Genomic DNA, 55,572 nt, shown 5'->3' with positions numbered 1-55,572 from the left:
CGGATCACCACGAAGTCGATGTCGCCGGGCTGCTTGTTCGCCAGCGGGCAGGGCACGCCGGGGAACAGGCGCACCGGGCGGATGTTCACGTACTGGTCGAAGTCGCGGCGGAACTTGAGCAAGGATCCCCACAGCGAGATATGGTCAGGGACTTTGTCCGGCCAGCCGACGGCGCCGAAGTACAGGGCGTCGAAGCCCTTGAGCTGGTCGAACCAGTCGTCTGGCATCATCTTGCCGTGGGCCAGGTAGTAGTCGCAGCTGGCCCATTCGAAGAACGCGAACTCAAGGTTCAGGCCGTGCTTGCGGGCGGCGGCCTCGACCACGCGCAGGCCTTCGGGGAGGACTTCGTTGCCGATGCCGTCACCGGGGATGGCGGCGATCTTGAAGGTCTTGGTCATGGGGCGCCTCTCGTGTTCAGGGAAGATGCGGCCATGCTATAAGGCTGTGCTTCGGAGATAATCCGGCAATCCATCAATTCTTGGTGCACGAATCGTGAATAATCTGCCGAACCTGGACGACCTCGACATCTTCCTGCAGGTGGCTCGCCGCGCCAGCTTCGCCGCGGTGGCCGACGAGCGTGGCATGTCGGCGGCGTTCGTCAGCAAGCGCATCCGCCTGCTGGAGGACAGCCTCGGCGTGCGCCTGCTGCACCGCACCACCCGGCGGGTGACGGTGAGCGAGGAGGGCGAGCGGGTGTATCAATGGGCGCAGCAGATCTTCGAGACCCTTCAGCGCATGGACGACGATCTCAACGCCGGCCAGCGCGAGCCGGTCGGTCAGTTGCGCATCGCCAGCAGCCTGGGCCTGGGGCGACGCTTCGTGGCGCCGGCGCTGTCGGAACTGGCGGCGCGCTACCCGCGCCTGGACATCCGTCTGGATGTGCACGACCGCCTGGTGGACCTGATCGCCGAAGGCGTCGACCTGGACATCCGCGTGGGCAACGTGATCGCCCCGCACCTGATCGCCAAGCCCCTGGCGCGTAATCGCCGGGTGCTCTGCGCGGCGCCTTCGTACCTGGCCGAGCATGGCGCGCCACGGGTGCTGGCGGACCTGGCCAGCCATGACTGCCTGGTGATCAAGGAGCGCGACCACCCGTTCGGGCTATGGCACCTGGAAGGGCCGCAGGGCGAGGAGAGCGTGCGGGTGACCGGCGCGTTGTCGAGCAACCATGGCGAGGTGGCGCACCAGTGGTGCCTGGATGGGCGCGGCATCCTGCTGCGCTCGTGGTGGGACGTGCACGACAGCATCGCCGAGGGTCGGCTGGTGCAGGTGCTGCCGGACTACCAGCAGGCGGCGGATATCTGGGCGGTGTACACCGCGCCGTTGGCCGGTTCAGCCAAGGTGCGGGTGGCGGTGGAGTTCTTCCGCCAATACTTCGCCGAGCGCTATCGCTTGCCGGATTGAGCCTTCGCGGCGCGATCGCGCCCCCCGCGACAAGTTGTCTGCTTGACTTGCAGTGGCACTCTACGATCGTTAACTTGACTTCGTAGTCAGTTTTTGTGATCGTGCGCGCCCTCCCAGTTTTCAAGCACCAGAAAAAGCATGGGCAGCCCAAGAGCTACCCAGAGGATCAACCATGTCCAACCGTGATATTTCCCGGCGCTCGTTCCTGCAAGGCGGGCTGGTAGCCGGTGTCGGCGTGACCTTGGCGCCGCTCGGCAGCCAGGCCTTCGCCGCCCTGATGGAAAGCAAGGTCACCACTTCGCCGCAGAAGTGGATGAACCACGACGGCAAGGCGCGTTTTCGTAACGATGCGTTGTCCAAGGTCTGTGGCAACAAGGTGTTCGCCCGCGACATTCGCGCCAAGGACATGCCCGGCTGGCCGCAGCAGCAGGGCCACGCCATGCTGCTCAAGGCCACCAAGGCCGACCGCCTCTACGCAGGCTACGACCTGTCGCTGCTGGGCGCCGAGCTGCAACCGGACCGCATCGTCACCGCCGACGACCTGAAGAAGGACGGCATTGCCTGGCCCGAGGCCCATTCGCCCGATCCGCTGCTGCCGCCGGGCCAGGTACCAATGTTCATCGGCCACCCGGTGGCGATCCTGATCTGGAACGACTTCGAGCGTTTCCGCAAGGCCAAGCTCAAGCTGCAGTTCAACGACCAGGCGATCCGCTACGGCGCCCAGGCCCCGCTGTACCAGCGCGACCCCTACGGCAGCTTCCGTTTCGTGCGCGTGGGCGGCAAGACGCCGTTCGACGAGGACGAATACTCGAGCCTGAAGAACACCATGCTGTTCCCCACCATCCTGGCGCGCAAGCCGGTATGGACCGCCGAGCCCAAGCAGCACGGCAACCTCACCGAGCAGGGGATGTTCTACGCCCAGCGCATCGACGAGCAGCTCAAGCAGCCGCCGGAAGACTGGCTGCTGTTCGACGAGCGCTACAAGACTCCGTCGATCGAGCCCGCGGCCCTCGAGCCGGACAACGGCAACGGCTGGTTCGACCCGGCCACCGGCACCCTGCATTTCGTCGTGGCCACCCAGTGCCCGTTCGAAGTGGCGCAGGAATGCGTGCACATGATCAAGCCGTCGCGTTTCGGCCTGAAGCACCTGAACATGCACCCGGGCTACACCGTTGGCTACGGTTCCAAGGACAACAACATCTTCGTGTTCTACGCCGCCGTCGCCGCGCTGTACGGCGCGGGCGTGCCGATCCGCCTGGCCAACGACCGCTACGAGCAGTTCCAGAGCGGCATCAAGCGCCACCCGTTCGACATCCGCTATCAGCTGGCCGTCGACAAGAAGGACATGAGCTTCAAGATCTTCCGCGCCGACATGAGCGTCGACGGCGGCGGGCGCATCAACTACAGCCCGTCGGTGGCCGCCGTGGGCGCCACCGCGGCGCAGTCGATCTACTACATGCCGCAGAACGACCTGTCGGTGACCGCGTACCATTCCCGTGGTGTCGAGGCCGGCTCCATGCGCGGCTACGGCACCCTGCAGAGCATGGCTGCCACCGAGATGATGGTCGACGAGATCGCCGACCGCCTGGGTGTGGACGCCATCGAGCTGCGCCGCAAGAACGCGCTCAAGTCGGGCATGAAGAACACCCAGGGTGCGGTGCCTGCCGGTGCCCTGCGTCTGCACGAGATCCTCGACAAGGCCGCCGCGCACGACTGGTGGAAGAACCGCCAGGCGCGCAAGCAGGCCGAGGACGCCAAGGACCACGATAACTGGTATGGCGTGGGCTTTGCCATCACCCAGAAAGACTTCGGCACCGGCTCCGAGGCGCCGATGGCGGCGGTCGAGTTCAGCGCCGATGGCCGCATCAGCCTGCGCCATATCGGCACCGAGCTGGGCACTGGCATGTCCACTTCCCAGGCCCTGGTGGTCAGCGACTTCCTCGGCCGTGTCGCCGACGAGGTCATGACCGCCCAGACCGAATGGCCGGAGCTGGCGCTGACCACCAGCGGCAACCCCTACCTGATCAGCCAGGCCGAGCAGGACGCCGCACTGCGCAACCCGCGCTGGGTCGGCAAGCTGGCCTCGCCGTCGTCGGCGACCAACTCGGCGTTCTACTTCAGCCACGCCACCCGCGAAGCGGCCCGCGTGCTGTTCAACCACGGCCTGTGGCCGGCGGCCATGGCCCTGTGGAGCCAGGGCCCGTATGGCGGCCAGGCCAACCCGTTGGTGGTGCGCCGCGAGAACGCGGTGTGGGTCAACGGCGAGCTGACCGGTAATGGCCTGGCGCCGATCCCGTTCGCCACGCTGGCGAAGAAAGCCCACGAAATGGGCCTGGTCACCGGCGTCAGCGTGCACGGTTTCAACCGCTGGAGCTGGGCCGAGGCCGACTTCGTCATCGACGGCGTGCGCGAGCGCCTGCCGCTCGATGCCGTGGCGGTAAAGTACGGCGACGGCGCGGTGAACGCGAAGAAGGCGCAGATGAACAGCGCCGGCTTCCACCTGCTCGACCGGCAGAACGCCGAATACCCGGCCACCCAGCTGAACAACGCCATGGTCACCTACTACAGCCCGGTGGCGACCATCGTCGAGGTCAAGGTCAACAAGGGCAGCGGCGAGGTGACGGTGCTCAACCACCACAGCTGGGTCGAGTGCGGCCGGGTACTGGTGCCGGAGCTGGTCAAGGGCCAGCTCGAGGGTGGTATCGCCATGGGCATCGGCCATGCGCTGCTGGAGGAAATGCCGCTGTACGAGGGTGGCCCGGGCGAGGGCGACTGGAACTTCAACCGTTATCGCCTGCCGATGGCCAGGCATGTGGCGGTGTGGAAGCAGACCTCGGAGATCCTGCCGCCGTTGTCGCCGACCGACCCGTCCAAGGGCATCGCCGAAGTGGTGATGATCCCGGTGGTCGGCGCCATCGGCAATGCCGTGGCCCATGCCATCGGCAAGCGCGTGCGCGACCTGCCCATCACCCCCGCCCGAGTCAAGGAGGCCCTCAATGGCTGACCGCAAGCTGCAACTGACCCTCAACGGTCAACCTGTCGTCACCGAAGTGGTCCCCGATGACCTGGCGATGATCGACTACCTGCACGAATACCAGAACCTTACGGGCTCGCGTCTGGGCTGTGGCCAGGGTATCTGCCATGCCTGCGTGGTAATCGTCGACAACCCCGACGGCACCAGCGAAGAGGTGCGCACCTGCATCACCGGCGCGCATTACTTCGAGGGCAAGAAAGTCCGCACCATCGAGGGCCACGCCAAGCTCGACGAAGCCGGCAATCCGGGCGAGTTGAACCCGATCCAGCAGAAGTTCGTCGATCGCTTCGCCTTCCAATGCAGTTACTGCGCGCCGGGGTTTGTCAACGCCGCCACGGTGCTGGTGGAAAAAGCCCAGCGCAAGCCGCTGAAGCAGAGTGAGCTGGAGGGCGCCATCGAGGCCAGCCTCGGCCACCATGTGTGCCGCTGCACCGGCTACGTGCGCTACTACGAGGCAACCCGCGAAGTGCTGGGCGACCTCGGCCTGGTCAAGGAGGGCTGAGCATGACGCGCATTCTGAGCAGCCTGGCGCTGGCCATCGGCGCACTGGTCGCCTGCAACGCCCAGGCGGCGGACGAGGCCTTGATCAAGCGTGGCGAATACCTGGCCCGCGCCGCCGACTGCATGGCCTGCCACACCGCCGAAGGCGGCGCGCCCTATGCTGGCGGCCTGCCGATCCATTCGCCGTTCGGCACCATCTACGGCACCAACATCACCCCGGACAAGCAGTACGGTATCGGCAACTACAGCAGCGACGAGTTCTTCGCCGCCCTCACCGAGGGCAAGCGCAAGGACGGCGCCAACCTGTACCCGGCCATGCCGTACACCTCGTACCACCTGGTCAAACGGGAGGATTCCGACGCGATCCATGCCTACCTGATGAGCGTGGCGCCGATCAACCGTCCGGCCCCGCAAACCAGCCTGAGCTTCCCGTTCAACGTGCGCACCGGCCTGGTCGGCTGGAACCTGTTGTACGGCAAGAGCGTGCAGCTGGAGGAGGGCAAGGGCAACAGCGAGGCGTGGAAACGCGGCCAGTACATGGTCGAGGTGCTCGGCCACTGCGGCGAGTGCCACACCCCGCGCAACCCGATTGGCGCGCTGCAGCAGGACAAGCGCCTGACCGGCGGCCTGCTGTTGGGCTATCTGGCGCCTAGCCTGCTGGCCCAGGACCTGGCCGACCGTGGCTGGAACCATGCGGATCTGGCGACTTTCCTCAAGCACGGTGTCAGCGCCCAGGGCAGCATGTTCAACGAAATGTACCCGGTGGTGCACCACAGCACCCAGCATCTGCAGGACAGCGACCTGTCGGCCATGGCCACCTACCTGCTCGGCGACCAGCCGCCGGCGGCCAAGGTGGTGCAGACAGTCGCCCACGAGACCATGGGCGAGAGCGCCAAGCGTGGCCGCCAGCAGTACCTCAACGTCTGCGCCGGCTGCCATGGTGGCGAGGGCGAGGGCAAACCGCACATCGCCGTGGCCATGCGCGGCAACACCGTGCTGCGCCAGGCCGACTCGCGCAACCTGGTCAAGGCCATCGTCGATGGCATCCGCGAGCAGCAGTTCACCGGTTTCGAGCGGATGCAGCCGATGCCGGGCTTCGCCGACAAGCTCGACGACGGGCAACTGACCGACATGGTCAACTACCTGCGCGAAGCCTGGGGCGGCCTGCCGGGCGACCTGACCACCCAGCAGCTGGCCCAGCTGAAGGCGGACTGACCCGTGCAGCATCTCGACCTGCAGGTGGTGCGCCAGGCGGCGCAGTGGTCGCGTGACGGCTTGCGCGTGTGGCTGTGCACGGTGCTCTGCACCTATGGCTCGGCGCCTCGCGCGCCGGGCTCGCTGCTGGCGGTCAACGACCAGGGGCACTGGGTCGGCTCGCTGTCCGGCGGTTGCGTCGAGGAGGACTTCCTCGAACGCGTCGCCGCTGGCGAGTTCGCCGCGGCCGTCACCATGGTGCGCTATGGCGACGGCAGCGACACTCGCGGCAACATCCGCCTGCCCTGCGGTGGCATCCTCGATGTGCTGGTGGAGAACCTGCCGGGCGACTGCGCGACCCAGGCGCACCTGGGCGAGCTGGAGGCGGCCTTGCTGGGCCGCCGCCGGCTTGTGCGCGAGGTCGACCTGCGTACGGGTGAACGCCAGGTGCAGGACGACCACAGCCAGGGGCCACGGGTGGAGCAGGGCGGCGCATGCGTGCGCCTGCGCGTCGGCGCCGCCCAACGGCTGTTGCTGGCCGGCTACTCCAGTGTCGCGCACTTCTGCGCCGAGTTCGGCAAGGGCCTGGGTTTCGAGGTGGTGCTGTGCGACCCTCGCGACGAGGTGATGGACAATGTGGTGCTCGACGGGATAGAAATCCGTCGGGAACTGCCCTCGCTGTTCATCGCCAACGGTGGCTGCCACCGCGACACGGCGGTGGTGGCGCTCACCCACGACCCGAAGATCGACGACCTGGCCATGCTCGAAGCGGTACACACCGAAGCGTTCTACATTGGCGTGATGGGCTCGCGTGCCACCTCGCAAAAGCGCCGTGAACGCCTGCGCCGTATCGGCGGGCTCGGCGATGCCGAGATGGCGCGCATCCATGCCCCCATCGGTCTCAACCTGGGCAGCAAGACGCCGGCGGAGATCGCCCTGGCGGTGCTCGCCGATATCTTGCGCACCCGTAGCGGCATCGCCCGCGAGGCCTTGTGAGCATCGTCGCGCTGGTGTTGGCGGCCGGCCAGGGGTCGCGTTTCGGCGCGGACAAGCGCCGGGCCGTGCTGGGTGATGGTCGTAGTCTTTTGCAGCACAGTGTCGAGCACGCCCTGGAGGCGTTCGACGACGTGCGCGTGGTGCTGCGCGCTGGCGAGCGGGGCGAGGACCTGGGGTTGCCGGCGGACTGCCGGATCATCCATAGCCTCGATGCCGGGCTGGGCATGGGCCATAGCCTGGCGGCGGGCGCCGCCTCGCTGGATGACAGCGAGGCACAGGCGGTCGCCATCCTGTTGGGGGACATGCCATGGATCCTGACCGCGACCTTACGGCGGTTGGTCGAAACCGCTGGCCCTGCGGTCATCGTGGTGCCGCGTCATCAGGGGCAGAATGGGCATCCGGTGCTGTTCGGGCGCAACTACTGGCCTGAACTCGCACTGATGACCGGTGATGAGGGCGCGCGTTCGGTGCTGCAACGGCATCGGCAACAGTTGCGGTTGGTCGAGGTAGACGACGCAGGGGTATTGCGCGACGTCGATACGCCCGCCGCGCTCGGCTAGACTGCCCGGAGTTCATTCGCAGCCCTTTCGCGACACAAGGCCGTTCCAGGGACCGCGCGGTCTGATGTACCGATGCCACAGGCAGCTGTTGAGGGAAAACCCTCATTGCCGCTGATCCGGTGGCCTCCTAGCATGGATCCGGTCAACCCCCCAGGCACAGGAGCACAATCATGACCAACAGCAGCGACGACAAACGCCCGACCCCCGATCCGGCCGAGGACAACGCCTTTTTCCCCTCGCCGTATTCCCTCAGCCAGTTCACCTCGCCCAAGTCCGACCTCAGCGGCGCCGACTACCCCGACGCCTACAAGGGCGGACGCTGGAAAATCCTCTTGATCGGTGCCGACGAGCGCTACCTGCTCACCGACAACGGCACGCTGTTCTCCACCGGCAACCATCCCGTGGAAACCCTGCTACCCATGTATCACTTGGACAAGGCCGGCTTCGCCTTCGATGTCGCGACCTTGTCGGGCAACCCGGTCAAGTTCGAATACTGGGCCATGCCTCGCGAGGACCAGCAGGTGCTCGGCCTGTTCGAGCGCTACAAGCCCGCCTTCAAGCAGCCGCGCAAGCTCGCCGAGGTGATCGACAGTGCCCTGGGTGACGACTCGGACTACATCGGGGTGTTCATTCCCGGCGGTCACGGCGCGTTGATCGGCCTGCCGGAAAGCGAAGAAGTCGCCCAGGTGCTGAAATGGGCGGCGGACCACGACAAGTTCGTCATCACCCTGTGCCACGGTCCGGCGGCGCTGCTGGCCGGCGGCAAACTGTTCGATGGCTACAAGATCTGCGCCTTCCCCGATGAGCTGGACGCCAAGACCCCGGACATCGGCTACATGCCCGGCCACCTGACCTGGAAGTTCGGCGAGCGCCTGCAGGCCCAGGGCGTCGAGATCGTCAACGACGGCATCTCCGGCGCCGTCCACCAGGACCGCCGACTGCTCACCGGCGACAGCCCGCTGGCCGGCAACGCCTTGGGCAAGCTGGCTGCCGCGGCCTTGCTCAAGGCGACCAACGGCGGGTGAACGGCATGCCGTTCGACGAGGTGGTACAGGCGGTCCGGCAGATCGAGCAGGCCACCACCCTGGCGACGATCCAGACGGCCGTGCGCACGTTCGCCCGGCCGCTGGGCTATGACCGCTTCGTGCTGTTCAGCGCCAGCGCTGCGCGGGACGAGGTGGTCGAGCGCATCCACTGGGTGGAAGGGGACTGGTTCGGCGACGGCCAGGTGGTCGATGCCCGGACCTACGTGCGCCATTGTCCGGTGACCCGCCATCTGCTGGCAGCCCGTGAAGCGTTCTTCTGGAGCAAGCAGCCTGGCGACGAAGGTGAACGCTATCGGGTGGTTCGGTTGCCCGGCGGGCCGGGCATCCATGGCCTGCAGGTGCCAGTGTTCGGCCCGGCAGGCCTGGAGGGCGCGATGAGCCTGGGCGGTGTGCGCATCGACGCTTCGGCGCCGGCGCGCCTGGCCCTGACCCTGCTGGCCAACGCGGCGTTCCTAGGCGCCCGGCGGCTGCTGGAGGCACCGCCCGGCGAGGGTCAGCTGTCGGCGCGTGAGCGCCAGGTGCTGGCCTGGACCGCCGCCGGGCAACGCCAGGCCGATATCGCCGCCACCCTGGGCCTGTCGGTGCGCACCGTGGAAAACCACCTGCGCGCCGCTCGCCGGCGCCTAGGGGTGAGCACCACCGCCCAGGCGATCAGGATCGCCCTGGGCAGCGGCGCGCTCGACTGACTCAGCCGTTGTGCGCAACCTGCAACACCACCTTGCCGATATGCCGGCCGGACTCCATCAGGGCATGGGCCTGGCTGGCCGCTGCCAGCGGGAAGGTCGCGTGGATCAGCGGCTTGACCGCGCCGCTGCGCACATGGGGCCAGGCCTTGGCCTGCAGATCCTCGAGGATCGCCGCCTTGTCGTCAGCGCTGCGTGCACGCAACGTCGAGCCGATATGGGTCAGGCGCTTGGTCAGCAGGGGGAACAGGTCGACCTCGGTGGCCGGGCCCTTGACCACGCCGATCTGCACGATGCGCCCATCCATGGCCGCGGCCTTGAAATTGCGGGCCACATAGTCGCCGGCGATGATGTCGACGATCACGTCGACGCCCTTGCCGTCGGTGTGCAGCATGACCTGTTCGACAAAATCCTCGCGGGTGTAGTCGATGGCCACGTCGGCGCCCAGCTTGAGGCTGGCGGCCTGTTGCCCTGCGCCGTTGACCGTGGTGAAGATCTTCGCCGCGCCCAGGGCGCGGGCCAACTGTGTGGCGGTGGTGCCGATGCCGGACGCGCCGCCGTGGATCAGCACGCTTTCACCGGCTTTGAAGCCGCCGCGCTGGAACAGGTTGACCCAGACGGTCATGAAGGTTTCCGGCAAGGCCGCGCCCTCGACCATCGACAGGTTGTCCGGCAGGTGCGCGGTGGTGCGCTCGTCGGCCACGGCGTACTCGGCATAGCCGCCGCCCTGGACCAGGGCGATCACCGCGTCGCCCACGGCAAAATGGCGGACCTGTTCGCCGAGGGCCACGACCCTGCCGGCGATCTCCAGCCCCGGAATGTCCGGCGCGCCGGCGGGCGGATCGTAAAGACCCTTGCGCTGCAGCAGGTCGGGGCCGTTGACGCCGGCGGCATGGACCTGGATCAGCACCTCGCGGGGGCCTGGTCGAGGCGTGGCGTGGGTGGCGGCCTGGAGGACCTCGGGGCCTCCAGGCCGGGTGATGTCGATGGCGGTCATGTGAGTGGGGATGTGACGCATGAAGACCTCTGTCATTCTGAGGAAAGGCCGCTTTGGCCCGGTGCGTAACAGGGTATGAAACCCGCGTCGTGCGGTCGCGCGGCGATTTTGCGACGCACCTTTGCAGATTTTCTTCAGGCGCCGCGATGCCTGCGGGCCGACAAGTAATGGAGTGAGCCAATGAACTGGGATGACGCCCGCATGCTGCTGGCCTTGAGCCGCGAACTGACCCTGCGCCGCGCCGCCCGGGTACTGCGCGTCGACCAGGCCACCGTGGGTCGGCGGGTGGCGGCGCTGGAGGCGGACCTTGGCGCGACCCTGTTCCTGCGCACCCCCGCCGGCTACCAGCTCACCGCCACCGGCGAAGTGGCCGTGGAAATGGCGCAGAAGATGGAGCAGGCCGCCCTGGAACTGGCCCGCCGCACCCGGGGCAGCGACAACGAACAGGCCGGCGAGGTGCGCATTGCCACCACCGACTCCCTGGCCCTGGAATTCGTCATCCCGGCATTGCGCCGCTTGCACGAGGAACACCCCGAGGTGCGCATCGTGCTCAGTGGCAGCTCGGAGATCGTCAACCTGTCGCAACGCGAAACCGATATCGCCATCCGCAACCAGCGCCCGGACAACCCCGACCTGGTGCTGCGCAAGCTGGCCAGCTGGCAGATGGGCCTGTTCGCCTCGGCGGACTACCTGGCGCGTCGCGGCGTGCCGCAGGAGGGCAGTTTCGCCGGCCACGACCTGGTGGTGTACGAGCCGTACTGGCGTGACCGCGGCGCACCGACCCTGGTGGACGTGCCCATGGGCGAGGGCCGGGTGGTGATGGCGGCCAATGCCAGCATGATGCTGCGCCGGGGCATCGCCGAGGGCTTGGGCCTGGGCGAGATTCCCGTGGCGCTCGGGCAGCGTGACGGCCTGCGACGGGTCTGGCCGCAGCGTACGCGCAGCCAGCCTTACGAGGTGTGGATGGTCACTCACCAGGACCTGCGCCACACGGCCAGGGTGAGGGCGGTGATCGATCACCTGGTGCGGGCGTTTGCCCCACCTCAGTAACAATCGGTTACAGTCGCTGTGAGCGACCACACGCCCCCTGTAGGCGCGGACTCATCGGCGATGCGCCGCCCGGTGGCGCCTTTTCCTGATCCTGGCACTCTAAAAACGACCTGCGAAGAACAACATGAAATCAGTGCGCACCGTCCTCTCGGAAAACTTCTTCCGCCGTTTCAGGACCACCTTCGCCCCGCACCTGGAAGCCCTCGGCATCGACCTGCCGCTGCTGGAACGCGCCGATATCGAAATCCCTGGCGACCAGTATGTCGCCCTGTGGGAAGCGGCCGGCACCTGCAATCCGGCCGTCGGCCTGACCCTGGGCAGCCAGACCGAGGCCGACGATATCGGTGCCCTGGGCCACGCCTTGCATTGCGCGCCCAGCGTGGAAAAGGCGCTGATGACCCTGCACACCTATATCGTGGTGTTCGCCCAGGAGTCGTCCATCGACTACAGCTGCGAGGGCCGCCAGCTGCGCATCACCTACCAGGTCACCGACAGCACCGTGGTCAACCGCCGCCAGGACGCCGAGTTCGCCATCGCCACGATCCTGCGCCAGTTGCAACTGATCACCGCCAGCCCGGTACGGCCGCTGCGGGTGGACTTCGAGCACTCGCGCCCGGCGGACGTGTCGATGCACAAGCAGTTGTTCATGTGCCCGTTGTTCTTCAGCCAGCCGACCAACCGCATCACGCTGCCCGCCGAGGTCCTGCAACTGCCGGTGGCGCGAGGCAATGAGCGCCTGTTCATGGCCCTGGAGCCGTACCTGCAGCAGGCGCGTGAGCAGCGCAGCATCAGCGACGAATTGCTGCCCCAGGTCACCCGCATGATCGCGCTGGGCATGGCCAGTGGCGTGCCGTCACTGGATGAGGTCAGCGAGTGCATGGGGCTGAGCCGGCGTACCCTGCAACGTCGGCTCAAGGACCAGGGCATCGAGTTCTCTGTGCTGGTGGAGGAGGTGCGCCGTGACCTGGCGCTGGGCTACCTGAATCATTCCGACTACTCGATGACGCAGATTTCTCTGCTGCTCGGCTATGCCGAATCCGGCTCTTTCACCCGGGCGTTCCGGCGCTGGACCGGGCAATCGCCGCAGCAGTTCCGCCAGGCCGGGCGCGGGCCTGGCACGGGGTGCTGAAAATCTGGCGTCCGTGGTCAATCACGTTGCCGCGCCACCCGATAGGCTCGGAGGGACCGCATGTCTGTGTGCGAAACCCGAGAGTCCAGCATGAACGACAACAACAACGACGCTGTGCATGAACATCGCTCCTTCTGGCAACACGACTACGGCGCCTACGCGCCCAATACGCGCCTGACCGAAGACCTCAAGGTCGATGTGGCGGTGATTGGTGGAGGTTTTACCGGGCTCAACACTGCCTGGCAGTTCAAGCGCGACAACCCCGGTGCCCGGGTGGTGGTGCTGGAGGCGGCCTTGATCGGCTTCGGCGCCAGCGGGCGCAATGCCGGTTTCAGCACCAAGCTGTTCGGGCTGGAGCCGGAACTGGTGGTGCTGCGCTGGGGACGGCAGAAGATGATCGACGCCCACCACTACCTCGAAAAGGCCGTGGCCTATACCCGTGAGGTGATCGACAGCCACGGCATCGATTCTGATTACCGCCATGCCGGGCTGGTGCGGGTCAGCTATTCGCCGCAGCAGGTAGCGCGCCTGGGCAAGACCCTGGAGCTGTACGACTCGCTGGGACTGGCGGCGGACATGCGCTGGCAGGACAGCGACGCGCTGCGTCAGCAGTACGCTTCGCCTCGGTTGTTGGGCGGCATTCGCGAAGCCGAGACCGGCTACCTCGACCCTTGCAAGCACGTGCGCGGGCTCAAGGGCCTGGCAGCTTGCGCAGGGGTGCGTATCCATGAGGCGACACCGGTGCTCGATATCGACAACCGCGGCGTCGGTATCGTGTTACGCACGCCCGTGGCCAAGGTGACCGCCGACAAGCTGGTGATCGCCACCAATGCCTACTCACGGCAGGTACCCGGTTCTCGTGTGCTGGAGCGCCGCCAGTTCCCGCTGTGGACTTACCAGGTGGTCACCGAGCCGTTGGGCGACGCGCTATGGCAGCGTCTGGGCTGGCAGGGCAGGGAGGCCTTCGGCGACAACCGGCAGATGCTGCACTATTTTCGCCCGACCGCGGACGGGCGCATCGTCATGGGCGGTGGTGATGTGCGGGCCTACACCGGCAGCGCCATGCACGAACAGCCCTCGCCGGCCACCTGGGCCCATTGCGAGACACACCTCAAGTGGATCTACCCGCAGTTACGCGACGTACGCATCGCCTATCGCTGGGGCGGGCCGGTGTCGGTCAACGCCGACATGGTCCCTGAGATCAGCTTTGTCGGCGATGAACGCATGATTTATGCCGGGGGGTGCTTCGGCCACGGCGTGGCGCTGAGCCACCTGAACGGGCGCACCATCGCCGACCTGCTGCAGGGGCGACGCAGCGAGCTGAGCGACTTCTGGATCGTCAACCGAAAGGCCATCCCGATGCCGGGCAACACCCTGTCGTGCTGGGCCGGGCGCACGGCGCGCCAGGCGCTGCGAGCCTGGGACTGGTGGGAGGAGCGCGGGCTCAAGGCCTGACACGCAGAGGGTACTTGCCTGCTGGCACCGGATGACAAACACCCTGGCGCATGCGGCCAAGCCGCTGGCCACCGCCATTGAATACTGTCTGTCACGCAGAGCCGGAAACGCATGTTGGGCCGTCTTTTGGCGGCCCCTTTTTCCGCGCCCTTGCCCGTTACGAACTGCCTTTCGATAACCACAACAATCCCGCAAGGAAAAGTTCATGAAACCACGCCCCCTGTCCCTGTTGGGCGGCGCGCTGTTGGCGCTGCTCGGAACCACCACTTCGCTCACGGCCCTTGCCGACCTTACCCCTACGGGGGCCGAAAGGGCCGGCAATGCCGATGGCAGCATTCCCGCATGGACCGGCGGCCTGACCGAGGCGCCGGCCGGCTGGTCGCCGGGCCATGGCGACCCCTATGCCGGCGACAAGCGCCTGTACTCGATCGATGCCAGCAATGTGGCCCAGTACCAGGGGCAGTTGCCGGAAGGCCAGGTGGCGTTGATCAAGGCCTACCCGGGCTATCGCCTGGACGTGTACCCCACCCATCGCAGCTGCGCCATCCCCGCCGAGGTGGCCAAGCGTACCCAGGACTTTGCCGGCCAAGCCCGCATCGGCGCTGATGGCTGGCGCCTGGAGCAGGCCGCCGGGGCCGCGGTGCCGTTCCCGCAACCGAAAAGCGGCATCGAGGTGCTGTGGAACTACAAGCTGCGCTACATGGCCAAGGGCCGCAAAGCGCAGATCTCGTTCCTGCGCCGCGAGGCGGCCGGCGGGCTCACCGAGGTGCGGCAGTGGGCCAGCGAGTACTACCCCTACAACGACCCGGCGGTCAAAACGCCCGAGGACACCGGCGATATCGAAGCCAAGCTGCTCTACGACATCCAGTCGCCGTCCTCGCGCGCCGGCGAGATGTACCTGGTACACGCGCGCCTGGACCAGCCGCAGAACGCCTGGATCTACTTCCCCGGGCAACGCCGCGTGCGCCAGGCGCCGACCTTCGCCTACGACAATCCGATCGCCGGCTCCGACAACCTGTACTTCGTCGACCAGATCAACATGTTCACCGGCGCCCTGGACCGCTACGACTTCAAGCTGCTGGGCAAGCGCGAAGTGGTGGTGCCGTACAACTCCTACCGTCTGGTGGACAAGGCCAATACCTACGACAAGCTGATCGGCGAGCAGTACCTGGACCGTGACGCGCAGCGCTACGAAAAGCATCGGGTGTGGGTGGTGGAGGCCACGGTCAAGGCCGACAAGCGCCATTCGTTCGCCAAGCGCGTGTTCTATTTCGACGAGGACAGCTGGAGCCTGCTGCACGTGGACATGTACGACGCCAGGGGCAACCTGTGGCGGGTGCAGGAGGGCAGCCTGTGGGCCGCCCCCGAGATCCAGGCCTGCACCAGCTTCGAGTACGTCAGCTACGACCTGATCGCCCGGCGTTATATCGCCGACGGCTTCACCCAGCAGGGCGCGGCCCTGGACCTCACCGCCGGCCTGCAGGGCCGGGTCAGTGACAAGTTGTTCAACGCGGGCGAACTGCGCCGTCGCGGCGAGCGCTGAGCCTCGGGAGACCACAGCATGAACAGACTCCCTTCGCGGGCATGGGCGAAGGCCGCACCGTGCCCGGCGCTGGCCCTGGCTGCCCTCGGGCTGCTCGGCGCGCAACCTTGCCAGGCCGTGACATTCGGTAGCGAGCACGGGATCTCGGGCAGCGTCGACTCGACCCTGTCCTACGGTTTCGCCAGCCGCCTGCAATCGCCCGACTGCCATTTGCTGGGCAATGACAATGGCGGTTGCAACACCGCCACCCATAACGAGCTGGGCCGTTATTACAACCTGGAGCGCGGCAATGGCTACGCCAACGCCGACATCAACTACAGCAACGCCGACGACGGCAACCTCAACTACCACAAACACGACGTGTTCTCCCAGGTGCTCAAGGGTACCCATGAACTGAGCCTGCGTTTCGGCGAGGGCTGGAGTGCCCTGGGGCGGGTGGCCTGGGCGCGGGACTTCAAAATGGACGACACCCGTCGCACCGACCTGGAGGGGCCGGCCAGGCGCGACGCGACCCAGCGCTTCGACCTGCTCGACCTGTGGCTGGCGAAAAGCTTCGACCTCGGCGATATGCCGGCCAAGGTCAAGGTCGGCAACCAGGTGATCAGCTGGGGCGCGGAGCTGTTCGTCAGCGGCGGCATCAACCAGATCAACGCCCTGAGCCTGCCCAAGTACCACACCCCGGGCACGCAGTTGAAGGAAGTGTTCATCCCCGCGCCGATGGCCTCGTTCAGCCTGGGACTGACTGACGCCCTGAACCTGGAGGGCTACTACCAGTTCAAGTGGAACGGCTATGACGTCGACCCGGTGGGCACCTATTTCTCCAGCGCCGACATCGCGGGCGAAGGGCGTCGGGCGATCTACTACCCGACGGGTTTCGTCGAAGGCCTGCAACCCGGCACCTGCGCCGGAAGCCCGACCGGCCGCTGCGGCGACCCGCTGACCAGCGGCCTGAGCCACGAGCAACTGGTGGCCAGCGGCCTGGCTGTACCCTATGGCGGCGAACGCAAGCCCGGTAACGGCGGCCAGTACGGCTTGGCCCTGCGCTGGATGGCGGAGTCGATCAACACCGAGTTCGGCCTGTTCTACCAGCGCTACCACGACAAACTGCCGTTCATCGGCTACACGGCGCGCAGCAACCCGGACGCCTTGGTGGTAGACGATTACTTCATCAACTACGGCGAGGACAAGGACCTGTTCGGCGTGTCGATGAGCACCCTGGTGGGGCCGGTGGCCGTGGCCGGCGAGCTGTCGTTCCGGCCCCACGACAGTGTGGCGATCGACCCGACGGTAGCCTTCGGGCAGGGCCTGACCGGCAGCTACAATCGCTACAGCGTGTTCGACACCGGGGTGAGCAAGGGCTTCGTCGAGCAACGCAAGTGGCAGGCTGACGTCAACGCCACCTATACCTTCTCGGGCAACGACCCGCTGGGCTTCATCCCCAACGCCCTGGGCGCCTCGGACGGCTTCCTGCTGGCGGAGGTGGCGGTCACCCGCTATCCGGGGTTGGACACCTCGGGCCGGGTGCCTTACGTGCTTCCCGACTATTCGCTGCCGGACCGTACCTCGTGGGGCTACGTCACCGAGTTCGGGCTCAACTACCCGAACCTGTTCGGCAGCGGCGTCACCGTCACCCCGCAACTGGACTTCAGCCATGACGTCAAGGGCACCACGCCCAACGCCATGCCCTTCGTCGAGGGGCGCAGGTCGCTGACCGCCTCCTTGCTGTTCAACCACCGCGACCGCTGGAAAGGCGGCCTGCAGTGGGTGCGCTACTGGGGCGGTGGCGACAACAACCTGATGGCCGACCGCGACTTCGTCAGCGGCAACATCTCCTACTCCTTCTGATCCGGCCGCCACGCGCTTGCGAGCGCGTGGTGGGGAGGCTATTCATGCTGGCTAATCTGGTCTCGGCGCTCGAGCGCCTGGTCTTTCGCCACCGCCTGGCGACCCTCGGCCTGCTGGCCGTGGTCACCCTGGTGATGGGCCTGTTTGCCGCGCGTCTGGAGATGACGGCGGGCTTCGACAAACAGCTGCCGCAGCAGCACCCCTATATCAAGACGTTCAACCATTACCGCGACGTGCTGTTCGGCGCCAACCGTGTCATCGTGGTGCTGCGTGCGCGCCATGGCGATATCTGGAACACGGCGGCGCTGACACGCTTGCACGACCTGACCCAGACGCTGTTCTTCCTGCCGGGCATCGACCGGCGCAGCGTCACTTCGCTGTGGACGCCGAACACCCGCGCGGTGCAGATCACCGAGGAGGGCATGAAGGCCGAGGACGTGGTCGGCGGTGATGTCACCGTCGGCAACCTCGATGCCCGGGCCATTGCCGCCATTCGTGAGCGCACCCTGGCCGGCGGCTTCGTCGGCACCCTGGTGGCCAATGACCAGCGTGGGGCCATGGTGGTGGCGGAGCTGGCCGACCCGGACCCGGTGACGGGCAAACGTCTCGATTACCTGGCCTTCAGTCGTCAGTTGGAGGAGCAGGTACGGGCGCGATACGCCGACGCCGACTTCGACGTGCAGATCATCGGCTTCGCCAAGCAGATGGGTGATATCGGCGCCGGCGCCCGCAGCGTGGTCGAGTTCTTCGCCCTGGCTTTTGTGCTCACGGCATTGGCGGTCTACTGGTACATCCGCTCCTGGCGCCTGACGGCGCTGGCGCTGGTGTGTTCGCTGGTGTCGGTGGTGTGGCAGTTCGGCACCCTGACGCTGTTGGGCTTCGGCCTCGATCCGCTGGCGATCCTGGTGCCGTTCCTGGTGTTTGCCATCGGCGTGTCCCACGGCGTACAGCAGGTCAATTTCATCGCCAAGGAGGTCTGTGCCGGTGCCGATGGCATGACCGCCGCCAGGCGCAGTTTCGTCGGCCTGATGATTCCCGGCACCCTGGCCCTGATCACCGCCTTCGTCGGCTTTGCGACGTTGGTGCTGGTGCCGATCCCGATGATTCGCGAACTGGCCATTACCGCGTCGGTAGGGGTGGCCTACAAGATCGTCACCAACCTGGTGATGCTGCCGGTACTGGCCAGCTACTGCCGTTTCGACGGACGCTACGTGGCCAAGGTCGAGCGCCTGCGTGCGCGCCGCGAAGGATTGATGACCGGCCTTGGGCGCATCGCCGAGCCGCGGAACGCGCTGCGGGTGACCATGCTGGGCGTTGGCCTGATGGCACTGGCGGTGTGGCAGAGCCAGGGCCGGCACATTGGCCATGTGCTGCCGGGGGCGCCCGAACTGCACGCCGACTCGCGCTACAACCAGGATGTGGAGCAGGTGGTCAGCCATTTCGCCCTGGGCCTGGACCTGTTCACCGTGGCCGTGCAGACCCCGGCGGGCGGTTGCTACCGGCATGAGGTGATGGCCTATGTCGACCGCCTGACCTGGTATCTGGGCACCTTGCCCGGCGTGCTGTCGGCGCAGGCGCTGCCGGCCATGGCCAAGCTGGCGGCCTCGGGGGTCAACGAAGGCAACCCGAAATGGGCGGCACTGCCGGTCGACGAGCTGTCTCTGGGCGAAACCGTGCGCCAGGTGCCCGAAGCGCTGCGCCTGTTCGATGCCGACTGCACCGTGCTGCCGGTCAACCTGTACCTGGCCGACCACAAGGCCAGCACCCTCAAGCAGATAACCGCGGCCGTCGAGCAGTACCGCGAGCGCCATGTGCTGCCTGGGGTGAGCGTGCGCCTGGCCAGCGGCAACGCCGGGGTGCAGGCCGCCACCAACGCGGTGGTGGAGGGCTCGGAGCTGCCGATGATGCTCTACGTGTACCTGACCATCGTGCTGCTGGTGGGGCTGGTGTACCGCGACTGGCGGGCGATGCTCGCCTGCTGCCTGCCGCTGACCCTGGCGACCTTCCTCGGCTACTGGTTCATGAAGGCCCTCGACATCGGCCTGACCGTGGCCACCTTGCCGGTGATGGTGCTGGCCGTGGGCGTCGGGGTGGATTACGCCTTCTACATCTACAACCGCCTGCAACTGCACCTGGCAGCAGGAAGCGACATCGTCGCCGCCTTCCAGCAGGCCTTGCGCGAAGTGGGCGTGGCCACGGTGTTCACCGCGCTGACGCTGTCGGTTGGGGTGGCCACCTGGTCGTTCTCGGCGTTGAAGTTCCAGGCCGACATGGGCCTGCTGCTGACCTTCATGTTCATGGCCAACATGCTCATGGCGGTGACCTTGCTGCCGGCGCTGGCCGTGGTCCTGGAAAGACTGGTTCCGCGACGGGGGCCGGTCCGCGCGCCCCTGATCGCCCATTGAGAAGGGCTGAAGGATGAGGACTGTTCAGGTGTTGCCCTGGTTGCTGGGGGTGATATGGGCAGGGCAGGTCGCTGCGGCGCCGGCCATTGCCCTGAGCGATGTACGCCACGCGCCCCTGGTGGCGGTGGCGCGGGCCGGGGAAGGGCTGGTCGCGGTGGGCGACCACGGCGTGGTGGCGTTGTCCGCCGATGGCCAGCAATGGCGCCAGGCGCGCAGCGTGCCGGTGGATGGTTTGCTGACCGCCGTGAGCTTCGTCGATGAGCGACAAGGCTGGGCGGTGGGGCATGGTGGGGTGCTGCTGCACAGCCTCGACGGCGGTCAGCACTGGACCCTGCAACAGCGCCTGGAGGGCAAACCCGTGCTGCTGTCGGTGCTGTTCACCGACGCCCACCACGGCATGCTTGTCGGTGCCTACGGTTATGCGGCGCGCACGGTCGATGGCGGCGTCAGCTGGCTGCCGATGCAAATCGGCGAGGAGGGCGACGACTTCCACCTCAATCAGGTGTTCCAGGCCGCTGACGGCAGTCTGTTCATCGTCGGCGAGGCCGGCCACGGCTACCGCTCCTCTGACCAGGGCGCGTCCTGGCAGGCGCTGGACACCGGTGTCAGTGGCTCGCTGTGGACCGGCACCGGCCTGCGCGATGGTCGCGTGCTGCTGGCGGGGATGAGTGGGCGGGTGCTGCTGGGCGACAGCCAGGGGCGCCACTGGCGCCTGCTCGACAGTGGCAGCCGCGAGGCGATCAGCGCCGTGACGCAACTGGATGACGGGCGGATGGCGCTGGTGGGTAATTCGGGCCTGGTGGCGATCTCCGACTCGCAGGTGGCGCATTTTACCAGCGCACAACGTGAAGACCGCTCGAACCTGGCCGCCCTGGCTGCGCAATCCGGTCACCTGCTGCTGTTCGGCGCCACTGGCGTGATCGATGGCGTGGCACCGGATGCCAAGGCAGCTGTCACCGCGCGCCAAGCCTCTGAAAATGCCCCTCGATAGACTCAAGCCCAGGCCAATCGCCTGTTGCGGAGCCCCTATGTTCAAGCGTTCCTTGCGTCATCTGCTGTGTGGTCTGTCGTTGTTCGCCGGCACCGCCTCGGCACTGGCCGAATTCGTGCCGGAGCAGGCCCGTGTCGAAGTGCTGGGCGATCATCGCGAGCAGCACTGGTTCTGGATCTGGGGCAGCAATGCGCCCAACATGGTCGATGGCCGCGCCTACCTGTTCGACGACCAGGGCCGCAACCTCGGCCAGCTGAGCACCGGCATCTGGTCCAACGGCCTGCAGCTGGCGCACAGCCGCGACGAGCTGTATGCCACCGAGATCTACTTCAGCCGTGGCGTGCGCGGCCAGCGCAGCGATGTGGTCACGGTGTACGACGCCAGGACCCTCAGCCCCAAGCGTGAGATCGCGATCCCGGCCAAGCGCATGACCGCGCTGATCTCCACGGGCCTCAGCGTGCTTTCCGATGACGAGCGCTTCCTGCTGGTGCTCAATTTCACCCCGGCGCAGTCGATCTCGGTGGTCGATCTGGAAAACAGCCGCTTCGTCACCGAGGTGCCGATCCCCGGCTGCGCCTCTATCTACCCGGCCGGCCCTCGCGATTTCTACGCCATCTGCGGCAATGGCGGGTTCTTCCACCTGCGCTTGGATGATCAGGGGCAGGTGGCGCTGCAAGAGCGCACCGCGCCAGCGTTCGATCCATTGCAGGACCTGCTGCTGACCACGGGCGTGCGCGATGGCGGCACGTGGTACTTCGTCTCCCAGCACAACCGCGCCTATGCCCTGGACATGAGCGCCGAGGGTGTGCGCACGCGCAAGCAGTGGTCGTTGCTCAGTGACCAGGAGCGCGCCGATGGCTGGGGCATTGCCGGCAACCATGGTGTGGCCTTGCATCGGCAGAGCGGGCGGCTGTTCGTATTGATGCACAAGGACAAACCGGAGAACTACCAGAAGCCCGGCACCGAGGTGTGGGTGTTCGATGTGGCCACGCAGCAGCGTGTGGCGCGCCTGTCGCTCAAGGAGCAGAGCACCGCCATCGGCGTCAGCCAGGGCGCGCAACCACGGCTGTACAGCCTGGACTGGGTGGTGCCGATGCCGAGCCTGTTCACCCTGTGGGTCTACCTGACAGAAGGCGAGGCCGGACTGACCCCGTTGCTGCGTCAGGGTGTGAACCTGTACGACGCTGACAGCGGCGAGCACCTGCGCAGTGTCGGTGACATCCCCCTGGGTTTCCTCAATGTGGTGATGCCATGGTGAGCGTCGAACTGCTGCATGACCCCTTGGTGCATGTCGCCAGCGTCGGCGGGCTGGCCCTGCTGCTCGGCGCCGCCGCGCTGCACAAGCTGCACGATCCCCGGGCGTTTGCCGAGGTGCTGCAACGCTATGCGCGCGTGTTGGGCCGCTGGTGCGCGGCGCCGGTGTGGGCGCACCTGTTGCCGGTGCTGGACGTGTTGGCCGCCGCCGGCTTGTTGCTGAGCCTGTGGTGGCCGTTGGCGACGCTGCCCGCTGTGGTGATGCTGGTGCTGTATGCCGGCGTGCTGGCGGCGGCCGTGGGAGAGGGTGCATCCCTGGAAGACTGCGGCTGCCACTTCGGCGGCCGTCGCCAGCCGCCGTCCCGGGCGCTGGTCTGGCGCAACCTGCTGCTGGCGCTGGTCGCCGGCAATCTCTTGGTACCGATGAACGAACGCGCGCTGAGCTGGCTCGACGGCTGCACCCTGGTGTTCGCCTTCGTCTGTGTCGCCGCCCTGTACCTGCTGGCCAACCAGCTGATCTCCAACCGTGCACTTGTGAGGCAACGGCCATGACCTATGCACTGATCATTTCCAGCCTGTTGTCCTGGGCGATCATCCTGATGCTGATCCTTGCCGTGTGGGCGCTGGCGCGCCAGGTCGGGCTGCTGCATGAGCGCATCCAGCCGGTGGGGGCGCTGTCCCTGGGCAAGGCGATAAAGGCCGGTGACACGGCGCCCGTGTTCACCCTGCCGAGCCTGACCGGGGGCTCGGTCAACCTGGGCGGCGCAAGCGGGCAGGGCACTTTGTTGTTCTTCCTGTCCGAGACGTGCCCGGTGTGCAAGACGCTGCTGCCGGTGCTCGATGCGTTGCGCCGCCAGGAACGCCTGAGGGTCGTGCTGGCCAGCGATGGCGAAGCGGATGAGCACCTGGCCTTCATCGCCGCCCACAGCTTGCAGGCGTTCCCCTACCTGCTGTCGCGGGAAGTGGGCCTGGCCTACCAGATCAGCAAGTTGCCCTACGCTGTCCTGATCGATGAGCACGGCCGCGTCGCCAGCCATGGCCTGATCAACACCCGCGAGCACCTGGAAAGCCTGCTGGAAGCGCGGCGCCTGGGGCATGCCACCGTCCAGGCGTACAACGCCGCGCAACAGGGGATGCAGCCATGACGATCCGTTGGTTCGACGAGGCCACCCAACTGCTGACCCGCCGTGTCGCCCGCGGCACTTCGCGCCGCGGCTTTCTTGGCGGCCTGGGCACCTTGCTGGTCGGCACCGGGGCGACCACCCTGCTGCCGGTGTTTCGCGGCGGCGCCTTTGCCCAGTCCAGCGCTGGTCTGCAGGAGTCGGGTGATCCGAACAGTTGCGAGTACTGGCGTCACTGCGCCATCGACGGTTTCCTTTGCGGCTGCTGCGGCGGCACGTCCAGCAGTTGCCCTCCGGGCACCGTGCGCTCGGACATCACCTGGATCGGCACCTGCCGCAACCCCACCGACGGCAAGAACTACGTCATCTCGTACAACGACTGCTGCGGCAAGAGCAACTGCGGCCGTTGCGTGTGCCAGCGTGACCAGGGCGACACGCCGCTGTACCGCCCGCAGAGCTCCAACGACCTCAACTGGTGCTCCGGCAGCCAGGCGGACATGCCGTACCACTGCTCGCTGTCGGTGGTGATCGGGGTCAAGGAGTAGGGCATGGCCGTGCGCCGGATAGGGCTGCTGACGCTGGCGGTGCTGTTGCTCGCCGGCAATGCCCGGGCCACCGAGCCCCGTCAGTTCGACTACATGCTCAACTGCCAGGGCTGCCACCTGCCCGACGGCAGCGGCAACCCGGCGCGCAACGTGCCGGCGTTTCCCGGGCAACTAGGCAAGTTCCTCGGGGTGCCGGGGGGGCGCGAGTACCTGGTGCAGGTGCCGGGTTCGGCTTTGTCGGGGTTGTCGGACGAAGCCCTGGCCGGCGTCCTCAACTGGATGCTGGCGCGTTTCGACGCCCGTCATCTGCCCGCTGATTTCAACCCCTACACCGGTGCCGAGGTGCGGCAGTGGCGCGGGGCGGTGCCGGCCGACGTCGAGACCACGCGCAATCGCCTGCTGCAACGCATCGCTGAACAAGAACAACGATCAGGGAACCCCGACCGATGAAACAAAGCCTTTACGCTGGCCTGCTGGCCATGACCGCGGCCTTCGCCGCCCACGCCGAAGCGCCACCGACCCAGGCCACCACCTGTGTGGCCTGTCACGGTGCCCAGGGCCAGGGCAACCCCGCCCTGGGCGCGCCGCGGCTGGCCGGGCAGCAGGCCGAATACCTGCTCACCCAGCTGCGCGACTTCAAGGCAGGCCGCCGTGGCTATGCCGCCGCAGACACCCATGGCGCACAGATGCGCGCCATCGCCACGACCATAGGCGATGGCGACCAGGAACCGCTGGCGCGCTACTTCGCAGGGCTTGGCGGTACTTCCAGCACTGTGCCAGCTGCGTCCGCTAGTCAGGGGCAAGCGCTTTACCAGGGTACCTGCGGCGCTTGTCACGGCCCTCAGGCAGAGGGCTTCGCGCACTTGAAAACGCCCAATCTGCGCGTGCTTGACCGGGTCTATCTGGAGCGTCAGCTGACGGCGTTCAGCGATGGGACCAGAGGGGGCGAGCAGCATGGCAGCGAGCTGGCGATCTGGATGCGCGGCATTGCCTTGCAACTGCATGACGATGATCAGCGGCGGGTATTGCTCGACTACATCGCCAGCCCTTGAATCGGGGCTGCTGCGCAGCTCATTCACGGCATAAGGCCGCTACTACAGGAATCGTGAAGGCCCACTGTCCCTCTCCAACGGAAATACCTCCTACCATGCCATCACCCAAGTTTCTCAAGGGCTTTCGCCACGAACTGGCCAACCGCGCCTTCGCCCTGGCGGCGGTCCGGCGCATGGCTTCGCGCTTACAAGGCCAGCCGTCCTATCCATTCTGGAAGACCTACGCCGACCTCGAACGCTTCAATCAACCGCGTTACCAGGCCGCCGCCGACCGCTGGGGGCTGGATACCACGCCCGGCGTACTGACACGGCTCAAGGCCTGGCTGCTGTCCTCGGTCCCGCGGCCCCTGCAAGGCCTGATGCTGCGCATCGTCCACCACGAGACCTTGAAGTACATGGCCTGGCTGCAGGGCCTGCGCCAGATTGGCCCCGCTGATGCGCAGCGTTTCCTCGACTACATGATCGAGCAGGAGCAACTGCAGCTGGACATGATGCGCATGGCGCTCAATGGGCGCTACCGCGATGTGGTACGCCAGGCCGACACCTTCTTCCTCAAATACAACGGTGTGCGGCTGCTGGCCGAACACCCCTTGCCACCTGCCACCGCGGAGCTGCCATGAACGTCCTGATCGTCCATGCCCACAACGAACCCCAGTCCTTCAACAGTGCCATGGCCCGCCTGGCCGTGGAGGTTCTCGAGGGCCAGGGCCACAGCGTTCAGCTGTCGGATCTCTATGCCATGGACTTCAACCCGGTCGCCAGCGCCGATGACTTCCGTCAGCGCGCCAATGCCGACTACCTGGTCTATGCCCTGGAGCAGCGCCATGCGGTCAACAACGGCACCCTGGCCGCGGACATCGCCGCGGAGCTGGACAAGATCCGCTGGGCCGACCTGATCATCCTCAACTTCCCCATCTACTGGTTCAGCATGCCGGCCATCCTCAAGGGCTGGATCGACCGGGTGTTCGTCTCAGGCTACTGCTATGGCGGCACGCGCATCTACGACCGTGGCGGGCTCAAGGGCAAGCGGGCGATGCTCAGCTTCTCACTGGGTGGGCAGAGCCACATGTTCGGGCCGGATGCGGTGCATGGCGAACTTGACGCGATGCTGCGTCCGATCCAGCGCGGGGTGCTGGGCTATGTCGGGTTGTCGGTGTTGCCGCCGTTCGTGGCGTTCCATGTGCCCTACATCAGCAAGCAGGCGCGCCAGCAGTACCTGGCGCAGTACCGCGAGCATCTGCTGACGCTCGATGAGCGGGCGCCGCTGGTGTTCCCGTCGCTGGATGATTTCGATGCCACCTTGCACCCAAGGGTCCTGTGAAGGGGAGCGATGCTCATGCCTGTTCATGTCGAGCGTTGCGAAGGCATCGCGTTTCTCACCCTGGATCAGCCGCAGCGACGCAACAGCTTCGACCTGTCCATGGCCGTCGCCCTGCGCGATGCCGTGCGCGGCCTGGCGCTGGCGCCGCCGAAGGTGGTGCTGCTGCGCAGCCGGGGCGAGCACTTCTCGGTCGGCGGTGACGTCCATCACTTCCAGCAGTTACTGCAACGTTCGCCCGACGCCCGTAGCGCAGGTGTCGCGCAGTTGGTCGGCGCGGTGAACGAGGCGGTGCTCGGGCTCACAGACCTGCCATGCCCGGTGCTGGGTCTGCTCAATGGCGCCGTGGCCGGCTTCGGCCTGTCCCTGGCGCTGGGCTGCGACCTGCTGGTGGCCGCCGAGGACGCCCGGCTGGTCTACGCCTACGGTGCCATCGGCATCACCCCGGACGGCGGCGGCAGTTGGCACCTGCCGCGCCACCTCGGGCTGCACCGCGCCCTGGCCCTGGCGTTGCTGAACACGCCCTTGTCGGCCCAGCAGGCCCAGGCGCTCGGGTTGGTGGTCGAGGTGGTGCCCGCCGACGCCTTGCCGGCCACCGGCCTGGCGCTGGCCAGGCGCCTTGCCGGCGCCGCCGCCGCTGCGCAGACGGGGGCCAAGCGGTTGCTGCGTGCAGGCCTGGAGGGCGATCTGGCCAGTGCGCTGGACCGGGAGCGAGGTGTGTTCGTGAGTCTTTGCGCCAGCGATGACTTTGCCGAGGGGGTGGAGGCCTTTTGTGAGCGCCGTCCGGCGTCCTTCGGCTAAAAAATTCAGCCATCTTCACGGGATCTTGATAATCGCTCGAAGGAACGTTGACAGACCCTCGCTAGAGTGCGCGCCAGTTGAAATGCGCCGGGCAATCCCGGTGCGTTTCCCGTGGTGTCGAAAACCTTATCCAGCGAGTCATGATCATGTTCGAAACAACGTCCATCAGGAAGATACTGGGCACTTCGCTTGCCCTCAACGCGGCGCTTGCCTGCAGCCAGGCCAGTGCCCAGGAAAAGACTGCGCCGGACATCATCTGGGGCGACGAGGCCCAGGTCAGCGCAGGCTTCGCCCTGCATGCCGCGCCGCGCTACATGGGCGCGAAGGGCAGCCAGGGCCACCTGCTGCCATCGGTGACCGTCCAGCGCGGCATCTTCTTCGCCGACAGCCTCAAGGGCGTGGGCGTGCAGCACCAGTTCGACAACGGCTTCAGTGCCAGCCTCTCGGTTGGCTACGACTTCGGCCGTGCCGACGGTGACAGCAAGTACCGCAATGGCTCGGACGATTTGAAAGGCATGGGCGAGGTAGGCGGTGCGACGGTGGTCGACATCAATCTGGCCCAGCAGGTCCTGCCCTGGCTGGCGATCACCGCCGATGCCGAGCTGCGTACCGGTGGCTACAAGCGCGGCAACCGCTATCAGTTCGGCCTGCTGAGCACGCTGCACCACAACGACGCCGACACGGTGACTCTGGGCGTCAACGCCCATGCGGGGCAGGCTCGGTACAACCAGACCTACTTCGGCGTCACCGGCCAGCAAAGCGACAACACCGATTTCGATCGATTCAAGGCCGACCAGGGCATCTATGCCTACTCGGGCGAGTTGTCGTGGATGCACCGGTTCGACCCGCACTGGTCGACCATCGCCAGCGTGAATGTGACGCACTATACCGACCAGGTCCGCCACAGCCCGATCATCCGCCAGGACACGCCGGTCACCTCGACCGTCGGCGTTCAGTACGCGTTCTGATTCAGGCCAGCGGCAGGAACGCCTCTTCGATGAACGCTTCGAGCGCCTGCGCCTCGATGATCTCGATCGAGAAATGCCCGAAACGCTTCGGCAGCCAGATGATGCGGGCACCGGCAGGCGACTGCAGGTGTTCGCGCGCCAGCGGCTTGCCGTTCTCGTCCTCGGGCTGGATGCCGTTGGCCGTCAGTTGGTCATAGGCCTGTTCGATGTCCGGCGTGGAGTAGCAATGGCGGTAGATCATCCCTTCGCCGTGAGTATCGAGCAGGTCCTTGAGGTTGCCCGCCAGCGGCTGCACCAGCATGAAACGCTCCTGACCGATCCGGGCGATGGCGTAGTGCACATGCAGGCCGCCGCGCTCCCAGACGAGCGTGCGCGAGATCTCGGCGCCCAGCACCTGGGCGTAGTAGGTACAAGCGGCCTGCAGATCGGCGACCAGCACATCCACGTGGCTGAATGTCAGGTCCATCGCATCGCTCGCTTTCTCGGCAGGTGTTGTCATCATCAGGCTCAGTGCTGGGTGGGGGAGGCGCTGTCTGCGTTGGCCTGCTCGGCGCCCAGGCTGGCTTCGGCCGCCAGTTTCAGCCGGTCGGCCTTGGAAATGTAGGTGTTGCGGTTTTTCGGCGCCAGCTTGGCGCTGGCCTTCTTGGCGTGGGCTTTCAACAGCTGGTTGATCTTTTTACGACGGTTCATGTTTTTTCGCTTCATTGGCGCCTTGTGGTACGGCAGGACGAACGATACAACAAAGCACCACTGACGAATCGTCATATTCGCGCTACACCATCACCTGACGGGGTTGAACGAGCGACAGGCACGGAGCCTGTCGCACCCGACAAGGAGGTCATCATGCAAGGAACACCACGGCATTGCGCCTGGATGAGAACGCTGTTCTGGGGCTGGCTGGCCGTTGCCTCGCCGATTTTCGCCGAGGAAATCTGCGCGTTGCCCGACGTCGTCGAGCCCGCCCCGGTGCGCCCGGTGGACTATGTCAACAAGGACCTGCCCACCGACTACCTGGCGCTGGTGCTGTCCTGGTCGCCGGAACACTGCGAGACCCAGCGCAACAAGCCCAAGGCGCAACGGGACAAGCATGCCTTCCAGTGCTTCTCCGGCAACCGTTTCGAATGGGTGGTGCATGGACTGTGGCCGCAGAACCGCTATGCCAAGTCCAACCAGGACCATCCTCGCAACTGCCAGAGCGTCGGCTCGCTGCCGGCGCCACTGGTCAGGCAGCACCTGTGCATGATGCCGGGGCCGGACCTGATGCAGAACGAATGGCAGGCCCATGGTACCTGTGGCTGGTCGTCCGCCGACCGTTACTTCGCCGATATCCAGCGGGTGTACGACACGCTGCGCCGTCCCGATACCCAGGCCATGCTCGGCCGCAACCCTGGTCCCAATCAACTGCTGGACGCCAAGGTCAGCGATATCAAGCAGGCTTTCCTGGCCCGCAACCCCGCGCTGCCGGCGCAGAGCCTGCGAGTCTCGGTAGGCTCGGGCAACCGGCTGAAGGAACTCTGGGTGTGCCTGGACAAGCAGCTTGCCCCGATCTCCTGCCCGAGCGGCGGGACCCCTGACAGTCAATCGATCAAGGTCAGGACGCCGTTCCAGTAACCGGCCTGCAAGGAGTGCACCCATGCGAGCATCCGCCACTGGCGACTATCTGCGGGTACGGGCTATCGCCGGCACCCATGTCGTGTTCCTGGCCTGGGACTTCGTGACGCCGCCGAGCCTCGAGGCTCTGGTCGGCGAACAGAACCTGCTGGGCTTTGCCGTGCACCGTCGGTACTTCGACGCGGCCGGCAAGGTGCGGACCCAGTACTACCTGCGCGGCCTCAAGCGTTTCGCCGACAAGGACAAGGGGCTGCCACCGGGCACGCTGGTGCCCACCAGCGAGCATCCGATCCAGAGTTTCCTGTGGGCCGACTACACCGTCGCCGCCGATGGGGATTACGAGTACAGGGTACTGCCGGTGTTTGGCGAACCCAAGAACCTGCGCATCGACGAGACCCGGAGCGTCGCGGTGCGCGTGCGCTGTGAACCCACGCTGGCGCCGGCCGGCGAGGACTTGGGGCACGATATCCACTTCAACCGCGGCGTGATCGGCTCCCAGGCTTATGCCAGGGAGTTCGACAACGTTGCTCCCGACCCCGATGCGCCGGCATCAAAACCGATGAAATGGCTTTCGCGGGGCTTGTACGAAGCCCTGCTCGATTTCATCGGGCGTGGCGGCGCTAAGGGCATGGGCTTGCGCGCGGCGTTCTACGAGTTCCAGTACCTGCCAGTTGCCCAGGCCCTGCGCGAGGCCGCCCGCGAAGGCGACGTGCAGGTCGTCTTCGATGCGTACAGCAAGTACAAGGCGAACAACCTGGCCACCATCGAGCAGGCCGGCCTGCAGGCCTGGGTTCATCCGCGCACGGTCAGCGAAGGCATCCGCCACAACAAGTTCATCGTGCTGCTCAAGGACGGCCAGCCGGTCAGCGTCTGGACCGGTTCGACCAATATTTCAGCTGGCGGGATCTTCGGCCACTCGAACGTTGGCCATGTCGTCCACGACCCCATCATCGCCCGGCAATACCTGGACTACTGGACGCGGCTGCAACAGAACATGACCCCGGCCAGGCTGCTCGGGCCCAACGCCCAGGCCAGCCCATTGCCCACCTTGCCATTGCAGCCGGGCACCTACCCGCTGTTCAGCCCCCGCGAGCGCAAGGAAACGCCCCAGGCGCAAAAGACCTTGCAGTGGTACGCGGACCTGGCCGGCAATGCCCGGCAACTGGTGTGCTTCACCGCCGCGTTCGAAATCGCCCCGGAATTCCAGAAGGTGCTCCAGGCCCAGAACGACGTGCTGCGCTACGTGATCAAGGACGATCCGCTCAGGAAGACCGAAGACATTGGCACCGACGGTGACGTGATCTTCGCCGCCGGCAGCTACCTGGGCGAGGACAACCCGCTGGCCAACGCGCTCAAGGAGCGTGACAACCCGCTCAACAGCAACGACTTCGTCCATACCAAGTACCTGTTGGTCGACCCCCTGGGCGAGCAGCCCACCGTGGTGACCGGGTCGGCGAACTTCAGCGCCGCCTCCCAGGAAAAGAACGACGAGAACATGCTGGTGATCCACGGCGATACCCGGGTGGCGGATATCTACTTCGGTGAGTTCATGCGCCTGTTCGACCACCACTACGCGCGCTACCTGGCGGCGAAGTACCAGGCCCGGCCGGGGAGCACCGGCAACTACCTCAAACCCCAGGTCGGGCAATGGTTGCCTGCACACCTGGATCCGTCTAACTACCGGTCGAAGCGGCGCCGCTATCTGGTCGGCTGACAGTCCCCTCAGGCCATGCGCCGCCTGGGCATGTAGGTGATTTGCTCCATGATGGGTAGGAGAAACATAGCGATACTGTATGAATGTCCAGTATTTATTGGGGCTCCTCCCAACGGCCGGCTTCTGTGCGCAAAATCGCGCCGTGGACAATAAATCCAGCTCCGTTAGTTTGAAGGCCTCTCCTTCGGAAAGGGAGAGTTCTCAAATCAAATGGAGCTATGAACATGAACCAACCACAAAACCAGAACCCACTCCGCCATGGCCGCGTCACTTCCCCGGCTTCCCGCGGCGCCGTCGCCATCGACCTCGGTGTGTTGAGCGGCTGGCAGGTCGACGAAATGGAAGGCGGCAAGAACTTCCCGGCCCTGGCGGCCGGTCCGTTCCCCGCACCGTTCCAATCGGACAACCCGAGCGTCGCCCCGCCCGCCGACGGCTATATCCTCAGCGGCGGCAAGACCGACGCCCGTGACTGCGTCAACTTCACCGACGAGGAGATGAGCAAGAAGCTCAACCGCGCCTTCACCTGGCCGCTGGTGAACGTCGACCCCGGGCAGCTGTTCAAGGTGACCTGGCGCTACACCGCGCCGCACACCACCCGTGGCTACCGCTGGCTGATCACCAAGGACGGTTGGGATCCGAAACAGCGCATCACCCGTGCGCAACTGGAGGACAAACCGTTCGCCGAGGACTTCTACCCTCAGGTGCCGTACTACAGCCATGCCGGGGAGCTGAAGGCCAAGGTCGACCACGAAGTGAAGCTGCCGGCCAACAAGAAGGGCCGTCATGTGATCGTCCTGATGTGGATCGTCGCCAACACCGGCAATGCCTTCTACCAGGCCTTCGACGTCGACTTCAAGTAAGTCCGCGGATCTTCCACACGTTCTAAAGGATTGGAACATGTCAAAGATTGACTTTACCCAACTGAAGGCCGCGCGGGACGATGCCGCCTCGCGCATGCCCAGCCTCGAGGGCAAGAAGATCCTCATGGGCTACTGGCACAACTGGCCGGCAGGCCCGGCGGACGGCTACCAGCGCGGGCAGTTCGCCAACATGAGCCTGGAGGAGGTGCCGCGCGACTACAACGTGGTGGCCGTGGCGTTCATGAAGGGCAGCGGCATCCCGACCTTCAAGCCTTACAACCTGTCCGATGCCGAGTTCCGCCGCCAGGTCGGCGTGCTCAACAGCCAGGGCAGGGCGGTGCTGATGTCGTTGGGCGGTGCCGATGCGCACATCGCGCTGAACCCGGGCCACGAACAGCCGCTGGCCAATGAAATCATCCGCCTGGTGGAAACCTACGGTTTCGACGGGCTGGACATCGATCTTGAACAGAGCGCGATCGACTTCACCGCCAACAAGACCGTCCTGCCCGCCGCGCTGAAGCTGGTGAAGGATCACTATGCCGCCGAGGGCAAGCATTTCATCATCAGCATGGCACCGGAGTTCCCGTACCTGACCAGCGCCGGGCGCTACGTCGACTACCTCAAGGCACTGGAGGGGTACTACGACTTCATCGCCCCGCAGTTCTACAACCAGGGTGGCGACGGGCTGTGGGTACAGGAGGCCAACAACGGCAAGGGCGCCTGGATCGCCCAGAACAACGATGCGCTCAAAGAGGACTTCCTCTTCTACCTGACCGAAAGCCTGGTCAGCGGCACCCGCGGCTTCACCCGGATCCCGGCCGACAAGTTCGTCATCGGCCTGCCGGCCAACGTCGATGCTGCCGCCACTGGCTACGTGGTCAACCCGACGGCGCTGACCAACGCGTTCAAGCGCCTGTACGCCAAGGGCGTGTCGATCAAGGGCCTGATGACCTGGTCGGTCAACTGGGACAACGGGGTCAACAAGGACCACGTGCCCTACAACCAGGAATTCAGCCGACGCTACGGGCCGCTGATCAACGGCACCAAGGCACCTGCTCGCACCCGCAAGGCACCGACGGGCGCCTGATCGAACTCGCATCGGGCAGACGTGCCTGATGCCCGGCAGTCGAGGCCTGCCGAGGTGAACGATCGATAAGAATCCGATGCCGCAAGGCATCGGATTTTTTGTTGTCTGCAGGATAGGGGCAACCCTGTGAGCCCTATGGCCGAAAATAGCGCGCCTCGAACGCGTCCAGGACACTAGAATGTCGCTCATGACCAACCTCTGCCTGGGCTGGTGCCCACCCTATGACGTCGAAGCGATGCTGGGCTTCCTGCGCCTGCGCGCCATCCCGGGCCTGGAGTGGGTCGAGGGCCGGCAGTACGCGCGCACCCTGCGCCTTGTGCAGGACTCGCAGGCGTGCAGCGGCTGGCTGAGCGTGAGCCTTGATGACGAGCGCGCCCAGGCGCAGCTGACGATCAGTGACAGCCTGGCCAGCGTGCTGCCCATGCTGATCAACCGCGTGCGAACCGCGTTCGATCTGGATGCCGACCCGGTGGCGATCCACCGCGTGTTGCAGGCCAGTTTTCCGACCAGCGAAGGCATGCGTGTGCCCGGCACGCTGGATGGCTTCGAACTGGCGGTGCGCGCCGTGCTCGGCCAGCAAATCACCGTGGTCGCCGCACGCACGCTGGGCGCGCGCCTGGTCACCGCCTTTGGCGAGCCCATCCAGACTCCAGTCGCAGCGCTGGACCGCCTGTTCCCCACACCGGCCACCCTGGCGGCGGCCAGTGGTGACGCCCTTGGCCGACTGGGCATCACGCGCCAGCGCCAGGCGGCGCTCAAGGCCCTGGCCGAGGCCGTGGGGGAGGGGCACCTGGTGCTGAGCCCCGGCGTCGATGTCGCGGCCACCTGCGCCCAGTTGCGTGCCTTGCCCGGCATCGGCGACTGGACGGCCCAGTACATCGCCTTGCGCGCGTTGCGCTGGCCCGATGCGTTTCCGGCGGGAGACGTGGCACTGCAGAAAGCTCTGGGTGTGAACAGTGCCAGCGCCGCTACGCAGGCCGCGCAGGGCTGGCGCCCCTGGCGGGGTTATGCGGTGCTGCGCGCCTGGCAAGGGCTGGCGGGCGAGGCGCGTGCAAACTGACAGGCAGCACCCTTGGATCGCGGTGTGGCAAATAGCTATAACTGCCACTCGCCTGATGACCCGCTGCGCTATATCATCGCGCCCCCACAGCCGGCAGCAGTCACCCCTCGACCTACCGTCGGCAACCGATGGAACGCGATCCCCTTCAAGGACTTTTCATGCCTGGATTTCTCCGTGCATTCGCACGTCTGTTACCCCTTGCCCTGTTGACGGGCTGCGCCGCCAAGTCTCCGGTCCTCGTCACTGCGCCCCTGCTACCGGCCGCAGGCGATCCGGTCGCGTACCTGGTCGGCAGTATCGGTCCGCTAGGTCGCGACAGTGCCTACACCAACCAGCGGATCCTGTTGCGCAAGCGCGGCTCGCAATACGGCGCGGCGGCCTGGTGGGGCCATGCCGAGGTGGAACATACCCCGAAGGACATCGAAGAGGTACGCGGCAACGACAAGAACGCGCTCCCTGGCGAGGCCAGCGTCTTCGTCATGCCGCTCAAGCCCGGCGACTACGAATTCTACGATTTCCAGTTCTTCTGGACGGGCTTCAACGGCGCCTACAGCACCCTCCAGGCGCGGGAGCAATTCCTGGTGCCCATGCACCTGGAGGCGGGCAAGGCGTATTACATCGGCGAGTTCCGCTCGCGCTGCCTTGGAACTTCGGCCTGCATGTTCTTCCATGGCGACCAGCAGCCAAGGGATGAAGTGATTGCGCGGCGTCAGAATCCTGGTTTGCCGACCTTGCAGGCGTTGAATCTGAACCTGGCGCCGGCGTTTCCTTTCGTGACGACGCTGCCCGTGGCCGGCTCGGCGGATGATAAGCCAGGCAACCAGGAGTCCAAGCAATGAAAAAGTCCCTGCTTCTCACCGCAGGTCTGCTGCTGGGCGGCTGCGCCGGCACCCAGACCCTCCCCGACCCGCAGATCAGGGACGGCCTGGATTACCTGCCGCCGATCACGGTGATGGTCGATTCGCTCGAGCACAGTTACGAATTGCGCAACTACCTGCGAGAAAGCGGAGTATTCAGCAGCGTCGAAAGCGGCAGCGCCCCAGAAGGGCAGACTCAGGTGATGGTCAAGCTGGATGCCCAGCGCAAGGTCGCGCCCATGCCGTTGCTGTTCCTCAGTGCCGCCACCTTGTTCCTGCTGCCGTTGCAGAGCGACATGGACACCAAGGCCGACTTCACCGTGATGCGTGATGGCAAGGTGCTAAATCGCTACCACTATGAAAACTACATGGCCAAGTACGCTTGGCTGCTCGATCTCGGTATTCCCGAGCGCCAGGAAAACATCCGCCGCGTCGCCCGCGCCTTCGCCCGTGACATGCAGGCCGCGAGCCTGGCGGGCAATGCGCCGCAGGCGCAGCGATGAATCGCCTGTGCACGTTGGGGCTGGCCGCTGCGGGGCTGCTGGCGCTGGGCGGTTGCAACCCATCGATGAAGCCGCTGGGCTACCACGCTGAAAAACCCTATGTGCCGATGAGCCTGGTGGTGATGCCGGACGGTTACACGCGCTTCGACATCCAGGAGCGCAACGAGCTGACCGCGGCGGTCAGGTCGTCCGGTGCGTTTTCCTTCGTCGACCATGGGTTGCCCCGCAAAGGCTATGGCCTGGTCATCACTCAGCCACCGGGCAAAGGGGCAGGGGTGCTGGTCGCGCTCAACGCGTTGACGTTGCTGACCTTCCCGATGCCCTACAGCTATGTGCACAACCTCACCGGCCAGGTCTACAAGGATGGTCAACTGCTGCGCACCTTCAGCTACAAGCGCGAGGGCCTGAGCGTGGCCGCCTGGTACGTGCCGCCGCCGATCACCGAGAACCAGCGGCAGATGCTCACCGAGCTGATGTCGGACCTGGAGGCCAGCGCGCTGATTCCCCATGTCGGTGACGAGGGGCAGGAGGCGGTGAGCGCTGGGTTAGGGCTGTCCGGCGCAGAGTGAATCTGCCCTGGTTGGAACGGGGCACCGCGTTGGTTCTGGCAGCGCCAATCGCTCAGGCTTGGTTGGCGCTGCTTGAAAGTGCCCTCAATACGGCCATGGCGCTCTGGGCCTCATCCACACCGACAAAGATGTGGTCATGGTAATAGGCCGCCACCACGTTGCAACTGATGCCGGCCTTGCCCAGCGCGGTGGCGAACGCGGCGGTCAGGCCAACGGCTTCGAGGGAGGAGTGGACGGTCAGGGTGATCCAGGCGCACACGTAGGTGTAGGGCAGTTGCATCGCGTCCGCGACCTTTCGCTCCAGGATGACCGTCCAGCCTTCGTGCTCCCTGAAGCTGCCGACAATGTTCAGGTCTTGTAGTTGTGAGGCGTCGGTGACCGTGGCAAAGACATACTCACCGTCATTGAGTACGGGTTTCATGGACTGGAGGAGTTTTTCAATCGAGGTTTCGCCATGCATCGTGTGGGCTCCTGGGGTGGTGAGCCGGCAGTCTAGAGCGTTCACCGGGGACGATTGAAATTAGCATTGCACGCAGGGCATTAGGACAATCGATGAGCCGGGTGTTTATCGACCCAGGCGTAATTTTTCCAGTGCCTCCAGGGCGGCCCGCAGTTCAGCGGATGACTGCGGCTTGTGCAGGTCGATGCCGGTTTCGCGCTCCAGCTGCTGGATAAGATCATCGCGCTTCATGTCGAACTTCTGCGCCACCAGCAGGGCGCATGAACGCGCGTGCGAGGCACGATGCGAGAAGGGCTGGTTTTCATCCAGCAGTTTTCTTCTGTGGGAGTTGAAGGACATTGTCTTGCCTGACTATCAATGGCCCATGCCGTCGTCAATAGAATGGGGGAAACATAGGGCGCAGACTTCTTCAATCGATGTGTTTGCGAAGGAAAAAACGCTTGTGGCCTGGAGGGAAATCGTCGAGATGCCCGAACTCGGTGAACCCATGTCGCTTGTAGAACTCAGGGGCCTGGAAATCGAACGTGTCGAGCCAGAGGCCGACACAGCCCCTCTCACGCGCGACATCCTCCGCCATGCGGATCAGGCGTGAGCCAGTGCCTTGACCTCTGGTCTGTTCAGGTATGGCGAGCAATTCGATAAAGAACCAGCGATAAAAAATCTCCCCATGAAGCCCGCCGATGATCTCGTCGGTAACCTCGTCACGCACCAGCAGAGCGATGCTCTCCGGCTTAGGATCGCCTGCACGGGAAGTGTTGTGAGCCCGCAAGGGCTTGAGGATGGCTGCGCGTTCTTCTTCTCCTGGCCCGACCATCATGTCTATTCGAATCGCCATTGCTAGTCCTTTAGGTCACGACGTTGGGGAATAAACCTTGGTATCCATCCTGTTGCGGATGGAGTACCGGCTGACACTCTACCGCAATGGACGGGTAAATGGTTCATGGTCCTGTGGCCGCTCAGCGCCACGTTGCCAGGCGTACCAGCGAGGGCAACAGCAGCGCCCAGATCGGCGCCAGCAGCAGGGCGGTGGTGACGGTGCCCAACGGCAGGTCGACCTGCGCCAGCCGGGCGCCGGCCAGGTAGGCCAGTGGTCCGCCCAACGCGCCGAACAGCGCCCCGCGCCAGAACGGCCAGCCGGCCCAGGCCAGGCTGTGGCGCAGGCCGCTGGCCAGCACCAGCCACAGCATCGCCAGCCACATGGGTAGAGGACGGCTGTCGAAAGCGAACACGCCAAGCGCGCCGAGCAGGCTATCCAGCAGGCAACCGGCCAGCGTTACGCGCAGTAGCGCCCGGGATTCGCCAGCGCGATCCCGGCACAGGAATACATGCGCCACCATGACCGGCGGCAGCACCAGCAACAACCAGGGCCATCGCGCCCCGAGCACGCACAGCCACCAGCCGGCCTGAAGCCACAGGGCATTGGCGATCAGCCAGCCACGGCGCATGGGTCAGTGCCCAGGCAACGGGGCGCGCCGAGCCAGGGGGCCGGCCCACAGCAACTGGGCGACGCCGATGGCGCGTTCCTCGAATCCGCCCTGGCAGTAGCACAAGTAGTACTCCCACAGTCGCTGGAACATGTCGTCGTAGCCGAGCGCCGCCAGCTCACCACGTGCCTGGCGCAGGTTGTCGCGCCAATGACGCAGGGTGCGTACATAGTCCAGGCCGAAGTCCTCCAGGTGCACGAGGTTCAGCCCTGTCTGGCGGCTGGCGGTGTCGAGCAGCACGCTCAGCGACGGCAGGGCGCCGCCGGGGAAGATGTAGCGCTGGATGAAGTCCACCGAGCGCCGGGCCTGGGCATAGCGCTGGTCGCGGATGGTGATGGCCTGCAGGAGCATCAGCCCGTCAGGTTTGAGCAGCGCGGCGCACTGGCGAAAGTACACGGGCAGGAAACGGTGGCCAACGGCTTCGATCATCTCGATCGAGACCAGTTTGTCGAAAGTTCCCTGCAGGTCGCGATAGTCCTGGCGCAACACCGTTACACGGTGTTCCAGCCCCAATGCCTGGACGCGCTGGAGGGTGAACGCATACTGGGCTTCGGAGAGCGTCGTGGTGGTGACCCGGCAACCGTGTCGGGTCGCGGCGTGGATCGCCAGGCTGCCCCAGCCGCTGCCGATCTCCAGCAGGTGATCCTGCGCACCCAGTTCGAGCTTGCGGCAGATCTGCTCCAGCTTGTTCAACTGGGCGTGCTCCAGGGGTTGCTCGGGGTGTTCGAAGCGGGCCGCCGAGTACATCATGGTCGGGTCGAGCAGGTGTTCGAACAGGACGTTGCCCAGGTCGTAGTGGGCCAGGATATTGCGTTTGGCGCCGCGCCGGGTGTTGCGGTTCAGGCGATGCAGCAGGCGCAGCAGGGGGCGTCCCAGCCGTGCCAGGCCACCTTCCAGGGCGTCCAGCACCTCCAGGTTGGCCACGAACAGGCGGGTCACGGCCGCCAGGTCCGGGCTGTGCCAGTAGCCGTGGATGTAGGCTTCGCCGGCACCGATCGAACCGTTGCCGGCCACCAGGTTCCAGGCCGCGCCTTCAAGGATCTCCACTTCGGCCAGCAACGGGCTGCCGGCGTCGCCGAAGCTCCATTGCTGTCCCCGCTCGCGCAGTCGCAGGTGGCCGTGGCGCAGCTTGCCCAGTTGCGCCAGCACCGCGCTGCGGGCCAGCCCACCCAACAGGGGGGTGAGGCCTGCGGATTTGCTGACGCTAAGGGTGGGGTTCGACATGATCGGGCTCCTCGCAGCGGTAGCCAAGCGCCAGGGCGCCCTGGCTGGCGGTGTGGTCGTGAATGGGGATGCGCTTGAGCAACAGGCGCAGGGCTTGCCAATAGATGGCCGAGACGGTGCGCAGGCTCATCCAGGGGAAGGACAGCAGGTATCGGTGCAGCGCGGCGCGGCCCAGCGGCTGGCGCCGCACGGCGAGGTCGGCTTCGAAGACTTTCTGACCGTCTCGCCAGTTCTCCATGTGTACGTGAATCCGTTGCGCATCCAGATGGAAACGCAGGTGGTAGTCCATGGCCATTGGCAGGAAGGGCGAGACGTGGAAGGCCTTGGCCATGACGAATGGCTGGTCTAGACCGTCCCGCACCGGCAGTACATAGTGGAAGCGCTCGCGCCATGGCGTATTGCGCACTTCCAGCAGGATCGCCGCCAGTTGTTCGTTACGGTCATGGCAGAAGTACAGGCTCACCGGGTTGAACGACAGTCCCCAACTGCGCAGTTGGGTCAGCAGACGCACCGGGCCCTCGGGAATCTGGCCGGTGGCTTGGCCGACCACCCGGCGGGCGGCCTGGGCCAGCGGCTCGCCGGTGCCGGTCAGCGCCGGCAGGTAGTCGGTCTCGCGCCAGCTCAACGGGGCCAATCGCCCGTGGCCTATCCAGCGCGACAGGCCCAGCAGCCAGGCCTGCTCGTCAAGGTCCAGGTAGAACATACCGATCCGGTAGCGGAAGGCATGCGGGCGGGGCCCCAGGCGCCGATGGCTGACCCAGCCCGGGCACAGGCTGCTGTTCACAGTTGCTCTCCGAAGTGTTCGGCGACCTTGAGCGCACTCACCACGCCGTCCTCGTGAAAGCCGTTGCCCCAGTAGGCGCCGCAGTAGTAGCTGTGGCGCTGGCCCTGCAGTTCGGCCTGGCGGGCCTGTGCGGCGGTGGCGGCGAGGCTGTACTGGGGGTGGGCGTACTGGTAACGGGCGATGATCTGCGTCGGGTCTACCTGAGCGGTCTGGTTGAGGCTGACACAGAAGGTCACCGGGGCCTGGATGCCCTGCAGTATGTTCATGTTGTAGGTCAGCGCTGCCGGAGCCTGTTCGGGGCCGCCCAGGCGGTAGTTCCAGCTGGCCCAGGCCTTGCGCCGGCGCGGCAGCAGGCGGGTGTCGGTGTGCAGCAGCACGTCGTTGCTGGCGTAGGTGATGGCCCCGAGCACCGCGCGCTCCTGGGCGCTGGGCGCCTCCAGCAAGGCCAGGGCCTGGTCGCTGTGGCAGGCGAACACCACGTTGTCGAAGCGCTCGCTACCGGCCTTGCTGAACAGGGTGACACCGCCTTCGTCGCGGCTCACCCGGTCGACCTTGCACGCCAGGCGGATGCGCTCGGCGAACGGCCGGCACAGCGGTGCGACATAGCTGTGCGAACCACCTTCGACGACCCGCCACTGCGGACGTCGGTTCACCGACAGCAGTCCATGGTTGCGGCAAAAGCGCACGAAGAACTGCAAGGGAAAACCGAGCATGTCCGCCCGTGACATCGACCAGATCGCCGAGCCCATCGGCACGATGTAGTGCTCGACGAAGCGCCGGCCATAGCCCTGTGCCTGGAGATAGCCGCCCAAGGTGGTGGAAGGGTCTATTCGCCCGCGGTCCAGGTCGGCCAGGGCCTGGCGGTTGAAACGCAGGATGTCGCGCAGCATGCCCCAGAACCCCGGCGACACCAGGTTGCGCCGTTGCGCGAACAGGGTGTCGAGGTCGTGGCCGTTGTATTCGAGGCCACTGCTCGGGTCATGCACCGAGAAGCTCATCTGGGTCGGTCGCGAGGCAACGCCGAGCTGGTCGAGCAGGCGGATGAAGTTCGGGTAGGTCCAGTCGTTGAACACGATGAAACCGGTATCCACCGCATGGCGCTCGCCGTGCCAGGGCACTTCGACGGTATGGGTGTGGCCACCGATCCAGTCGTCAGCCTCGAACACCGTGACTTCGTGGCGGCGCGACAGCAGGTGGGCGCAGGTCAGGCCGGCGATGCCGCTGCCTATGATCGCGATACGCATGTTGGGCTATTCCTGTGGCCGTCTTGCCAGGCGTCGACCCAGCGCCAGGCGCCAACGCGGCGGCAGCGCGCCGAGCAGGCGCAGGGCCAGGGTGAACGCAGCGGGGAAGTTGATTTCCAGTGGCCGCCCGGGCAGGCGCCGGGCGATATGGCGGGCGGCGCGTTGCGCCGTCCAGCGCTGGGGCATGGGGAAGTCGTTACGCCGGGTCAGAGGCGTGTCGACGAAGCCGGGGCTGATCAGGGTGACATCGATGCCTTCGTTGGCCAGGTCGATACGCAGCGATTCGACCAGGTAACGCACGGCGGCCTTGGACGCGCCATAGGCACCGGCTCGGGGCAGGGCTAGCCAGGCCACCGAGCTGCCCATCACCACCACATGCGGGCGTTCGCCACGGCGCAGCAAGGGCAGGGCGGCGGCCAGGCAATGGCACAGGCCCAGCAGGTTGATGCGCATCACACGTTCGACCAGGTCAGGGTCGAATCGACCTGGCTCCAGATATTCGCAGGTCCCGGCGTTGAGGATGACCCCGTCCAGCGCGCCCCAGGTCTGCTGCAGTTCGTCGGCGATCAATGCCAGCCGTTCACCGTCTTCGATGTCGCCAAGAGCCACCAGTGCCTGCTCGGGAAAGCGTGCGACCAGGGGCGCCAGGCGTTCGGCGCAGCGGCCTCCCAAGGCCACCCGGTGCCCCTGTTCCAGCAATTGCACAGCCAGTGCGGCGCCGATGCCACTGCTGGCGCCGGTCAGCCAGTAGCGGCTCATGCCAGCCGGCCCTTGAGCCAGCGAATGGCGCCGCCCATGACCGGGACATGTTCATACAGCAGCGCGCCAGCGTCGAAGTAATCCTGGTGAACCTGTACCCGCTGCTGCCATTGCAGGTGGCTGCAGCCTTGCAGACTGATGGGACGGCCACTGGCGAGGCGCGGATGTCTAAAGTGCAGGGTCCAGCGCAGGTAGCCCTGTCCGGGCCGGACCTCGTCGGCGCCGGTGAAGGCATAGCGGATATCGTGGACGTTGGCGTAGAGCTGGGCGAAGTACGCCTGCAGTGCCGGCAGGCCATCGATCTGGTGCAGCGGGTCGCGAAAGCGGATGTCTTCGCTGTACAGGTTTTCCAGCGAATCAAGATTGCCTGCCTGCAAGCGGGCAAAGTGATGGGCGAACTGCAGCAGGTAGTCTGACATACGCGGCTCCGGGCAATCCTGTACAACGATGACAAGTTGTACAGGTATGACTGAAGCCTAGGACTAAAATTGTACAAATACAACTATCTTGTACAGCTTTTTCAATCAGCGTCCCGTCGCCTCCAGCGCCTGGCGCAGGCGCGCAACCTCCGCCTCCAGTTCACGTACTTTCTCCTCGGCGGCCACCTGGGCGGTGACATCGCGCTGGATACCGATGTAGTAGGTCAACTGGTCGGCTTCATTGCGTACCGGGGTGATCGACAGCTCGTTCCAGAACGGGCTGCCATCCTTGCGGTAGTTGCGCAGCACCTGGCGGCATGGGCGACCGGCGCGGATCGCCTGCGCGATGGCGGCGACGCTCGGCTGGTCATGGTCGGCGCCCTGGAGAAACCGGCAGTCCTGGTAGAGGATATCGTCCGTGGTATAGCCGGTGAGCCGTTCAAACGCCGGGTTGACATAGATGAGAATGCTGTCGTTGCCCTCCTGCTCGGCGACGACGATGCCATCGTTGGACTGTTCGACCATCAGTTGCAGGAGTTTCGCGTTGATCATGGTGCTCACCTGTCGGAACGTGGATGCAAATGCGCAGCGTAGCTACCGTGCGAGAGCCTCGGGCGCGTTTGCCGACCATGATGACCCAAGCAGGCTCGCCGCAACAGGTGCCCATGGGTTTAGAATGTGCTCACATCCATTTGAACCCTGGCCATGACCGACACCCCTTCCTTCGACTTGCTGCCCATGCGCGACGTGGTCAGCCTGACCGGCATCAACCCCGTGACATTGCGGGCCTGGGAGCGCCGCCATGGCCTGATCAGCCCACAGCGCACCGAAGGCGGCCACCGGCTCTACACGGCCCGGGATGTCCAGCGCATTCGCGACATCCTGCGCTGGACCGGCAACGGCGTGCCCATCAGCAAGGTCGGCGGGCTGCTCGCCGGCCAGCCCGAAGCGCCCCCCACGCAGGACGATGCCTTTCACGATTGGCGCCTGGCCGTTGTTCGGGCAACCAAGGCATTCGACGCGCAGGCGCTGGAAGGCATTCATGGGCAGCTGTTCACGCTGCTACCCAAGGCCACGGTGATGCATGAGGTGTTCATGCCGGTGTGGCGTGAGCTGGCCGAGGGCGAGTCTTTCGGCGAGCGCAGCCAGTGGCTGTTCCTGGACACCTTCCTGCGCGCCCGGCTGCTACTGCGCCTGCATATGAACCAGGCCGATGCGCCACGGGTGCTGCTGGCCGGCGCCGAGGGCCTGGCTGACCTGCAGTTGCTGTGTGCCGGCCTGCTGCTGAGCGATCGAAGGCAACGCATTGAAGTGCTGGGGTGTGGCCAGCCGCTTGAGGAGCTGGCGTTGGTGTGCGGAGCAATCCAGCCCGCGGTGCTGGTGGTCGCGGTGCAGGGGCCGGTAAGCGCGGCCTTGGCGAAACGGCTGCGTTCGTTGCAGATGGAGATCCCTTGCCCGCTGGCCTTGGTGGGGGAGGGGTTGGGCGCTTCGCAGGAGGTGTTGCAGGGGATTCCGATGTGTCTGCTGGATGAGCGCGATCCGCAGGCGCCCGGCGTGCTCGATGCTCTGCTCAGGGGCGCCCTGGACCTGTAACGGCTCCCTACAGCGCTTTCATCTGCGCAATATCCCGCGCCACTTGATCCGCAGAACGGTCGAACATCGCCTGCTCCTGCGCATCCAGCGGCAGTTCGATCACCTGCGTGATACCTGCGTCCGAGAGCACGCAGGGAACCCCCATGGCAATATCCGTGCGCCCGTACTCGCCCTCTAGAATCGCGACCGCCGGCAGGATGCGGCTGCGCCCGTTGGCAATCGCATCCACCATTTGCGCAATCGCCACGCCCGGCGCATCGCAGGCGCTGCCGACCTTCTTCAGGGCAAGGATCTCGCCGCCACCTTTGCGGGTACGCTCAACGATCTGCTCGATCTGCTCACTGGACAGCAAGTGCGCCAGCGGCACCGCACCGACCGTGCAATAGCGCATCAACGGTACCATGCTGTCGCCGTGCCCGCCCAGGACCAGCGCCGTGATATCCCGTGCCGAAAACCCGGTCTGCTCGGCAATGAAACACTTCATGCGCGCGGTATCCAGCACCCCAGCCTGGCCGAACACCTTGTTGCGGCTCAGGCCACTGAGGCTCCAGGCCCGATAGGTAAGCACGTCGACCGGGTTCGACACCACCAGCACCGTCGCGCTCGGCGCATGCTGTTTCACATCGCGCATGATGCCATCGAGTATCGGCAGGTTGGTGGCCAGGACATCCTGGCGCGACTGGCCAGGCTTGCGCGGTACGCCGGCGGTGATCACCACCAGGTCGCAACCCTGCAGCAACCGGGCATCCGACCCGCCGTGCACCTTGGTATCAGAGCCTGACTCCACCGCCGCCTGCCAGACATCCAGCGCCTTGCCCTGCGCCAGCTCGCCCTGGACGTCGATCAGCGCCAGTTCACGGCAGAGGGCTTCCCGGGCGATGACCTGGGCCGCTGCCTCACCGACGATACCGGCACCCACGATTGATAGTTTGTTCATCTCGCACCTCCTCGCGGCTTGCGTCATCAGTGACACGCTCGCCTGTACAGGGAAGTATTGACCGCCCTTGGTAAAGGGCTACACATTAGTCACTGCCAGCCAGCTGGACGCCAATTCCCATCACCTTGAAAGGCCTGCCCCTCAGAGCACTTTGACCGCCCGTCCGATGAACTGCACAGGCCCGGTCGGAAGTCCGCTGGCAGAGCCACCCACATTCTCCAGGGTCAGCTCGAACAACTGGTTGGGCTCAACCGCAGGCAGGCGCTCCAGCGGCACGGTGACCTGCTCCCCGGGCTTGATCAGCCCGAGCGAGATGGGTGCTGGCCATTGTTCACCCTTGGTCCAGAACTGCAGGACCTTATCTCCGGGGACCTCGGACTTGCCCAAGGGAATCAACTGGACCTTGTCAGGGCCACGGGCCTGGACTACCCAGCCAGGTGCCTGGGTGGCGGGTGCCACCAGCACGACCATATAGGTGGTGGCAGGCGACTGAACCGTCAGCAGTGCAACACCCAGCAACAAGCTGGCTGCAAGGCTGGCAGCGGCCAGCCCTTGCCACAGCCCCAGGCGTCGCCACCATGTGGGCTGGGCAGGGCAGTCGCCCAGGCTACGGTTGATCCGTTGCCACAGTCTGGGACTGGGCGGCAGGGGCGCGGCCAGCGCGTTCAACCCCAGCAGCCGCTGCTCCCAGGCGTCCACGGCGTCACGCAGTGCACGGTCGCTATCCAGGCGCCTGAGCACGCTATCCTGCTGCTCGGCCGACAACGTGCCCAGCACATACTCGCCGGCCAGTTGCTCGAGATCATCGGTGCTTTTGCTACCCGGCTCGTTGTTCATCCCATGCACTCCCGCAGCGCCTTGAGGCTGCGTTTTATCCACGACTTGACCGTGCCCAGCGGGGTGTCGAGCAAGCGGGCGATCTCGGCATGGCTGCAGCCGTCGACGTAGGCATGCAGGATGCAGCGGCGCGGCGCGGTGTCGAGCTGGTCGAGGCAGCGGTCAATCCTCGGCGAATCGGCTTGCATGATCATGTCTTCGTGATAAGGCGCGATATCGGCATCGTCGAGCACGACCTCACGGCGGGTATCGCGCACGAAGTTCAAGGCCAGGTGCCGGGTCAGGCTGTACACCCAGCCACGCGCCGAGCCACGTGCCGGATCGAAGCTGTCCGCGCGGGTCCAGATGCGGATGAAGGCGTCATGGACGATGTCCTCGGCGGTGGCGTGGTCGCGGGCGATGCGCCGGGCCACGCCGAGCAGCCGGGCACCCTCCTGGTCGTAAAGCGCCTGCAGGGCGCCGCGATCGCCCCTGGCACAGGCCTGGAGACAGCGCTCGTAGTCGAATGGCGTCGTGGGCAGGTTCAAGGTCGGGCCGATCCTCATGCTATCGGGAGCCCCGGCCGGTCGGCCGGGGACTGTCGATGAGCGTAGCTCAAGGGTGCTGGCGCGCCTTGCGCACAGGCCCTCAGTTGGCGGCCCAGAAGATGTAGTCGGCCTGGTACTTGACGATCTGCTTCTCGCCCTTGTTCTGCGCCGTGCAGGCGGTCTGCGGGGCGACACCGCCACGGGTGGCCAGGCGCTGGACGAAGCTGACGCCGCTCATGGCGCCCTTGCCCTCGGCGGGATTGGCCTTGACCAGCTGGTACGGCAGGTCACCCTTGGCCGCCGGGGCAATGGCCAGCTGCGTGCCGGTGATCTTCGAGCCGTCCTTGGCCTGCCAGGTGGCGGGCGGGCCGAAGTAGTCGCCCACGGCCTTGCCGGTCCGGTCCTTGAGCACGGCCTTCGGGCCGACGAAGGTCCATTCGGTTTGGCCAGGGGCATCGGGCTTGTCGCGGCATTCGTAGGTGATCTCGCCGACACCGACGGTTTCCAGCGCTACCTTGTGGCCGTCCGGCACCTTGACGGCATCGGGGACCCCGGTCTGGGCGTGGGCGGTCGGCAGCAGCATGAGCATGGCTAGGGCGAGGCCGCAGGCGGGCAGGAACGAAACGTGTGCGATGTTCATCGAGCGATCTCCTGGTGGGGACATGGCAGGGCATTCAGGTGTTGCCCTGAGGTGAGTACCCACCAGCACGCGATTTGGATGCACTCAGATGAAAAAAAGAGCCTTGGCCGACAGCGCGCATGGTGGCCAGCGCTCTTCCTCCGAGGTCGAGCGCTCATCGGGCAATGGCGTTTTTTTACGCTTTCTTTATGCCGGCCTTTGCAGGTTGAGAAGATACTGGCGCGGCTTTTTCTGTCCCCCGCCTGCCTGCCCGCATTCAGTGTTTACGCAATACTGACGAGACGTTACCTGTGAGCCAATCCGCAATCGTTGAAAACCCGTCCCACGCCAACAAGAGCACAGGCGTCGGCCTGCTGGTCGCCGCCGTCGGGGTCGTCTATGGCGACATCGGCACCAGTCCCCTGTACACACTCAAGGAGGTGTTCTCCGGCCATTTCGGCGTGCAGGCCAACCTCGAGGGAGTGCTGGGCATCCTGTCGCTGGTGTTCTGGTCGCTGATCTGGGTGGTGTCGGTGAAATACGTCCTGTTCATCCTGCGCGCCAGCAACCAGGGCGAGGGCGGGATCATGGCGCTGACCGCGCTGGCCAGGCGGGCGGCACGTCCTTATCCGCGGCTGAGCAAGGTGCTGGTGCTGCTGGGGCTGTTCGGCGCAGCGCTGTTCTACGGCGACAGCATGATCACCCCGGCGATCTCCGTGCTGTCGGCGGTGGAAGGCCTGCAACTGGGCATCGATGGCATCGAGCACTGGGTAGTGCCCCTGGCGGTGGTGGTCCTGGTCGGGCTGTTCATCATCCAGAAGCACGGCACGGCGCGCATCGGCATACTGTTCGGGCCGGTGATGGTGCTGTGGTTCGTGGTGCTGGGGGCGCTCGGCATCCATGGCATCGTGCAGCGGCCCGAGGTGCTGCAGGCGCTGAACCCGTCCTGGGCGGCGCACTTCTTCGTGGCTCATCCGGGCATCGGCGTGGCGATCCTGGGCGCCGTGGTGCTGGCCTTGACCGGTGCCGAGGCGCTCTACGCCGACATGGGACACTTCGGCCGCAAGCCGATTTCCCGCGCCTGGTTCATGCTGGTGTTGCCGGGTCTGGTGCTGAACTATTTCGGCCAGGGCGCGCTGATCCTCGACAACCCGGCGGCGGTGCGCAACCCGTTCTACCTGCTGGCCCCGGAGTGGGGGCTGCTGCCGATGGTCGCGCTGGCCACCCTGGCCACCATCATTGCCTCACAGGCGGTGATCTCCGGCGCTTTCTCGCTGACCCGCCAGGCCATCCAGCTGGGCTATGTGCCGCGCATGTTCATCCAGCACACCTCCAGCGAAGAGCAGGGCCAGATCTATATTGGCATGGTCAACTGGGCGCTGATGGTCGGCGTGGTGTTGCTGGTGGTCGGTTTCGAGTCGTCCAGCGCCCTGGCTGCGGCCTATGGCGTCGCGGTGACCGGCACCATTCTGATTACCACGCTGCTGGCCTCGGCGGTGGTGCTGTTGCTATGGAAGGCCCCGCGCTGGCTGGCCATTCCCTTGCTGCTGGGCTTCCTGCTGGTGGACGGCCTGTACTTCGCCGCCAACGCGCCGAAGATCCTGCAGGGCGGCGCCTTCCCGGTGATCGCCGGCCTGGCGCTGTTCGTGCTGATGACCACCTGGAAGCGTGGGCGCAGCATCATCGTCGAACGCCTGGATGAAACCGCCTTGCCGCTGCCCTTGTTCATCGCCAGCGTGCAGGCGCAGCCGCCTCATCGCGTGCAGGGCACGGCGGTGTTCCTCACCGCCCGCTCCGATGCGGTGCCTCACGCGCTGTTGCACAACCTGCTGCACAACCAGGTGCTGCACGAGCAGGTGGTGCTGCTGACGGTGGTGTCGGAGGATTCGCCGCGGGTGACGCAGGACAAGCGCTTCGAGGTCGAGGCCTTCGGCCAGGGCTTCTTCAGGGTCAACCTGCACTTCGGCTTCATGGAGGAGCCTGACGTGCCCCTGGCGCTCAGCCATAGCAGCACGGCCGAGCTGGACTTCAGCCCCATGCGCACCACCTACTTCCTGAGCCGGGAAACCGTGGTGCCGACCAAGCGGATCGGCATGGCCAAGTGGCGCGAGCACTTGTTCGCCTTCTTGTTGAAGAACGCCAACAGCAACTTGCGGTATTTCAAGCTGCCGCTGAACAGGGTGATCGAGCTGGGGACCCAGGTCGAGATGTGAAGGGGGGCTCAAGGGGGCGGTGGTCCGCGATGACTGCGAGGGGCGAGCGCTTCCTCCCGAGCAATAGCATGAATCAAGCCCGCAGCAGATGAACAGCCAGCCCGGCCACGGCGCAGGCAAACAGCACCTGAATCACCCCCCGCTTGAAGCGGAACAAGGCGACTGCCGCAGCAAACGCGATCACCGCTGAGGGCCAGTCGAATGCCCCACTGAAACCCTTTGGCCAAAGCACGTGGTAGCCAAAGAACAGGGCCAGGTTCAGGATCACGCCCACGACCGCCGCGGTGATGCCGGTCAGCGGTGCGGTGAACTTCATCTCGTTGTGCGTCGACTCCACCAACGGGCCACCGGCGAGGATGAAGAGGAATGATGGCAGGAACGTGAACCAGGTGACCAGGCTCGCCGCGACCGCACCGGCGAGAAACGGGTGCTCGGTACCGAACATGGGATGCACGTAGCCCCCAACGAAACCGACAAAGGCGACCACCATGATCAGTGGTCCCGGCGTCGTTTCTCCCAAGGCGAGGCCATCGATCATCTGGGTCGGCGTCAGCCAGCCGTAGTGTCCGACAGCGCCCTGGTAGACATAGGGCAGCACCGCGTAGGCACCACCAAAGGTCAGCAGTGCGGCCTTGGTGAAGAACCAGCCCATCTGTGGCAGGGTTGCGCCCCAGCCAAACGACAGCGTCAGCAGCCCCATGGGCAGGACCCAGAGTGCGGCACCGACCACAAGCAGGCGCAACAGGTGCCCCCAACCGAATCGGGCGTGCGTGGGAGCCGGGGTGTCGTCATCGATCAGTGCCGGGCCATGGTTATGCTTTGCGGTTCCGTGACCGCCACCGATCACGAACTGGGCTGGGGCAAGGCGGCCTCCCACATAACCGATGATCGCGGCCACCAGCACGATCAGCGGGAACGGCACGTTGAGGGCGAAGATGGCAACGAACGAGGCGCCGGCCATGGCCCATAACCAGCCATGCTTCAACGCGCGCGAACCGATCCGGTGGGCTGCGTGGACGACGATTGCCGTGACCGCCGGCTTGATGCCATAGAAGATCCCTGCCACTACCGGGACCTCACCGAAGGCGATATAGACCCAGGACAGACCGATCAGGATGAACAGTGAAGGCAATACGAACAACGCGCCGGCAATCACCCCGCCCCAGGAGCGGTGCATGAGCCAGCCGATGTAGGTGGCCAACTGCTGAGCCTCAGGGCCGGGCAACAACATGCAGTAATTCAGCGCATGCAAGAACCGCTTCTCGCTGATCCAGCGCCGGCGCTCGACCAGCTCCTGATGCATGATCGAGATCTGCCCGGCGGGCCCGCCGAAACTGATGAATCCCAACTTGAGCCAGAACAGGAAGGCTTCATACAAACTGACCGGCTGCCGGGTGTCTTGCGAAGGTGGCTGTGTGCTCACAGCGGAGGGAGTATCAACCATTTTGAGCTTCCTCACTTGCGAACGCCGCCAGCAGGCCATCGAAAATGTCCTCGGCTACCGTTTTCAGTTGATCGTCATCGCCGACATTTTCTCTCAAGCCCGCGAGCATACGCGTTTTCAGAGGCCGCATTCCAGCGCGGGCAGCGTCGATCGTGAGCAGGTGTCTTAGAACGATTATGAGGAAAACTAAAGATCAGCTTAAAATAAATGAGCTTTCCTCAAGGTGTTCATCTGCTGACAATCCCCCCATTGAATTTTTCCTTCGAAGCCGGGCAAGCCGGAAGACTTTTCAGGATCTACTTCGGGAATGAGGGTACCGGGTCACAATGAATAAAGAATTTACCTTCGCGATTAGTAGTATTCGTTTCGACGAAGACTATCGACCTGCGGACAACACGCGCATCACCACCAACTTTGCCAACCTGGCCAGGGGCGAGAGCCGTCAGCAAAACCTGCGTAACACGCTGGCGATGATCGACAATCGCTTCAATGCCCTGGCGCATTGGGACAACCCCAAGGGTGACCGTTATTCGGTAGAGCTCGATATCGTTTCCGTCGAGATGAAGATCGCGGATGAACAGACGGGCGATGCCTTGCCGTTGATTGAAATCCTGAAAACCAGCATTGTCGATCACAAGACCCACGAGCGCATCGAAGGCATTGTCGGGAACAATTTCTCCTCGTACGTGCGGGACTATGACTTCAGCGTGCTGTTGCTGGACCACAACAAGGGGCAGTCCGGCTTCAGCACGCCGCAGGCATTTGGCGAACTGCACGGGAAACTGTTCAAGTGCTTCGTGAACTCGAGCACTTTCAGGGAGCATTTCAACAAACTGCCGGTCATCTGCCTGAGCGTTTCGAGCAGCAAGACCTACCATCGCACTGAAAATCAGCACCCGGTCCTGGGTTATGAATACCAGCAGGATGAGTACTCATTGACCGATGAGTACTTCGCCAAGATGGGCCTGAAGGTGCGCTACTTCATGCCGCCGAACAGCGTCGCGCCGTTGGCGTTCTATTTTGCCGGCGACTTGCTGGGTGATTACACCAACCTGGAACTGATCAGCACCATCAGCACGATGGACACCTTCCAGAAGATCTACCGCCCCGAGATCTACAACGCGAACTCGGCGGCAGGCAAGTCCTATCAGCCCAGCCTGAAGCACCAGGACTACTCGTTGACTCGAATTGTCTACGACCGCGAAGAGCGCAGCCGTCTGGCCATAGAGCAAGGCAAGTTTGCCGAAGAACAATTTATCAAGCCGTACCACGCTGTGCTGCAGCAATGGTCCGCTCATTACGCTGTTTGATCGATCGAATACACAAGGCCTTGGGTCATGAAAAAACTACTCCCCACTTCGACTGCCGGCAGCCTGCCCAAACCGTCCTGGCTGGCACAGCCGGAAACCCTCTGGTCGCCCTGGAAGCTGCAAGACGAGGCGCTGATCGAGGGCAAGCAGGATGCGTTGCGTCTGTCGCTGCAAGAACAGCAACATGCCGGTATCGACATCGTCAGCGACGGTGAGCAAACTCGCCAGCACTTCGTCACCACCTTCATCGAACACCTCGACGGCGTTGATTTCGAGAAGCGCGAAACCGTGCGTATTCGTGATCGCTACGATGCCAGCGTGCCGACCGTAGTGGGTGCCGTTGCGCGCCGTAAGCCGGTGTTCGTCGAAGATGCCAAGTTCCTGCGTCAGCAAACCTCGCAGCCGATCAAATGGGCGCTGCCAGGCCCCATGACGATGATCGATACGCTGTATGACGCGCACTATAAAAGCCGCGAAAAGCTGGCCTGGGAATTCGCCAAGATCCTCAACGAGGAAGCCCGCGAGCTTGAGGCTGCCGGCGTTGACATCATCCAGTTCGACGAACCGGCCTTCAACGTGTTCTTCGACGAGGTGAACGACTGGGGCGTTGCCACCCTGGAGCGGGCCATCGAAGGCCTCAAGTGCGAAACGGCCGTGCACATCTGCTATGGCTATGGCATCAAGGCCAATACCGACTGGAAGAAGACCCTGGGTTCGGAGTGGCGCCAGTATGAGGAGGCGTTCCCCAAACTGCAGAAATCCAAGATCGATATCGTCTCGCTGGAGTGCCACAACTCCCACGTTCCGATGGAGCTGATCGATCTGATCCGCGGCAAGAAGGTGATGGTTGGAGCCATCGACGTGGCCAACCACGCCATCGAAACCCCGGAGGAAGTGGCCAATACCCTGCGTAAAGCGCTTCAGTTCGTGGATGCCGACAAGCTCTACCCGTGCACCAACTGCGGCATGGCGCCGTTGCCGCGTGCCGTGGCACGCGGCAAGTTGAATGCCTTGAGCGCAGGTGCAGAGATCGTGCGACGAGAGCTCGCGAAGTAAGGCTGAGCGCGAGGTGGAAGGGGCGGGGCGCGCAGCTTCGGCCCTTTCCCATTGCTGACGGGTCGCACTCCATATCCAGGATCTACTATGTCGCTCTTCAGTACTGCCATCGAGCCTCTGCGCTTTCGCGAAGCGCTCGGGCACTACGCCTCCGGCATCACGGTGATCACCTCGCACTGTGATGGCGAGCCGCTCGGCTTTACCTGCCAGTCGTTCTACAGCGTGTCGATGAACCCGCCGCTGGTGTCATTCAGCGTCATGTCCAATTCGGCCAGCTACCCCGGGATTCGCAAAGCCGGCCGCTTCGCGGTCAATATCCTGTCGGGTGAGCAGGTCGGGATTTCCAACCAGTTCTCACGGCGCGGCACGGACAAGTGGCAGGGCGTCGACTGGCAGGCCTCGCCGCTGGGCAACCCAATCATCGCAGGCAGCCTGCATTGGCTCGATTGCGAGATTCACGCCGAACACGCCGCCGGTGACCATCTGATCGTGATTGGCGAGGTGAAAGCGCTGAACTTGCAGGAAGCGGCGGCTGCCCAGCCATTGCTGTACTTCAAGGGGCAGTATTGCAACCTCGCCGAGCTCAGCCCGGCCTGAGCCTTGGCAATGGCCAGCACGGCCGAGGTCCAGCCACGCTCTGGGATTTACCGGCATGCCCACGCCACCCACTTCATGGATGGCACCGACGATGCGCTGGTCAGTGCCCTGGGCAGACAGTTGATTGGCGCGTATCAGGGGGCGGCGGGGTGAATTTTGTCGCGCCTTCTTCGTCACCCGTGGATTGGACAGGTTCATCGGACGAGGAGGGCCCGTGCAGACTGATCACGTATTGAGCAGGCAGCCTTCCACCTGGCTGTTGCGCAGCTTGCTGGCCGCATCACTTGGACATGTAGTCGATCACTGCCTGGTAGTCCTCGGCGGTGCAGTCCATGCACAGGCCTCGCGCCGGCATGGCGGTGAAGCCGGTCTTCAGAGCAGGATGTAGTCACTGAACTGGCGGATACCTCCATGCTCGCCCTTGACCAGATGCACATAGCGTCCCGCCACCAGATCGACCGGCAGGCAATCGTCGACGTCGAGCACAGCGTCGGTATGCGGCTTGAGCCAATCAGATGCCATGCGTTGCTTGCCCAGGCGCTTGGCCTCGGCCTTGTCGGTGGCCGCCACCAGCAGGTAGCGATGCGCTTCACCGAATACCTGCCGTTCATAGCCGCCCAGGTTCAGGAAGAACAGGCGCATGGTGTCGGGGCCCGGAGCCACCTGGCTCAGTTCGACGCGATAACCATCGACACCGGCAACTTCCAGCCAGGAGTCGATGTGCAGGCCTTCGGCGCTGCCGAACCAGGCTTCGCGCAATTGCGGATAGAGCTGTTCCAGCGTATCGGCCTGGGCGAAGACCACATCGTGGACTTCGATGTGGGCTCGAGGGTGACGACCGCCGAGCATGACGATGTAGAGCATGATCAATCCTTCAGGGCAGCAAAAAGCGCTGTGGTGTGAACACTACAACGCTGTTCGCCAAGCACGCAATCAGCGTAACGGTTGCCTGAACACCCTGTGCAGACGTCGCCAGGCCACCGATGCTCATGGCAACGAGCAGGCTTTCGCGTAGCAGCGGCCTGGCCAGCCGGCGTTGTCAATCCCAGCTATGCAGCAGTTTTAACAAACAGCGGCCGAACCGTTGCGTGTGCGACCAGCTCGCCGTTCGGCGTTTCGCCTGGGCACCTTGGGGCGCCTTTGACGTGCTCATAATCACGCTTTGTGTGTTTGCAGCAGGTTTGCGTAAGGCCTATGCGTTGCTGACCTTGGCTTTCGTGCCTGTCGATAGTGCGGACTTGGCGATATTGCTAGTGACCTGATCGAAGTCTGGCGCTGTCCATCAAAATCTATACGGTTGCAACGAATAAATGTACAAGGTGCTATTGTTGTACAGTATTTGCGTGCGATCGAGGTCATTATGGCGCACCGTACTCGTTGGACTTGCCTTTGTCTGTTACTGGTTATCTTCTCGGCGGGCGCGAGCTGGAGGGCCGAGCTGCCTGGTGCGCAACGGCTCGGGAGTGGTGAGTTTCTTCTCCATCTGGCTAGACCCACGCTCCAGGGGCCCGCAACTGCGCCTGCTTGGGCTGGCTAGCAACGACTGAGGAACATGAACATGTACAAAGTACTGTTGCTGGTTTCCTGCGTGCTTCTGGGCAGCTGCCGCAATGTCGTTGTCGAGCACTATGCCCAGGAGCAACCGAAACTCGACCTGGCTGCATTCTTCTCGCGGCCGGTGCAGGCCTGGGGGATGTTCCAGAAGCGTTCCGGGGAAGTGGTCAAGCGCTTCCATGTGCGTATCGACAGCCGCCGCGAAGGTGAGCGACTGATCCTCGACGAACATTTTCTCTATAGCGATGGCACGCGCCAGCAGCGTACCTGGACACTGGTGCCAGACGGCCCTGGTCGCTGGCGCGGAACAGCAGGAGATGTGATCGGCGAGGCGCACGGTGAAGTGGCGGGTAACGCG

Annotated in this window: 60 protein-coding genes and 1 pseudogene (2 of these 61 only partly in view); 40 read left to right on the top strand and 21 right to left on the bottom strand. The window is 65.0% G+C overall.

Features of this window, described 5'->3' with window-relative positions; genetic code table 11:
- Positions 1-398, bottom strand: partial view of a tartrate dehydrogenase gene (locus CC207_RS11880; RefSeq protein WP_062364469.1) — the 5' end (the start) only. The gene continues 694 nt to the left of window position 1, outside the view; 398 of the gene's 1,092 nt are visible here — the first part of the coding sequence; the start codon lies at positions 396-398; its stop codon lies off the left edge, out of view.
- 94 nt (positions 399-492) lie between these two features.
- Here CC207_RS11880 and CC207_RS11875 point away from each other — a divergent pair, with 94 nt between their 5' ends.
- The 8 genes from CC207_RS11875 (at position 493) to CC207_RS11840 (ending at position 9,421) form a co-directional block, all read left to right on the top strand.
- The gene (locus CC207_RS11875) at positions 493-1,404 is read left to right on the top strand and encodes a LysR substrate-binding domain-containing protein (RefSeq protein WP_062364467.1); all 912 of its coding nucleotides are present in this window, start codon (positions 493-495) and stop codon (positions 1,402-1,404) included.
- 172 nt (positions 1,405-1,576) lie between these two features.
- Positions 1,577-4,408 (top strand): xanthine dehydrogenase family protein molybdopterin-binding subunit, encoded by a 2,832-nt coding sequence (locus CC207_RS11870; protein WP_028689264.1) that lies wholly within the window; start codon positions 1,577-1,579, stop codon positions 4,406-4,408.
- Positions 4,401-4,940: a (2Fe-2S)-binding protein gene (locus CC207_RS11865; protein ID WP_028689265.1), complete on the top strand. Its 540-nt coding sequence runs from the start codon at positions 4,401-4,403 to the stop codon at positions 4,938-4,940. Before CC207_RS11870 ends, CC207_RS11865 begins: the two co-directional genes overlap by 8 nt.
- A 2-nt stretch (positions 4,941-4,942) precedes the next feature.
- The gene (locus CC207_RS11860) at positions 4,943-6,154 is read left to right on the top strand and encodes a cytochrome c (protein WP_028689266.1); all 1,212 of its coding nucleotides are present in this window, start codon (positions 4,943-4,945) and stop codon (positions 6,152-6,154) included.
- Positions 6,155-6,157: 3 nt separating this feature from the next.
- Complete coding sequence (locus tag CC207_RS11855) at positions 6,158-7,129, top strand: XdhC family protein (protein WP_028689267.1); 972 nt, start codon at positions 6,158-6,160, stop codon at positions 7,127-7,129.
- Positions 7,126-7,689 (top strand): NTP transferase domain-containing protein, encoded by a 564-nt coding sequence (locus CC207_RS11850; protein ID WP_028689268.1) that lies wholly within the window; start codon positions 7,126-7,128, stop codon positions 7,687-7,689. The genes CC207_RS11855 and CC207_RS11850 overlap by 4 nt, the downstream gene beginning before the upstream one ends.
- A 170-nt stretch (positions 7,690-7,859) precedes the next feature.
- Positions 7,860-8,714, top strand: coding sequence for a glyoxalase III HchA (gene hchA / locus CC207_RS11845; RefSeq protein WP_028689269.1), 855 nt, complete (start codon positions 7,860-7,862; stop codon positions 8,712-8,714).
- A gap of 5 nt (positions 8,715-8,719) precedes the next feature.
- Complete coding sequence (locus tag CC207_RS11840) at positions 8,720-9,421, top strand: PA1136 family autoinducer-binding transcriptional regulator (protein ID WP_051555633.1); 702 nt, start codon at positions 8,720-8,722, stop codon at positions 9,419-9,421.
- A 1-nt stretch (position 9,422) separates the two neighbouring features.
- Here the strand turns inward: CC207_RS11840 and CC207_RS11835 are convergent, their stop codons facing one another.
- On the bottom strand, positions 9,423-10,415 hold the full coding sequence (locus CC207_RS11835) for an NAD(P)H-quinone oxidoreductase (RefSeq protein WP_178080967.1): 993 nt from the start codon (positions 10,413-10,415) through the stop codon (positions 9,423-9,425).
- 180 nt (positions 10,416-10,595) lie between these two features.
- Here CC207_RS11835 and CC207_RS11830 point away from each other — a divergent pair, with 180 nt between their 5' ends.
- From CC207_RS11830 to CC207_RS11750, 17 genes are all read left to right on the top strand, one after another.
- Positions 10,596-11,465, top strand: a complete 870-nt coding sequence (locus CC207_RS11830; protein WP_062364453.1) for a LysR family transcriptional regulator — start codon at positions 10,596-10,598, stop codon at positions 11,463-11,465.
- Between the two features lie 124 nt (positions 11,466-11,589).
- Complete coding sequence (locus CC207_RS11825) at positions 11,590-12,594, top strand: AraC family transcriptional regulator (RefSeq protein WP_028689273.1); 1,005 nt, start codon at positions 11,590-11,592, stop codon at positions 12,592-12,594.
- Between the two features lie 90 nt (positions 12,595-12,684).
- Complete coding sequence (locus CC207_RS11820) at positions 12,685-14,049, top strand: FAD-binding oxidoreductase (RefSeq protein ID WP_230962654.1); 1,365 nt, start codon at positions 12,685-12,687, stop codon at positions 14,047-14,049.
- A gap of 205 nt (positions 14,050-14,254) precedes the next feature.
- Positions 14,255-15,592, top strand: coding sequence for a DUF1329 domain-containing protein (locus CC207_RS11815; RefSeq protein ID WP_028689275.1), 1,338 nt, complete (start codon positions 14,255-14,257; stop codon positions 15,590-15,592).
- An 18-nt stretch (positions 15,593-15,610) separates the two neighbouring features.
- The gene (locus CC207_RS11810) at positions 15,611-17,437 is read left to right on the top strand and encodes a DUF1302 domain-containing protein (protein WP_028689276.1); all 1,827 of its coding nucleotides are present in this window, start codon (positions 15,611-15,613) and stop codon (positions 17,435-17,437) included.
- Positions 17,438-17,481: 44 nt separating this feature from the next.
- Positions 17,482-19,842 (top strand): RND family transporter, encoded by a 2,361-nt coding sequence (locus tag CC207_RS11805; protein ID WP_088852145.1) that lies wholly within the window; start codon positions 17,482-17,484, stop codon positions 19,840-19,842.
- Between the two features lie 28 nt (positions 19,843-19,870).
- Entirely contained in the window at positions 19,871-20,833 is a 963-nt protein-coding gene (locus CC207_RS11800; protein ID WP_256582069.1) for a YCF48-related protein, read from the top strand.
- A gap of 37 nt (positions 20,834-20,870) precedes the next feature.
- Positions 20,871-22,091: an amine dehydrogenase large subunit gene (locus CC207_RS11795; protein WP_256582068.1), complete on the top strand. Its 1,221-nt coding sequence runs from the start codon at positions 20,871-20,873 to the stop codon at positions 22,089-22,091.
- Positions 22,085-22,639: a MauE/DoxX family redox-associated membrane protein gene (locus tag CC207_RS11790; protein ID WP_062364443.1), complete on the top strand. Its 555-nt coding sequence runs from the start codon at positions 22,085-22,087 to the stop codon at positions 22,637-22,639. Before CC207_RS11795 ends, CC207_RS11790 begins: the two co-directional genes overlap by 7 nt.
- On the top strand, positions 22,636-23,232 hold the full coding sequence (gene mauD / locus CC207_RS11785) for a methylamine dehydrogenase accessory protein MauD (RefSeq protein ID WP_062364441.1): 597 nt from the start codon (positions 22,636-22,638) through the stop codon (positions 23,230-23,232). Before CC207_RS11790 ends, mauD begins: the two co-directional genes overlap by 4 nt.
- Positions 23,229-23,753, top strand: coding sequence for a methylamine dehydrogenase light chain (locus tag CC207_RS11780; RefSeq protein WP_088852143.1), 525 nt, complete (start codon positions 23,229-23,231; stop codon positions 23,751-23,753). Before mauD ends, CC207_RS11780 begins: the two co-directional genes overlap by 4 nt.
- Positions 23,754-23,756: 3 nt before the next feature.
- The gene (locus CC207_RS11775) at positions 23,757-24,203 is read left to right on the top strand and encodes a hypothetical protein (RefSeq protein WP_084942829.1); all 447 of its coding nucleotides are present in this window, start codon (positions 23,757-23,759) and stop codon (positions 24,201-24,203) included.
- The gene (locus CC207_RS28180) at positions 24,200-24,805 is read left to right on the top strand and encodes a c-type cytochrome (protein ID WP_028689282.1); all 606 of its coding nucleotides are present in this window, start codon (positions 24,200-24,202) and stop codon (positions 24,803-24,805) included. Before CC207_RS11775 ends, CC207_RS28180 begins: the two co-directional genes overlap by 4 nt.
- Positions 24,806-24,900: 95 nt before the next feature.
- A complete protein-coding gene (locus CC207_RS11765) occupies positions 24,901-25,425 on the top strand; it encodes a hypothetical protein (RefSeq protein WP_088852142.1) in 525 nt (174 codons plus the stop codon).
- Positions 25,422-26,126, top strand: coding sequence for an NAD(P)H-dependent oxidoreductase (locus CC207_RS11760; RefSeq protein ID WP_028689283.1), 705 nt, complete (start codon positions 25,422-25,424; stop codon positions 26,124-26,126). Before CC207_RS11765 ends, CC207_RS11760 begins: the two co-directional genes overlap by 4 nt.
- Positions 26,127-26,141: 15 nt before the next feature.
- Positions 26,142-26,924 carry an enoyl-CoA hydratase/isomerase family protein gene (locus tag CC207_RS11755; protein WP_028689284.1) on the top strand — a complete coding sequence of 261 codons (783 nt, stop codon included), beginning with the start codon at positions 26,142-26,144 and terminating at the stop codon, positions 26,922-26,924.
- A gap of 146 nt (positions 26,925-27,070) precedes the next feature.
- Positions 27,071-27,892, top strand: coding sequence for a MipA/OmpV family protein (locus tag CC207_RS11750; RefSeq protein ID WP_088852157.1), 822 nt, complete (start codon positions 27,071-27,073; stop codon positions 27,890-27,892).
- A 1-nt stretch (position 27,893) separates the two neighbouring features.
- Here the strand turns inward: CC207_RS11750 and CC207_RS11745 are convergent, their stop codons facing one another.
- Together CC207_RS11745 and CC207_RS11740 are read right to left on the bottom strand one after the other, a co-directional pair.
- Complete coding sequence (locus CC207_RS11745) at positions 27,894-28,358, bottom strand: VOC family protein (RefSeq protein WP_028689286.1); 465 nt, start codon at positions 28,356-28,358, stop codon at positions 27,894-27,896.
- 41 nt (positions 28,359-28,399) lie between these two features.
- On the bottom strand, positions 28,400-28,582 hold the full coding sequence (locus CC207_RS11740; RefSeq protein ID WP_028689287.1) for a DUF2986 domain-containing protein: 183 nt from the start codon (positions 28,580-28,582) through the stop codon (positions 28,400-28,402).
- A gap of 153 nt (positions 28,583-28,735) precedes the next feature.
- Between CC207_RS11740 and CC207_RS11735 the strand changes: the two genes are divergently transcribed.
- From CC207_RS11735 to CC207_RS11700, 8 genes are all read left to right on the top strand, one after another.
- Positions 28,736-29,503 (top strand): ribonuclease, encoded by a 768-nt coding sequence (locus tag CC207_RS11735; protein ID WP_028689288.1) that lies wholly within the window; start codon positions 28,736-28,738, stop codon positions 29,501-29,503.
- A gap of 22 nt (positions 29,504-29,525) precedes the next feature.
- The gene (locus CC207_RS11730; RefSeq protein WP_088852141.1) at positions 29,526-31,217 is read left to right on the top strand and encodes a phospholipase D-like domain-containing protein; all 1,692 of its coding nucleotides are present in this window, start codon (positions 29,526-29,528) and stop codon (positions 31,215-31,217) included.
- A gap of 224 nt (positions 31,218-31,441) precedes the next feature.
- Complete coding sequence (locus CC207_RS11725; protein WP_028689290.1) at positions 31,442-32,077, top strand: lytic polysaccharide monooxygenase auxiliary activity family 9 protein; 636 nt, start codon at positions 31,442-31,444, stop codon at positions 32,075-32,077.
- Positions 32,078-32,114: 37 nt separating this feature from the next.
- Positions 32,115-33,164 (top strand): chitinase, encoded by a 1,050-nt coding sequence (locus CC207_RS11720; protein ID WP_088852140.1) that lies wholly within the window; start codon positions 32,115-32,117, stop codon positions 33,162-33,164.
- A 178-nt stretch (positions 33,165-33,342) separates the two neighbouring features.
- Complete coding sequence (locus tag CC207_RS11715) at positions 33,343-34,224, top strand: AlkA N-terminal domain-containing protein (protein ID WP_088852139.1); 882 nt, start codon at positions 33,343-33,345, stop codon at positions 34,222-34,224.
- A gap of 158 nt (positions 34,225-34,382) precedes the next feature.
- Positions 34,383-35,063, top strand: a complete 681-nt coding sequence (locus CC207_RS11710) for a hypothetical protein (protein ID WP_069017788.1) — start codon at positions 34,383-34,385, stop codon at positions 35,061-35,063.
- Positions 35,060-35,584 carry a hypothetical protein gene (locus CC207_RS11705; RefSeq protein ID WP_062364433.1) on the top strand — a complete coding sequence of 175 codons (525 nt, stop codon included), beginning with the start codon at positions 35,060-35,062 and terminating at the stop codon, positions 35,582-35,584. Before CC207_RS11710 ends, CC207_RS11705 begins: the two co-directional genes overlap by 4 nt.
- Entirely contained in the window at positions 35,581-36,153 is a 573-nt protein-coding gene (locus tag CC207_RS11700; RefSeq protein WP_081791531.1) for a hypothetical protein, read from the top strand. The genes CC207_RS11705 and CC207_RS11700 overlap by 4 nt, the downstream gene beginning before the upstream one ends.
- 52 nt (positions 36,154-36,205) lie before the next feature.
- Here the strand turns inward: CC207_RS11700 and CC207_RS11695 are convergent, their stop codons facing one another.
- The 10 genes from CC207_RS11695 to CC207_RS11650 form a co-directional block, all read right to left on the bottom strand.
- A complete protein-coding gene (locus CC207_RS11695; protein WP_028689293.1) occupies positions 36,206-36,613 on the bottom strand; it encodes an ACT domain-containing protein in 408 nt (135 codons plus the stop codon).
- Between the two features lie 105 nt (positions 36,614-36,718).
- Positions 36,719-36,952: a hypothetical protein gene (locus tag CC207_RS11690; RefSeq protein WP_088852138.1), complete on the bottom strand. Its 234-nt coding sequence runs from the start codon at positions 36,950-36,952 to the stop codon at positions 36,719-36,721.
- A gap of 70 nt (positions 36,953-37,022) precedes the next feature.
- Positions 37,023-37,448 (bottom strand): GNAT family N-acetyltransferase, encoded by a 426-nt coding sequence (locus tag CC207_RS11685; RefSeq protein WP_088852137.1) that lies wholly within the window; start codon positions 37,446-37,448, stop codon positions 37,023-37,025.
- A gap of 121 nt (positions 37,449-37,569) precedes the next feature.
- Positions 37,570-38,058 (bottom strand): DUF2878 domain-containing protein, encoded by a 489-nt coding sequence (locus tag CC207_RS11680; protein WP_088852136.1) that lies wholly within the window; start codon positions 38,056-38,058, stop codon positions 37,570-37,572.
- Between the two features lie 3 nt (positions 38,059-38,061).
- The gene (locus CC207_RS11675) at positions 38,062-39,321 is read right to left on the bottom strand and encodes a cyclopropane-fatty-acyl-phospholipid synthase family protein (RefSeq protein WP_088852135.1); all 1,260 of its coding nucleotides are present in this window, start codon (positions 39,319-39,321) and stop codon (positions 38,062-38,064) included.
- Complete coding sequence (locus CC207_RS11670; protein ID WP_088852134.1) at positions 39,302-40,105, bottom strand: DUF1365 domain-containing protein; 804 nt, start codon at positions 40,103-40,105, stop codon at positions 39,302-39,304. Before CC207_RS11670 ends, CC207_RS11675 begins: the two co-directional genes overlap by 20 nt.
- The gene (locus CC207_RS11665; RefSeq protein ID WP_088852133.1) at positions 40,102-41,349 is read right to left on the bottom strand and encodes an NAD(P)/FAD-dependent oxidoreductase; all 1,248 of its coding nucleotides are present in this window, start codon (positions 41,347-41,349) and stop codon (positions 40,102-40,104) included. Before CC207_RS11665 ends, CC207_RS11670 begins: the two co-directional genes overlap by 4 nt.
- Before the next feature lie 6 nt (positions 41,350-41,355).
- On the bottom strand, positions 41,356-42,108 hold the full coding sequence (locus tag CC207_RS11660; protein WP_062364420.1) for an SDR family oxidoreductase: 753 nt from the start codon (positions 42,106-42,108) through the stop codon (positions 41,356-41,358).
- The gene (locus CC207_RS11655) at positions 42,105-42,527 is read right to left on the bottom strand and encodes a nuclear transport factor 2 family protein (RefSeq protein WP_088852132.1); all 423 of its coding nucleotides are present in this window, start codon (positions 42,525-42,527) and stop codon (positions 42,105-42,107) included. Before CC207_RS11655 ends, CC207_RS11660 begins: the two co-directional genes overlap by 4 nt.
- Before the next feature lie 105 nt (positions 42,528-42,632).
- Entirely contained in the window at positions 42,633-43,079 is a 447-nt protein-coding gene (locus tag CC207_RS11650) for a PAS sensor domain-containing protein (RefSeq protein WP_028689300.1), read from the bottom strand.
- A gap of 153 nt (positions 43,080-43,232) precedes the next feature.
- On the opposite strand from CC207_RS11650, the gene CC207_RS11645 reads away from it, so the two are divergent.
- Positions 43,233-44,120 (top strand): MerR family transcriptional regulator, encoded by an 888-nt coding sequence (locus CC207_RS11645; protein WP_256582067.1) that lies wholly within the window; start codon positions 43,233-43,235, stop codon positions 44,118-44,120.
- A 7-nt stretch (positions 44,121-44,127) separates the two neighbouring features.
- Here the strand turns inward: CC207_RS11645 and CC207_RS11640 are convergent, their stop codons facing one another.
- From CC207_RS11640 to CC207_RS11625, 4 genes are all read right to left on the bottom strand, one after another.
- Entirely contained in the window at positions 44,128-45,057 is a 930-nt protein-coding gene (locus CC207_RS11640; RefSeq protein ID WP_028689302.1) for a malate dehydrogenase, read from the bottom strand.
- 141 nt (positions 45,058-45,198) lie between these two features.
- Positions 45,199-45,894: an anti-sigma factor domain-containing protein gene (locus tag CC207_RS11635; protein ID WP_028689303.1), complete on the bottom strand. Its 696-nt coding sequence runs from the start codon at positions 45,892-45,894 to the stop codon at positions 45,199-45,201.
- Positions 45,891-46,421, bottom strand: coding sequence for a sigma-70 family RNA polymerase sigma factor (locus tag CC207_RS11630; RefSeq protein WP_028689304.1), 531 nt, complete (start codon positions 46,419-46,421; stop codon positions 45,891-45,893). Before CC207_RS11630 ends, CC207_RS11635 begins: the two co-directional genes overlap by 4 nt.
- A 100-nt stretch (positions 46,422-46,521) precedes the next feature.
- Positions 46,522-47,010, bottom strand: a complete 489-nt coding sequence (locus CC207_RS11625; RefSeq protein WP_371916446.1) for a DUF3455 domain-containing protein — start codon at positions 47,008-47,010, stop codon at positions 46,522-46,524.
- 341 nt (positions 47,011-47,351) lie between these two features.
- On the opposite strand from CC207_RS11625, the gene CC207_RS11620 reads away from it, so the two are divergent.
- Complete coding sequence (locus CC207_RS11620) at positions 47,352-49,253, top strand: potassium transporter Kup (RefSeq protein ID WP_178080966.1); 1,902 nt, start codon at positions 47,352-47,354, stop codon at positions 49,251-49,253.
- Positions 49,254-49,326: 73 nt separating this feature from the next.
- Here CC207_RS11620 and chrA read toward each other — a convergent pair whose 3' ends face one another.
- Positions 49,327-50,697, bottom strand: a complete 1,371-nt coding sequence (chrA, locus tag CC207_RS11615; RefSeq protein ID WP_028689307.1) for a chromate efflux transporter — start codon at positions 50,695-50,697, stop codon at positions 49,327-49,329.
- Between the two features lies 1 nt (position 50,698).
- On the opposite strand from chrA, the gene CC207_RS27000 reads away from it, so the two are divergent.
- The 4 genes from CC207_RS27000 (at position 50,699) to CC207_RS11600 (ending at position 53,660) form a co-directional block, all read left to right on the top strand.
- A complete protein-coding gene (locus CC207_RS27000) occupies positions 50,699-50,866 on the top strand; it encodes a hypothetical protein (protein ID WP_155952661.1) in 168 nt (55 codons plus the stop codon).
- Positions 50,867-51,023: 157 nt separating this feature from the next.
- Positions 51,024-52,007: a DUF1852 domain-containing protein gene (locus tag CC207_RS11610; RefSeq protein WP_028689308.1), complete on the top strand. Its 984-nt coding sequence runs from the start codon at positions 51,024-51,026 to the stop codon at positions 52,005-52,007.
- 27 nt (positions 52,008-52,034) lie between these two features.
- Positions 52,035-53,063 carry a methionine synthase gene (locus tag CC207_RS11605; RefSeq protein ID WP_088852130.1) on the top strand — a complete coding sequence of 343 codons (1,029 nt, stop codon included), beginning with the start codon at positions 52,035-52,037 and terminating at the stop codon, positions 53,061-53,063.
- Positions 53,064-53,150: 87 nt separating this feature from the next.
- Positions 53,151-53,660 (top strand): flavin reductase family protein, encoded by a 510-nt coding sequence (locus CC207_RS11600; protein ID WP_088852129.1) that lies wholly within the window; start codon positions 53,151-53,153, stop codon positions 53,658-53,660.
- A gap of 280 nt (positions 53,661-53,940) precedes the next feature.
- Here CC207_RS11600 and CC207_RS27560 read toward each other — a convergent pair.
- Positions 53,941-54,027: pseudogene (locus tag CC207_RS27560) on the bottom strand (cytochrome c5 family protein); the annotation flags it as partial.
- A 5-nt stretch (positions 54,028-54,032) separates the two neighbouring features.
- The gene (locus CC207_RS11585) at positions 54,033-54,524 is read right to left on the bottom strand and encodes a DUF1543 domain-containing protein (RefSeq protein ID WP_088852128.1); all 492 of its coding nucleotides are present in this window, start codon (positions 54,522-54,524) and stop codon (positions 54,033-54,035) included.
- A gap of 694 nt (positions 54,525-55,218) precedes the next feature.
- On the opposite strand from CC207_RS11585, the gene CC207_RS11575 reads away from it, so the two are divergent.
- Positions 55,219-55,572 carry the 5' portion of a DUF3833 domain-containing protein gene (locus CC207_RS11575; RefSeq protein ID WP_088852127.1) on the top strand. The gene runs 183 nt beyond the window's last position, so 354 of the gene's 537 nt are visible here — the first part of the coding sequence; the start codon lies at positions 55,219-55,221; the stop codon falls past the right edge of the window.

The sequence above is a fragment of the Pseudomonas sp. DrBHI1 genome (genome assembly GCF_002205115.1).
In the GTDB taxonomy this organism is placed as follows: domain Bacteria; phylum Pseudomonadota; class Gammaproteobacteria; order Pseudomonadales; family Pseudomonadaceae; genus Aquipseudomonas; species Aquipseudomonas mosselii.
The sequence above is the reverse complement of the archived record's forward strand: the minus strand, read 5'-3'. Positions and strand labels throughout refer to the sequence as shown.

Coding starts and splice junctions, on each gene's coding strand:
- CC207_RS11870 (WP_028689264.1), top strand. CDS start 1,577: ATGTCCAACCGTGATATTTCCCGGCGCTCGTTCCTGCAAGGCGGGCTG.
- CC207_RS11585 (WP_088852128.1), bottom strand. CDS start 54,524: ATGCTCTACATCGTCATGCTCGGCGGTCGTCACCCTCGAGCCCACATC.
- CC207_RS11675 (WP_088852135.1), bottom strand. CDS start 39,321: ATGTCGAACCCCACCCTTAGCGTCAGCAAATCCGCAGGCCTCACCCCC.
- CC207_RS11655 (WP_088852132.1), bottom strand. CDS start 42,527: ATGTCAGACTACCTGCTGCAGTTCGCCCATCACTTTGCCCGCTTGCAG.
- CC207_RS11605 (WP_088852130.1), top strand. CDS start 52,035: ATGAAAAAACTACTCCCCACTTCGACTGCCGGCAGCCTGCCCAAACCG.
- CC207_RS11790 (WP_062364443.1), top strand. CDS start 22,085: ATGGTGAGCGTCGAACTGCTGCATGACCCCTTGGTGCATGTCGCCAGC.
- CC207_RS11745 (WP_028689286.1), bottom strand. CDS start 28,358: ATGGACCTGACATTCAGCCACGTGGATGTGCTGGTCGCCGATCTGCAG.
- CC207_RS11865 (WP_028689265.1), top strand. CDS start 4,401: ATGGCTGACCGCAAGCTGCAACTGACCCTCAACGGTCAACCTGTCGTC.
- CC207_RS11720 (WP_088852140.1), top strand. CDS start 32,115: ATGTCAAAGATTGACTTTACCCAACTGAAGGCCGCGCGGGACGATGCC.
- hchA (WP_028689269.1), top strand. CDS start 7,860: ATGACCAACAGCAGCGACGACAAACGCCCGACCCCCGATCCGGCCGAG.
- CC207_RS11690 (WP_088852138.1), bottom strand. CDS start 36,952: ATGTCCTTCAACTCCCACAGAAGAAAACTGCTGGATGAAAACCAGCCC.
- CC207_RS11715 (WP_088852139.1), top strand. CDS start 33,343: ATGTCGCTCATGACCAACCTCTGCCTGGGCTGGTGCCCACCCTATGAC.
- CC207_RS11825 (WP_028689273.1), top strand. CDS start 11,590: ATGAAATCAGTGCGCACCGTCCTCTCGGAAAACTTCTTCCGCCGTTTC.
- CC207_RS11645 (WP_256582067.1), top strand. CDS start 43,233: ATGACCGACACCCCTTCCTTCGACTTGCTGCCCATGCGCGACGTGGTC.
- CC207_RS11805 (WP_088852145.1), top strand. CDS start 17,482: ATGCTGGCTAATCTGGTCTCGGCGCTCGAGCGCCTGGTCTTTCGCCAC.
- CC207_RS11860 (WP_028689266.1), top strand. CDS start 4,943: ATGACGCGCATTCTGAGCAGCCTGGCGCTGGCCATCGGCGCACTGGTC.
- mauD (WP_062364441.1), top strand. CDS start 22,636: ATGACCTATGCACTGATCATTTCCAGCCTGTTGTCCTGGGCGATCATC.
- CC207_RS11815 (WP_028689275.1), top strand. CDS start 14,255: ATGAAACCACGCCCCCTGTCCCTGTTGGGCGGCGCGCTGTTGGCGCTG.
- CC207_RS11700 (WP_081791531.1), top strand. CDS start 35,581: ATGAATCGCCTGTGCACGTTGGGGCTGGCCGCTGCGGGGCTGCTGGCG.
- CC207_RS11755 (WP_028689284.1), top strand. CDS start 26,142: ATGCCTGTTCATGTCGAGCGTTGCGAAGGCATCGCGTTTCTCACCCTG.
- CC207_RS11660 (WP_062364420.1), bottom strand. CDS start 42,108: ATGAGCCGCTACTGGCTGACCGGCGCCAGCAGTGGCATCGGCGCCGCA.
- CC207_RS11775 (WP_084942829.1), top strand. CDS start 23,757: ATGGCCGTGCGCCGGATAGGGCTGCTGACGCTGGCGGTGCTGTTGCTC.
- CC207_RS11820 (WP_230962654.1), top strand. CDS start 12,685: ATGAACGACAACAACAACGACGCTGTGCATGAACATCGCTCCTTCTGG.
- CC207_RS11740 (WP_028689287.1), bottom strand. CDS start 28,582: ATGAACCGTCGTAAAAAGATCAACCAGCTGTTGAAAGCCCACGCCAAG.
- chrA (WP_028689307.1), bottom strand. CDS start 50,697: ATGGTTGATACTCCCTCCGCTGTGAGCACACAGCCACCTTCGCAAGAC.
- CC207_RS11780 (WP_088852143.1), top strand. CDS start 23,229: ATGACGATCCGTTGGTTCGACGAGGCCACCCAACTGCTGACCCGCCGT.
- CC207_RS11760 (WP_028689283.1), top strand. CDS start 25,422: ATGAACGTCCTGATCGTCCATGCCCACAACGAACCCCAGTCCTTCAAC.
- CC207_RS11750 (WP_088852157.1), top strand. CDS start 27,071: ATGTTCGAAACAACGTCCATCAGGAAGATACTGGGCACTTCGCTTGCC.
- CC207_RS11710 (WP_069017788.1), top strand. CDS start 34,383: ATGCCTGGATTTCTCCGTGCATTCGCACGTCTGTTACCCCTTGCCCTG.
- CC207_RS11835 (WP_178080967.1), bottom strand. CDS start 10,415: ATGACCGCCATCGACATCACCCGGCCTGGAGGCCCCGAGGTCCTCCAG.
- CC207_RS28180 (WP_028689282.1), top strand. CDS start 24,200: ATGAAACAAAGCCTTTACGCTGGCCTGCTGGCCATGACCGCGGCCTTC.
- CC207_RS11735 (WP_028689288.1), top strand. CDS start 28,736: ATGCAAGGAACACCACGGCATTGCGCCTGGATGAGAACGCTGTTCTGG.
- CC207_RS11725 (WP_028689290.1), top strand. CDS start 31,442: ATGAACCAACCACAAAACCAGAACCCACTCCGCCATGGCCGCGTCACT.
- CC207_RS11650 (WP_028689300.1), bottom strand. CDS start 43,079: ATGATCAACGCGAAACTCCTGCAACTGATGGTCGAACAGTCCAACGAT.
- CC207_RS11705 (WP_062364433.1), top strand. CDS start 35,060: ATGAAAAAGTCCCTGCTTCTCACCGCAGGTCTGCTGCTGGGCGGCTGC.
- CC207_RS11765 (WP_088852142.1), top strand. CDS start 24,901: ATGCCATCACCCAAGTTTCTCAAGGGCTTTCGCCACGAACTGGCCAAC.
- CC207_RS11665 (WP_088852133.1), bottom strand. CDS start 41,349: ATGCGTATCGCGATCATAGGCAGCGGCATCGCCGGCCTGACCTGCGCC.
- CC207_RS11680 (WP_088852136.1), bottom strand. CDS start 38,058: ATGCGCCGTGGCTGGCTGATCGCCAATGCCCTGTGGCTTCAGGCCGGC.
- CC207_RS11640 (WP_028689302.1), bottom strand. CDS start 45,057: ATGAACAAACTATCAATCGTGGGTGCCGGTATCGTCGGTGAGGCAGCG.
- CC207_RS11730 (WP_088852141.1), top strand. CDS start 29,526: ATGCGAGCATCCGCCACTGGCGACTATCTGCGGGTACGGGCTATCGCC.
- CC207_RS11600 (WP_088852129.1), top strand. CDS start 53,151: ATGTCGCTCTTCAGTACTGCCATCGAGCCTCTGCGCTTTCGCGAAGCG.
- CC207_RS11795 (WP_256582068.1), top strand. CDS start 20,871: ATGTTCAAGCGTTCCTTGCGTCATCTGCTGTGTGGTCTGTCGTTGTTC.
- CC207_RS11830 (WP_062364453.1), top strand. CDS start 10,596: ATGAACTGGGATGACGCCCGCATGCTGCTGGCCTTGAGCCGCGAACTG.
- CC207_RS11625 (WP_371916446.1), bottom strand. CDS start 47,010: ATGCTCATGCTGCTGCCGACCGCCCACGCCCAGACCGGGGTCCCCGAT.
- CC207_RS11695 (WP_028689293.1), bottom strand. CDS start 36,613: ATGCATGGCGAAACCTCGATTGAAAAACTCCTCCAGTCCATGAAACCC.
- CC207_RS11610 (WP_028689308.1), top strand. CDS start 51,024: ATGAATAAAGAATTTACCTTCGCGATTAGTAGTATTCGTTTCGACGAA.
- CC207_RS11635 (WP_028689303.1), bottom strand. CDS start 45,894: ATGAACAACGAGCCGGGTAGCAAAAGCACCGATGATCTCGAGCAACTG.
- CC207_RS11810 (WP_028689276.1), top strand. CDS start 15,611: ATGAACAGACTCCCTTCGCGGGCATGGGCGAAGGCCGCACCGTGCCCG.
- CC207_RS11840 (WP_051555633.1), top strand. CDS start 8,720: ATGCCGTTCGACGAGGTGGTACAGGCGGTCCGGCAGATCGAGCAGGCC.
- CC207_RS11685 (WP_088852137.1), bottom strand. CDS start 37,448: ATGGCGATTCGAATAGACATGATGGTCGGGCCAGGAGAAGAAGAACGC.